Consider the following 55,959-nt stretch of genomic DNA (forward strand, 5'->3'; position numbering starts at 1 on the left):
CTCCCCCGCCCGCCTCGTGCCGCCCGCCACCTGGGCCCTGATCGCTGCCGCCTGGCTCGTGGTCGGGCTCTTCGTGGCCTTCGGCGACCGCTGGCTGGCCGCGCCGATCAGCCCCGTGGTGGCCGGCTGCGTCTTCCTGGCGCTGTTCGTCACCATCCTGGCCGCCTCGTTCGGCGTGGTGCGCGAGGCGGACCACCTGGCGCACCAGCTGGGCGAGCCGTATGGCACGCTGATCCTGACGCTCTCGATCGTGTCGATCGAGGTGATCCTCATTGCCTCGGTGCTGCTGGGCCCGGGCGAGTTTCCGACCATCGGGCGCGACTCGATCTTCGCCGTGATGATGATCATCCTGAACCTCGTCATCGGCATCTGCCTGATCGCGGGCGCGGCACGCCACGGCGACCAGGAATACAACGCGCAGGGCGCCGGCGCCTACCTGTCGATGATCGTGCTGCTGACCGGCACGGCGCTGGTGCTGCCCAACCACACCTCGGGCGCGGGCGAGTTCACGCCGGTGCAGGCGATCGGCATGTCGGTGCTCACCGCCGTGCTGTACGGCGCGTTTCTCTGGATGCAGATGCGCAGCCACCAGCGCTTCTTCATCCAGCCGGCGCCGGGGCGGATGTCGGTGCGGGCGACCGCGCCCTCGCCTGCCGCGCAGGCCGACCACGCCCGCCTGGACAAGCGCGCCGTGGTCGTTCGCTCGCTGCTGTTGCTCGCGACGATCCTGCCCATCGTGCTGCTCGCGCACTACCTCGCCGTGGTCACCGACTACGGCATTGCCGCGGCCGGCGTGCCCGCGGCCGTGGGCGGCGTGCTCATCGCCATCATCGTGTTCACGCCCGAGTCGATCACCGCCGTGCGCGCCGCGATGAACAACGAGATGCAGCGCGCCATCAACCTGTGCCTGGGTGCCTTCGTCTCCACCGTGGGGCTCACGGTGCCGGCCGTGCTGGTCATCGGGCTGGTCACGGGCAAGCAGGTGCTCATGGGCATCTCGGGCGCCGAAACCCTGCTGTTCGCGGTGACGGCGGTGCTGAGCCTGCTGAGCTTCAACGGGCAGCGCACCTCGCCGATCCAGGGGCTCATGCACCTGATGCTGTTTGCGGTGTACGGGATGCTGCTTTTCCTGCCCTGAGGCCGCGCAACGGGGTTACCCCGCGGCCTGCGCCTTCGCCAAGGCAGGCGGGACGCCCCGTTGAGGTACCTCACCCTCTCCGAGGCCTCCCCAACCGGCACCACGCCCTCTCGCCGCCCTCTGCAGCGGCCTCATTTATCCGCATGCAATCCAATGCAAATATAGTTACCAAACGTTAATGGAACGAGATTTCAATTGCATCTGAACACCAAAGTAGTAATGTGAACTCGTCACACGTTGTGGTCTCAGGCAAGAAAAATGTATTCCAAACTGTCACTGCCGAGCGCTCCCGTCCGTACCGCGATCTCCCGCGGTGCCTGACATGGTCCATGCACCGGATGCATCCCCATGCGAGCGCACGGCTCCGCCCCCAGCATCGACGCCAGCCTGGCGGCGGATGCGCTCATGGTGGGACGCATGCGGCTCGTGCTGTCGATCTCGGCTCTGCTGGCGATCACGGTCGACGCCGCCGATAGCCGGCAGCAGGTCCCCGCAGCGGTCTGGCTGGCCTTCTTCGGTTACATCCTTCACAGCCTGCTGATCCACGTCTGCACGGCGATGGGGCGGCCCTACTTCCAGGGCCGAACCATCCACTGGTCCGACGTGCTGTGGTTCACGCTGATCATGGCGGTGACCGACGGCACCCACAGCCTGTTCTTCCTTTTCTACTTCTTCGCCATCCTCACCTCGTCGTTCCGCTGGGGCTTCGAGGAAGGCGCCCGCGTGACGATCGCCTCGGTCGCCTCCTTCGCCGCCTGCGGGCTGGCCACGGGCACGGACGACACGCCGCAGCTGCTGATGCGCACCGCCTTCCTGCTGGCGCTGGGGCACATGATCGTGTACTGGGGCGGCTCCAAGCTGGCGCTGCAACGGCGCCTGGCGCTCTTGGGCGACGTGAGCCAGCTGTCGAACCCGCGCTTCGGCGCCGGACGCACCATCGCCCGCACGATGGAGCGCACGCTGGCCTTCTTCAAGGCCAGCCACTGCATCCTGCTGACGCGCGACCGCGCCACCGGCACCTGGCTGCTGCGCACGCTGCGCGAGGACGACACCTGCGAGCAGGTGAGCATCGAGACCATCGGCCGCCTCGCGGAATCGCCGCTCATGGCCCTGGCGCCCGACAGCGTCGTGCTGAGCAACCGCCTGCCCTGGCCGCTGAACCACCTGCGCGCGCAGCACCGTGTCTTCGAAGCGGGCACTACCGCGTGGCGCAGCGCCGACGAAGCCGGCGCTGCGCACTGCACCACCATCGCCGCGCTGCTGGAGGCGCGGGCCTTCATCAGCGCGCCGCTGCCGATGCGCCTGGGCGAAGGCCGGGTGTTCATCTCGTCGCGCGACGGGCGGCTGGGCAAGTCCGACGCGCTGTTCCTCGCCCACCTCATGGAACAGATCTTCCCGGTCATCGAGACCATCGAGGTGCTCGATCGCATGGCCTCGGAAGCCGCGTCGACGGAGCGCCTGAAGATCGCGCTCGACCTGCACGACACCGCCATCCAGCCCTACATCGGCCTGCGCATGGGCCTGTGCGCGCTGCGCAAGCGGGCCGCCGCCGACAACCCGCTGCGCGAAGACCTGGACAAGCTCGCGGACGTGGCCGACGGCGTGATCGCCGACCTGCGCCGCTACGCCGGCGAAGTCAGGCACGGCGCGAACGACGATCCCGGCGGGCTCGTGAGGCCCCACCTGGAGCGCCAGGCCGCGCGGATCAAGGGCCTGTACGGCATCGACATCGACATCGTGATGGCCGTCGACGGCCCGCTGCACCTGGACGACCGCGTGACCGCGGAGCTGCTGCAGATGGTGAGCGAAGGGCTGAACAACATCTGCAAGCACACCCATGCGCGCCACGGCAGCGTGCGCATCGACTGCAAGAATGGCCAGCTGGCGTTGTGCATCGAGAACGACGCCTGCCAGGAAAGCTTCACCGCCTTCCACCCCCGCTCCCTCACCGAGCGCGCCGCGGCCCTGGGCGGCCAGGCGCATGTCGACCGATGCGCGAATGGCGGCACGGCGGTGCGGATCGAAATCCCGATCTGACCGCGTTCCGCAGACACAGGAAGGAGTCCGTCATGCAAACCCTCGACCATCCCGACCATCCCATTGCCGTGCTGCTCGTGGACGACCACAAGACCATGCTGTGGGGCCTGTCGAAGCTGATCGACGGCGAGCAGCCACGCATGAAGGTGGTCGGCACGGCCAGCTGTTGCGACGAGGCGGTGGCCACGGCGCAAAGCCTCGCGCCCGATGTCATCGTGCTCGACCTCGACCTGGACGGCCACAGCGCGCTGGACATCCTGCCCCGGCTGCTGACCAACGAGGTGTCGCGCGTGATGGTGCTGACGGCCGAGAAAGAACAACGCACGCTCGACCTGGCCATACTGCGCGGCGCGCGCGGCGTGGTGGGCAAGGACGCGTCGGCGCAGCAGCTGCTCGACGCCATCGAGCGCGTTTTCCGTGGCGAACTGTGCGTCGACGCGCAGACCATGGGCCGCGTCTTCTCCGAACTCACGTCGGCCAGGAAGCCGCCGAAGGCCGACCCCGACACGGCGCGCCAAGCCACGCTGACGCACAAGGAGCGCGAGATCATCCGCATCGTCGCGACGGGCTGCGGCGCCTCCAACAAGGCGCTCGCCGAGCGCGCCTTCGTCACCGAGCACACGCTGCGCAACCACCTGTGCGCGATCTATCAGAAGCTGGGCGTCACGAACCGGCTCGAGCTGTACATCTACGCGATCAAGCACCAGCTCGACACGCTGGCGGCCTGATCCGCGGCAGCGGCGCCTGGCCGGCCTTCCGGCCCGGTCGCCTCCTCATTGATGCCCGGTCAGCATCGGCCCGATCATCCGGATCACGCGGATCGCCGCCGGCGTGAGGATCACCAGCGAGATGCACGGGAAGATGCACAGCACCAGCGGCAGCAGCATCTTGGTCGGCACCTTCGCCGCCAGCTCCTCGGCGCGCACCTGGCGCTTGTGGCGCAGGTCGTCCGAAAACACGCGCAGCGACTCCCCGATGCTGGTGCCGAAGCGGTCCGCCTGGGTCAGCATGGTGGCGAAGGTGCCTATTTCTTCCACGCCGGTGCGCAGCGCCAAGTTGCGCAGCGACTTCTCGCGCGTGCCGCCGGCGCGCATTTCCAGGTTGGTCCAGTGCAGCTCCTGCGCGAGCGCCCGGCTCTTGATCTGGATTTCCTCGGTGACCTTGGCCAGCCCGGCGTCCAGTCCGAGCCCCGCCTCCACGCACACCAGCATGAGGTCGGCGGCGTCGGGAAAGTTCTCGAAGATCTCGCGGCGCCGCGCGCGGATGCGAAGGTACAGCAGCGCGTTGGGCAAGTAACAGCCGGCCAGCGCCGCCAGCGCCAGCCACAGCAGCATCGTCATGCCGCCCGCCGACCCCGCCGCGCGCAGCATGAGGAACACGACGGCCGCGAAGCCCAGCGGCAGCAGCGTCTTCAGGCCGAAGTAGATGAGGTACGCATCCGGATGGCGGATGCCGGCGTTGAGAAAGCGCACGCGCATCGGTGACAGTTCGGCGTCGCCGGTCGGCGACGACAGCTGCGCGAACGGCCCGACGAGCTTGACGGCGGTCTCGGTCCAGGCCGACTTGTCGGACGGCAGCGCCACCGCCTGCAGCCGCTGCGCGGTGCGCGATGGGGAGAACCACACCGCCAGGCCGATGACCGTCAGCGACACGGACAGAAAAACCAGGATGGGGAACAGCATGGCCATGACGCTTCTCCTTCAGACGCGAATCTTCACGATCTTGCGCAGGAGCACGATGCCCACCAGCATCAGCACCAGCATGTAGCGCAGCACCGTCTGGCCGATCGGGTCGGTCCACAGCGGCGACATGAACTCGGGATTGAAGATGTTCATGAGCCCCGCCAGGGCGAACGGCATGATGCCCAGGATCCAGGCCGACAGCCGCCCTTCGGACGACAGCACCCGCACCCGCGCGAGCAACTTGAAGCGCGCGCGGATGAGCCGGCTCAGGTTGCCCAGCACCTCGGTCAGGTTGCCGCCCGAGTCACGCTGGATCAGCACCGACACCACGAAGTAGCGCAGATCGGTGAGCGGCACGCGCTCGCTGAGGTTGGTCAGCGCCTGCTGCAGCGAGACGCCGAAATTCACCTCGTCGGCCACCAGCCGGAACTCGGTCGCAATCGGGTCGGGCATTTCTTCGCCGATCATCTGCACGCCGCTGGCAAAGGAATGGCCCGCGCGCAGGGCGCGTGTCACGAGGTCCAGCGCGTCCGGCAGCTGCTTTTCGAGGCGATCCAGCCGGCGGCTGCGCTGATGCTGCAGGTACAGCACGGGAAGCACCGCCGCCACGGCCCCGGCCAGAAGCGCCAGCCACGCGGGCTGGTGCGCCAACCACACGGCGCAGAACGCGAACACGCCGAGCGCACCGCAGGCCAGCAGAAAGCTGGACACCGTCCAGTCCAGCCCTGCCTGCAGGATGAAGCGGTCCAGCCGGTGCGCCCGCGGCAGCGCCAGCAACTGGCGCTGCATCCAGGGCACGTCGCTGAGCATGCGCTCCTTCGCGAGATGGGCCTGCGGCGTGCGGTCGACCGCGGCGGACATCGCCTGCAACCGCTTCTCGATCTTGCGCGCGTCGGGCCCCTTGTAGGACCGCCACAGCAGATAGACCCCTTCGATCATGAGCAGCGCGGTCACGAAGACCAGCACCGCGACCGTGATCAGCGTGTCACCCCCCAGGTTGTCGAACATGGCGCGCTCCTATTCGTAGTGCTTTTCGGGATCGAAGATGGTGTCGGGCAGCAGCACGCCGTACGCCTGCAACCTCTCCATGAATTTCGGTCGAACGCCGGTCGCGTGGAAATGGCCGCGCACCTGGCCGTCGGGCCCCATGCCTGTCTGGTGGAAGGTGAAGATCTCCTGCATGGTGACGATCTCGCCCTCCATGCCGGTGATCTCCTGGATGCTGGTGACCTTGCGCCGCCCGTCGATCAGCCGCAGCACCTGGACGACCACCGTGATCGCCGAGGCGATCTGCTGGCGCACCGTGCGGTGCGGCAGGTTCAGGTTCGCCATGCCGATCATGTTTTCCAGCCGCGCCAGCGCATCGCGCGGCGAGTTGGCGTGGATGGTGGTCAGCGAGCCTTCGTGGCCGGTGTTCATGGCCTGCAGCATGTCGACCGCCTCGGCGCCGCGCACCTCGCCGATCACGATGCGGTCGGGCCGCATGCGCAGCGCGTTGCGCACCAGCGCACGCTGCGTGATCTCGCCCTTGCCCTCGATGTTCGTCGGCCGCGTCTCCATGCGCGCAACGTGCGGCTGCTGCAGCTGGAGCTCGGCCGCGTCCTCGATGGTGATGATGCGCTCGGACTCCGGAATGAAGCCCGAGAGAATGTTCAGCAGCGTGGTCTTCCCTGCCCCGGTGCCGCCCGAGATCAGCATGTTGACCTTGGCCTGGGCCAGGCCCTCGAGCATCTGCGCCATCGGCGGCGTGAGCGACTTGAGATCGTTCACGAGGTTGTTCATGCGCAGCGGGATCTTCGCGAAACGGCGGATCGACATCATCGGCCCGTCCAGCGCCACCGGTGCGATGACGGCGTTGACCCGTGAGCCGTCGGGCAGCCGCGCATCGACCATGGGACTGGACTCGTCGATGCGGCGCCCCACCAGCGAAACGATCTTGTCGATGATGCGCAGCAGGTGCTTCTCGTCGGTGAAGCTCACGTTGGTCAGCTCCAGCCGGCCGCGCCGCTCCACGTAGATGCTGGTGGGCGAGTTGACCAGGATGTCCGACACGGTCGGGTCGGCCATCAGCAGTTCGATGGGGCCGAAGCCCAGCATCTCGTGCTGGATGTCGCGGATCAGCGTGCGCCGCTCGATGTCGTTGAGCGCCTCGGGCTCTTCCTGCAGCAGCCGCCCGACCATGGTCGAGATTTCCTGCCGCAGGGCGTCGGGCTGGAGGGTTTCGAGCGCCGCTAGGTCGAAGCGGTCCAGCAGCTTCAGGTGCATGCGCTCCTTCAGCAGCTTGTAGGTGTCCGAGGCGAAAGGCGACGTGGTCAGCTCGAGGACCGGCCCTGCCGGCCCCGCCGGCCGCGCGCCCGCATCGCTGTCGATCGCATTGAGTTGGTCCCTGAATGACATGTTGGCACCTCCGCCTGGGTATTGATGGGAATCCGCCCTGTCTCAGGCACGGCGGAACAGCCGCCCCATGAAGCCGGGCGTCGCCTCCGGCCGCGGGCTGAGCGTGTGGGCGATCTCGTCGAGGCGCTTGGCGAGCGCGCTGCCGCGCGACATCTCCGCCAGCGGCACGCCGCGGTTGATGGAGGCGTCGACGTCCTTGCCGCCGTCCGGCACCGTCGTGAACGTCGCGCCGGGCAACGACCGGCGCATGTCCGACAGCCCGATCTCGCCGCCGCCGGTGCTGCGGTTCACCAGCAGCTCGACCTTGCCGGTGGCGTAGCCGAGCGACTTGAACACCTGCATCAGGCGCGTCACGTTGCGGATGTGCGGCAGGCTGGTCTGCATCACGGGAAAGATGCGCTCCGCGCGGTCGAGCACGCGCAGCGTGAGCGTGTCGATGCGCGTGCCGAGGTCGAAGATCACGAAGTCGTACTGCGCGAGCGCCACCTGCAGGATGGCGTCGATGTGCTCGGCCTTCACGTCCATCGCGCGCGCCAGGTCCTCGGGCGCGGGCAGGATGCTGTAGCTGGGCGACACGCGCACCACGCTCGCCGCCAGCAGCGAGGCGTCGAGGCGTCCGATGTCGCGCGCCACGTCGGCCATCGTCGCGGTCGGGCGCAGGTCGCTCACATACGACAGCGCATCGCCGAACTGCAGGTTCAGGTCGATCAGCAGCACCGAGCGCTCGCGCGACAGCTGGTGCGCGACGTTGGTCGCGAGAAAGGTCGCGCCGCTGCCGCCCTTGCAGGGCATGAACGCCACCACCCGCCCGGGGCTGCGCGCCTGCGAACCGGCCATCTTGAGCGCGATGCGATCGACGGTGGCCTCGAGCGCGGCGGTGTCGGCGGGCGACGGCAGCACCTCGCGCACGCCTGCGCGCATCGCGTGAATCAGGAACTCGGGCGTCTGCATCGCGCACAGCAGCACCACCGCCACCGCCGGATGCCGCAGCGTCAGGGCCTCCACCAGCGAGAGCTCCTGCGGGTCGCAGCACATGCCGTCGACCAGCAGCAGGTCGGGCGCGACCTTGTCGACGACCGCCTGCATCCGGCTCTTGCCGCCTTCGAAGAGCGACACGGCATGGCCGCGCGGCTCCAGCACCTTGCGCATGTCCTGCAGGTGGTTCGGATTGGGGGAAACGATGGCGATCTTCATGGTCATGGTCGTGTCCGGTGTGTTGCTAGGAGCAGACGGCGTTGCTGTTCGGGTCCTGCCCCATGATTTCGCGCGGCAGGTAGGTGGAAAAACCCGGCATCGGGATCGGAGAACGAGTTCCGAATCCGATGGGTGAAATCCATCGATAGTCGAGATCGACGATGCGGACGTTCACGCCGCTGCAATTGGCGGAAGTACAGGTCGCGCTGATGCTGCCTGCCGCGTCGTACCAGTCGACACTGACATTGGCTGCCGTCAATTGGGGCAGGAATTTCTGCATGTTGGAAAGCACGACAGTGGCGTTTCGGTCGCACACGACGGCCGCACGAGCACCCCAGCGCGTCGCTTCGGCGGCTGCATTCCACGTCCACAACATGCGCACGAAATCCATGATGCCCAGCAGGAAGGTCAGGAAGAACATCAGGACCAGCGCGAACTCCACCGCAGTCGCACCCATTTGTCTTGTTCGATTCATGATTGACCTCGCATGGTGGCGCTGATATCTCCGAAGGGAATTTCTCCGTTCGCATCACCAAAACCAAGCCCGAACGCGCCGGTGAGCAGCGGGCGGAACTTGTATCCCGTGACCTTGATGGTCACGGTATTGATGGCCGGGCCACTGCCCTTGAATTGCCAGGTCGGGGTGGGGACGTGAGAAGTGTCGAGGCCCAGGACCAATGGCGAGCCGCCACCGGTCGGGTTGCCATAGACCACCAGGTTCCTGGCAGTCGTGATCTTGGAGGGATCCGTGGTTGCGATCGACGGGTCCTGGGTGGACAGATAGCGAGAGGCGTCGCGCAGCGATTTCGCGATGGTGTTGTACTGGTACAGCGCCCGCCCGAATTCGGTCGTGATGAACGTCAGGATGAGCAGCAAGGGAAGAATCAGGGCGAATTCGACCAGAGCCACGCCGTTCTGTTTCTTTTTCATGCCAGCTCCTACTGAACGAGCGTCGGGACCCTGGGTCCGTTTGTGCCGCCGGCCAAACCCGCGGTGGCGCATGGACTGCCGGCGAGCGTCGCATCGCCAATGAACTCGAGCCACATCTTCGACTTCTTTCCGCTCGCATTCTTTTCCAGCGGATGCAGCATCAGCATGCAGCCGAAACCCTTGAGCGTGATCGACGGGCAGTCGACCACCGCAGTCGTGACCACACGTCGATTGGCACCCTTGGTGTAGTCGGTGGCATTGAAATTTCCCTGAGTCTTGAGGTTCTTGGTGTCGGGGTTCTTGTTGTCCCCTTCGTAAGGCGCGAATGAATTGCGCTTGGCAGCAAATCCGTTCGAGCCGGGGTCGTCATACCTGCCTGGATTCACGGCGGCAGCGCTGTCGGCATACCAGGCGTACCCGGTCTGATCGGGAATGGCAGTCGCGGCGTTGAGGCTGCCCTGATAGATGCCGAAGCGGGTATTCCACGCTGCAACCGCTCCATTGGTCTTGCCCGCCTTGCCGATGTTTGTATCCATACCGGGAAGACCGCATTGCCCACTGCTGGTCAGGAGATCCTTGATCTCGCGCGCCCCGCCGCCGCTGCCGGTGAAATCCACCCAGTGAAACTGACCGGACTCCACATCGTCGTTGTCATTGGTCACGCCCTCGACCCATTCCCCCCGCGTGAACCCCCAGCCGGGGGCGGTGGATTTTTGGCAGATACCGACTGGAATGAGGCAGTTGGACTGGGACGGAGCCCTGGTGGCAACGGCGACTGCGGCCACGCTGTGCGATGCCCCATAAGTAGCACTTCCGCTGAACGCGCCAAGGGCATTGAGGATCCAAGGCGCGATGCCCGACTTCGTATGCAGGCACTTGGCGTACCTGGCATTCGCTACGGGCGTAAAGGTATGGCTGTAGGTGCCGATAAGCGAGTCGCTGAACACGATATCGGTCTGGGCGATGCCGGTCGCCCCACCCTGAAAATTGATCTTGTTGAGATCGGCCGCGGTCTTTCCTGCGCTGGTGGCACGCGTCAACGCATCGCTGGCGCCGTCGAGTTCCTGCGCGGCAGACAGGGCACAGCTGTCCATGGCGGTTTGCAGCTCCGTTTTCACGATGAAGAGGCGACCGAAGTCCAGTGCGATGCCCATGAACCCGAGGAGGAACAGCAGGACCAGAGCGACGGTGACGATTACCGCGCCGCCTTGGCTGTGGCCGGAAGTGTGGGCTTTCATGATCGGCTTCCTGAGTGTGGGTGGCGGTTCGAAAAATCTCTGTGCTTCAGCCACATGTCACGCCGCCAAGGCAGGTGCGGACGAGATCGACAACATTGCTGAGGTCGGTGTCCGTCACCAATGGCCGCAACGCGATGGCCAGCAGGATCGAGATCACGGCAATGACCAGCGCGTACTCCATCACTTGGGCGCCGCTCTCACCCCGCAAGAATGACTTGAACATGATGAGTACCTCGCTTTGTACTGGGCGGCGGCGGGCAACGGACAAGCCGGCCCCGCCACCGCCACCGCCATAGCCATCGTTCCAATAAATGCGATTGCCGGGCTTAAGGGTTGCAGACGGCCATGTTGCCCTGGAGGCAAGCGGCCACGCGGTTAATGAAGGTTGTGAAATAACCTCCGGTGGTCAGGCCCTGCAGTGCAATGACCAGGGCGATCGACACGACTGCGATGATGAGCGCGTACTCGATCACTTGAGCACCATCCTCTTCCTTGACGAACGAGGACATGAAGTTGCCGGCACGGACAAAAAGTTGGTTCATTTTTTTCACCTTTGAATTGCAGTAAGAAAACAGAAAAATCTTGCGTTGGTTCTTGGGTTGATTGACTTCTATCTTTGCGTGGCAACTCCTTTCTGATCGAATTCAAGAATCGTTCGAGGGCCGCCTAACGCCCCCCGCCGCCGTTGTCTCCACCACCAATCCCGCCACCGATGTTGATGACGTTCACCGCCGGCGGCGGCGCCTTGTAGGACTTCTGGTACTGCACCATCGACTCCCGCGCCGCCCGGCCGTCCATGCCCGCCACCGGATTGCCGTCCTTGCCGGCATCGGGATTGATCGTCATCTTCCTTTTCGCGTCGCGCACCGCGTCGCCAAAGCGCGCGTCGTAGTTGGGAGTGACGTGGGAGCATCCGGTGCCCAGGAGCAGCGTCAATGCGAGAGTCGTCGACTTGATGAACATGGTGATGCTCCTCACTGGGTATTGGTGGCCGGTGCGGCCGGTGCCGGGGTGGCGCTTTCGAGGCTGCCGTTCAGATAAACCTCCGCACGGCTGGGAACGACGTGGTTGTCGGTCGGCAGGCGAGGCGACTCGGCCAGCGGCCGGACCAGGCGGGGCGTGATCACGAACATCAGCTCGGTCTGGTCGTTCTGGAACTCCGTGCTGCGGAACAACGCCCCCATCACCGGCACTTCGCCCAATCCGGGATAGCGCTTGATGGACTCCGTGACGTTGCTCTTGATGAGCCCCGCGATGACGAAGCTCTGCCCGTCGTTGAGTTGCACGGTGGTGTCGGCACGGCGCACCGTGAGCGATGGCAGCACGGCGGTCACGCCGCCGATGGTGGTGAAAGGCGAGCCGGTTTGCGACAGGTCCGACACCTCCGAGACCATCTTGAGGTTGACGCGGCCGCCGTTGAGCACGGTGGGGGTGAACTTGACCCCGATGCCGAACTCCTTTTCTTCCAGCGTGATGTTCGTGCCATTGCCGCTGGAGGAGCTCTGCGCCACCGGAATGAAGATCTTGCCGCCCGACAGGAAGCTCGCCTGCTGGCCGCTGATGGCCATGATGTTGGGCTCCGCCAGGATGCGCACCAGGCCGTCGTCCTTCTGACCGTCGATGGCGATCGACGTGCGACCGATCCTCAACGCCTCGATCAGGCCGCCACCGCCGCTCAGGAAATTGGAGATCAGCGAATAGCTGTTGAGACCACCGTTACCGGAGCGGGCCAGCCCGACGCGTGCGCCAAGGCGGTCCAGCAAGTTCTTGCTGATCTCGGCGATCTTCACTTCGAGCATGACCTGCTGTGGCGCAGTGACACGCAGCAGGTTCACCACCTTCTTGCCGTCGGCGCCGTAGGCCGAGGCCAGACTCATCACGTCATCGAGCTTGAGCGCGTCGCTGATCTCGCCGGTGAGCACGATGGATTTTTCCGCGCTGCGCACTCGGATGCGGTTCTCTTCCGGCATCAGCTCCGCCAGCTTGGACTGCAGCGCCCCGGGATCGACGGTAACGACCACATCCTTGATGTAGCAGGTGCCGTCGGCACTTTGCAGCACCACGTTCATCGAGCCGGCCTGGCGGCCGCGGAAGAACAGGTCGGTCGGACTCAGCAGCGTGACCTCGATGTCAGCTACGCCGTCGCCCACGTTCGCATTGGGCGCCGGCATCGCTGCCCCGGGCTGCGCCGGCGCTGCTGGCGCAGCCGCCCGGCCCTGCGGCTGCCCGCCGAATACGATGCGCACCACGCGCGCCTTCAACGGAATGACCACCGACTTGCCGAGCACGGCATAGGTCGGCTCGGAGTCCGGAATGATGGCGGTGCAACGCCGGCTGGCCGGGGCTGCGGGTGCTGCCGCGACAGTTGCTGCTGCAGCTGTTGCAGCAGGCGCAGGCATGGCGACGGCCGTGGCCGGGGCGGCTGCCACGACCTCCGCGGCCATGGCGGGGGTCGCCACTGTCGCGAGGGTCGCCAGCAGACGGGCGATGGTTGTTGTGAGTGGGCGCACTTGGTGTTCCTCCTGATGGACGATCAGAAACAGGTGACCGAACGGGCGGCGCTCTGGATCACCTCCACGCATTCGGTGGCTCGCGGCGTGGCGGGACCTGCCAGCCGCACCCGCGGGCGATCCGGAGCCGCCGCGGTGGAGACCGGCACGATGTCCTTCTTCTCGCCGAACAGCTGCCCCTTGGTGATGCCCAGGGTGGCGACCGTGGTCTTGTCCATCTGGTTGCGCAGCACGAGCGACAGGGTGCCCACGCTGCGTGCCAGGTCGAGCTTCTCGGAGTCTTCGAGCGAAAGCTCGAGCGTCACCGCGCTCACGACCTTCGGCTTGGTGTCGTCGCGGTTGGCCTCCTGGGCCACCGCCAGCACCAGCACCTTCTCGAGCACGGTCTTGCTGATCTGCAGCGCGTCTTCGCCGCGCCCTTTGTCCTGCTGGGCGTTGACCATCACGTCGACGTAGTTGCCCGGCAGCGCGAAGCCCGCCACGCCGACCACGTCGTTGACGCGCACCGTCATGGCCCGCTTGCCGCTGGCGATCACCGCCGACAGCCCGCCCTGCGTGCCCACCGGCGCCAGCTTGCCCTCCATGAGCGCTTCGCCGCGCAGCACGCCGACCTTCACCACGCGGTCGTTCAGCGCCTTGATGTCGCTGAAGGAGCCGTTGGGCACCGAGCCGCTGGGCCAGTCGACCGTGGACAGCATCTGCGCGTTGACGCGGCTGCCCAGGTCGATGTCGACGGCGGCCACCACGACCTTGTTGGACGCGATGCCACTTTGTCGGGAGATCCAGCCGGTCGCGTAGACCGCGGCCGCCAGCCCGAACAGCAGGGCCAGAAAGATCAGCCCGATCGCCTTGATGTTCTTCATACGAACCTCCGCCAGGGGTGAAACATGTAGGAGCTAGACAAAGCCCAGCTGGTGCGCCAGCACTTGGACCACCGTGCCCGCCGCGATGCAGACGCCGTAGGGCAACTTGCCCACGGACTGGCCCGCCTGCAGGCGCCCGTCGGGCCGCATGCCTGCGATGGTGGAAATGACCATGCCCTGCGCTGTGGCCTTGACGTTGCCAAGCATGTGGACCAGGCGGCGGCGATGGATCGCGAAGGCCAGCGCCGCGACGCCGCCCGCGATGAAAGTGAAGAGCAAGGCCATCAGCGTCTGCTGGGGCCCGAGGAAGGCCCCGGTCATCGCCATCAGCTTGACGTCGCCGGCGCCCATGATCCCGAGCGCATAGAACGGCAGCATCGCGGCGAAGCCCACGGCCAGGCCACCGAATGCACTCGCCGCGCCCGACGCCGGCGTGCGTGCCGCCATCGTTCCGTAGATGAGGGCGAAGCACGCGCCGCCGAAGGTCAGCCAGTTGGGAATGCGATAGAAGCGCCAGTCGCTCACAGCCGCCACGCCGAGCAGCGCGAAGAGCGCCAGCATGCGGATGTCGGTGGCCAGCATCGCGAGCAGTTCGAGAACAGCGTTGAATTCCTGCATGGCGGGCTCCCCGTGTTCAGGCACTGCGCCGCAGGGCGAGCACCAGCAAAATGGCCACGACCATCACCAGCGCACCGATCAGCGCAACCTCCATGAACGACATGCCGGCGTCTTCGCGCAGCAGGCTCAGGGCGGTTCTCGGCAGAACTTCGAGCGGTTCCATGCGGTGTCCCCGGTGATCGTGGCCGGCCGAAACCGCTGGCCTTCCCGGCGTGGGAAGAAGCGTTCGGCATGGGGATGACTGTAGGAATCGCACCGCTTTCGCACATGAGCGGAGCGCCCTTTTCTGGGGGAGTCAGGTGTCCCGCGACGGCACGGGGACAGGCATGACAAAACGCCTACCCCGCAGGGCAGGCGAAAGCGCAGGCGCGCTTCAGATCACCTGCGCGTCGCGCAGCGCTGCGAGCTGTGCCTCGCCCAGGCCGAACTCGCCATACACCTCGGCGTTGTGCTGCCCCGTGCGCGGCCCCGTGGCGGCCGGGCGAACGCCGTCGCGCCCCACGAAGCGCGGCACCGGCGCCGGTGCGGGCACGGTGCCGAACTGTTCGTCGGGCACGTCGATGAAGGCGCCGCGTGCCTGCATGTGCGGGTCGGCCCGCAGGTCGGCGATCGAATACACCTTGCTGTAGGGCACGTCTTCGCGGTCCAGCCGCACGGCCAGTTCCGCGAATGGAAGACTGCTGCACCAGTCGGCAATGATGCGATCCAGCGCCTCGAGGTGGCGGATGCGCGCGGCGTTGTCGGCAAAGCGTGCGTCGGCGAGCAGGTCTTCTCGGTCGATCGCGCGGCAGATGCGCGCGAAGATCGGCCCGCCCGTGCCCACCAGCGTGAACCACACGCCGTCGGCCGCGCGGAACACGTTGGACGGCGCGGTGTAGGTGGCGCGCGAGCCGGTGCGCTCGCGCACCACGCCACCGATGCGGTGCTCGGCCGCCAGTGGATCGAGCAGGCGCGACATCGCCTCCGTGGCCGACAGGTCGATCTCGGCGCCCCGTTGCTGCGCGAGCGGCAGCGCGTTGCGCTCAGCCAGCGCGGTGCTGATGGCGAAGGCGCCGAACAGGCCCGCCACCACGTCGCCCAGCGGATAGTTCATGTGCTGCGGCGGGCCGTCGGGCTCGCCGGTCAGGTGCGTGAAGCCGCTCATCGCTTCGAAGATGCGGGCAAAGCCCGGCCGGCGCGCGTACGGCCCGGTCTGGCCGAAGCCCGTGAGGCGCAGCACGATGAGGCGCGGGTTGGCCGCGTGCAGCGTGGCGATGTCCAGGCCCCAGCCGTCCAGCGTGCCGGTGCGGAAGTTTTCCACCAGCACGTCGAAGCCGGCGATGAGCCGCAGGAACAGCGCGCGGCCCTCGGGCTTGCGCACGTCGAGCGAGATGCCCTTCTTGCCGCGATTCGCTGTCTTCCAGAACAGCGGATGGCCCTCGTGCACCGGCGTGAGTCCGCGCAGCGGATCGCCGCCGCCCGGCAGTTCGAGCTTGACGACGTCGGCGCCCATGTCGCCGCACAGCGTGGCCGAGAACGGCGCGGCGAGCACGGTCGCCATGTCGAGAATGCGCACGCCGTGCAGGGGTGCGTGGTCGGCAGGCTGGCCCATCAGTTGCCCTTCAGGTCGACGCGCTTGAGCACCGGGTCCCACAGCTTGCGGTCGGCGGCGATGCGCTGGCCGTAGGCGGGCAACGACGGATCGAGCGCGGCCGCGCCCAGCTTGGCCAGCTTGTCCTTCACCGCGGGCAAGGCCTTGGCCAATGCCGCGCGCAGCGGACGCATCACGGCATCGGGCGTGCCCTTGGGCGCGACGATGCCGACCCACAGGCCGCTGTCGAAGCCCTGCAGACCCAGCTCGGCGAAGGTGGGCACGTCGGGCGCCGAGGGCGAGCGCGTGCGGCCGGTCTGCGCCAGGATGCGGATCTGCCCGCTGCTCATGTAGGGCAGCGTGCCGCCGAGGTTGTTGCACATCACCGGGATGTGCCCGGCGATCAGGTCGTTCACCGCCGGCGCATTCCCCTTGTAGGGCACGTGCTGCATCTTGATGCCGGCCTGGTGGTTGATCATTTCGCACACCAGGTGCGAGGGCGTGCTCGGGCCCGCGGAGCCAAAGGCGAGTTGGCCGGGCTTGGCCTTGTCGGCGGCAATGAGCTCGGGCAGCTTCTGGTACGGCGTCTTCGCGTTGACCGCGATCACGTTGGGCAGGTCGGCCACCAGGCCCACGGGCACGAAGTCGTCCACCGGGTTCCAGGTGAGGCCCTTGTGCACGTAGGGCAGAAAGATGTTGGTCAGGCCCGCCATGAGCAGCGTGTAGCCGTCGGGCGCGGACTTGGCCACGAGCTCGGAACCGATGAGGCTGCCGGCGCCGGGCTTGTTCTCCACGATGACCGGCTGGCCCAGCGCATGGCCCAGCTCCAGCGCCACCTCGCGCGCCACCAGGTCGGTGCTGCCGCCGGCGGGGAAAGGCACGACCAGCTTCACGGGGCGGTCGGGGAAGGCCGCCATCGCCAGCGAGCCGGCCAGGCCGAATGCAAGGCCGGCAGCCAGGTGGGAAATTTTCTTGATCAAGGACGTCATCGTCAGTCTCCAGTTTCTCTGTGTGTTCAACGTGTCAGTGCGTGAGGAAGCGGCGCCCGAGCGTGGCGCGGTGCAGCTCGGAGGCGCCGTCGTAGATGCGAAACGGCCGCAGCTCGCGCACGATGAGGGCGATGGGCGCGTCTTCCGACATGCCCAGCGCACCGCACATCTGCGCCGCGCGGTCGGCCACGCGGCTCAGGGCTTCGGACACGAAGACCTTCGTCATCGCCGACTCGGTCTTCACCGACAAGCCTTCGTCCATGCGGCGCGCGCAGTCCAGGCTCATGAGCCGGCTGGCATGCAGGTCGATGTGGCAGTCGGCCACCATCGCCTGGACCTGCTGCAGGTCGGCCAGCCGATCGCCGAACGACGTGCGCTCGCCCACGTAGGCCTGCGCGATCTCGAGCGCGCGCCGCGCGCGGCCCATGAGCCGCAGGCAGTGCGACAACCGCGCGGGCTCCAGCCGCTGCTGCGCCGCCACGAAGCCCGAGCCCACCTCGCCCAGCACCGCGTCGGCGCCCACGCGGCAGGCGGTGAAGCGCAGCTCGCCGTGGCCGCCGACGGCGAAGGGGTCGATGGCGCGGATGGCGCGCACCAGCGAAAGGCCCGGGTGTTCCATGTCCACGATGAACTGCGTGGGGCCTTCGTCCGTCTGCGCCAGCACGATGCAGAAGGCCGCACCCACCGCGCCGGTGATGAACCACTTGTGGCCGTCGATGACCCAGCCATCACCCTCGCGCCGCGCGGTGGTGCGCAGCATCGACGGGTCGGAACCTGCGCCAGGCGCCGGCTCGGTCATCGCGAAGCACGAGCGGATGCGGCCCTCGGCCAGCGGCCGCAGGTAGCGCTGCTGTTGCGCGGGCGTGCCCTGGCGCAGCAGGCTGATCATGTTGGGCTGATCGGGCGCGGCGCAGTTCAGCGCGGCCGGGCCCAGGTAGCTGCGGCCGGCCTCCTCGAACACCGCCGCGCGCTCGACCCACGACAGGCCCAGCCCGCCCTCCTCCACCGGCATCTGCGGCAGGTACAGGCCCAGCTCGCGCGCGACCGGGCGCAGCTGCGACAGCGCCGCATCCATCGCGCGCGGGTCGTGCACGTGGGCATTCGATTCGAGCGGGATGCAATGCCGCTCGACGAAGTCGCGCACCCGTGCCGCGAGGTCGGTGCGCAGGCTCATCGCGCACCCGCCTCGCGCAGTGCCAGCTTGGCGATGTTGAGCTGGTGGATCTGGCTCGTGCCCTCGTACAGGCGGAACAGGCGCACGTCGCGGTAGTAGCGCTCGATGGGGCTGAAATCGGCCACGTAGCCCGAACCGCCGAACATCTGCACCGCGCGGTCGGCCACGCGACCGCACATCTCCGACGCGAAGTACTTGCACATCGAGGCCGACATGGCCACGTCTTCGCCGCGATCGCGCGCGCGCGCCGCCTCAAGGATCATCGAACGCGCCGCGTAGATCTCGGTGCGGCTGTCGGCGATCATGGCCTGCACCAGCTGGAAGTCGGCCACGGCCTGGCCGAACTGGTTGCGGCTGCTGGTGTGCGCCATGGCCAGGTCCAGCATGCGGATCGCCGGGCCCGTGCACAGCGCCGCCAGGTGCAGGCGCTGCTTGTTGAGCACCTTCATCACCGTCTGGAAGCCCATGCCTTCGCGCCCGCCGATGAGCTGGTCGGCATGCACGCGGCACTCGTCGAAGTGCACGTCCGACACGAAGGAGCCGGCCTGGCCCATCATGCGGTAGGGCGCGCCTGTGGTCAGGCCCGGCCCGCGCTCGACCAGGAACGCCGACACCCCCTTGCTGCCCTTCGAGCCGTCTTCGGTGCGGGCGATGACGGTGAACACATCGGCCACCGGCGCGTTGGTGATGAAGCGCTTGCTGCCATTGAGCACGTAGTGGTCGCCCTCGCGGCGCGCGGTGGTCTTCACGTTGCTCGCCTCCGAGCCCGCCTCGGGCTCCGTCAGCGCCAGGCAGCCGGTGAGCTCGCCCTTCGCCATGCGGGGCAGCCAGCGCTGCTTCTGCGCCTCGGTGCCGTCGGCCACCAGCGCTTCGGAGCCGATGCCCGTGTTGGTGCCCACGCGGGCGCGCAGCGCCACCGACGACTGCGACAGCTCCATCGCGCACAGCACCAGTTCCTCGGTCGTGAGGCCCAGGCCGCCGTACGCCTCGGGAATGCTCCAGCCGAAGTAGCCCTTGCGCCGCAGCTCGTCGACCACGTCGGGCGGGATGTCGTTGTCGCGGCTGACCTGCTCTTCCAGCGGATGCCAGCGTTCGCGAACGAAGGCGCGGATGTCGGCCCGCAGGGCCTCGAAGTGGGGAGTGTCTCGGATCATGGTGGCCGCGACTGTAGGAAGCAGGTCCACAATTGCCGGCACTGAATTTCAATCATTGAAACTGCGATTCACTCCCATGCCCCGCCCTGTCCAGAATCGCCGCCAGCCCATGAAGCATTCCGACGACCTGCGCCGGGTGCGGGACGAAGACCCGTACATCGCCGGCACCCTGGCCAAGGGCCTGCTCATCCTGCAGACCTTCGTGGGCGACCCGCGCGCGCACGCCAACAGCGAGTTCGCCGCCAAGCTGGGCCTGTCGCGCCCCACCGTCTCGCGCCTGTGCCGCACCTTGCTGACCATGGGTTTCCTGGACCACGACGAACGCCTGGACCGCTACTTCATCGGCCCCGCCGCCGTGGCGCTGTGCTACCCCTACGTCATCAACACGCCCATGCTGGCCCTGCTGCGCCCGGCCATGCAGCAACTGGCCGACCGCGTCGAGGGCGCGGTGTCGGTCGGCGTGACCAGCGACCTGGACGTGGTCTACCTGGAAACCTGTGCCCACGAGGGCGGTACCCTCAAGCGCCCCGGCGTGGGCGCCGTGCGCGGCATCGTCGAAACCGCCATGGGGCGTGCGTGGCTGGCGCAGCTGCCTGCGGGTGAGCGCCAGGAGTTCCTGGCCCGCGTGAAGCACGAGCGGCCCGAAGAACACGCGCGCTGCCTCGAAGGCGTGCGCGAGAGCGTGGCGCACTACGGCAAGCGCGGCTTCGCCATCAATCTGGGCGATTCAGGCTTCGGCGTGCTCGCCGCGGGCGCGGCCGCACGCATCCGCTACGGACCGCGCCGGCTGCTGTTCAACTGCGCGGTGCCGGGGTTTCGCTGGAAAAAGGCGCAGCTGCTGGACACCATCGGGCCGGGGTTGATGCAGCTGGTGGAGGCGGCGGATCGGCAGTCGGGGTTGCGGTGAGGGCGTGCGGATTGCGGGATTCGTGATCCGTACCGGGACGGCGTCTGGCTGCATTGCGCAGCAACGCCGAACGCTCGCGCAGCGCGCCAGGCCGCGATGCTCTTAAAATGAGAGTAATTCTCAATTGCATCGCCTTCCCTCTTCATGCCTTCCGCCGACACCCACACCGTGCACGCGCTCTACACCGAGCATCACGGCTGGCTCAGCACATGGCTGCGCCGGCGCCTGGGCTGTGCGCACAGCGCCGCCGACCTGGCGCAGGACACCTTCGTTCGCGTCCTGCTGCGACCGCAGGTGCTGCCCACGTTGCGGGAGCCGCGCGCCTACCTGACGACGCTGGCCAAGGGCGTGGTCAGCGAACACTGGCGCCGGCAGGCACTGGAGCGCGCGTACATCGATGCGCTCGCGCAGGTGCCCGAGGCGCTGGCGCTGTCGCCCGAAGACCGCCTGCAGCTGCTGCAGACGCTGGACGCCATCGACGCGATGCTGGACGGCCTGCCGCCCAAGGCGCGCGAGGCTTTCGTGCTGTCGCAGCTCGAAGGCCTGACCTACGCACAGATCGCCCAGCGCCTGGCGGTCAGCGAACGCACCGTCAAGCGCCACATGGCCCTGGGCTTCGCGCACTGCCTGGCGCTGGTGGAATGAGCGCACGGCCACCCGCATCCGCACCCGACAGCGCCGTGCTGGGCGAGGCCGCGCAATGGCTGGTGCGGCTGCACTCCGGCCGGGCAGGCGAAGCGGACCACGCGGCCTGCGCGGCCTGGCGCCATGCGGACCCGGCGCACGAGCGTGCATGGCAGCGTGCCGAGCGCCTGTCGCAACAGTTCGGCGCCGTGCCGGCGAACATCGGCGTGCCGGTGCTGGCGCGCCAGGCACGCGGCAACCGAAGGGCCGCACTGCGCACGCTGGCCGTCCTGGCGACTGCCGCGCCGGCCGCCTGGCTCGCCTGGCGCCTGGCGCCGTGGGACAGCTGGACCGCCGACCACGCCACCGCCACCGGTGAACGGTGCGAGGTGCGGCTGGCCGACGGCAGCCGCGTGCTGCTCGACACCGGCAGCGCGATCGACGTGCGCATCGACGGCACGCAGCGCACGGTACGGCTGCGCGCGGGCGCCATCCGGGTCACGACCGCGGCCGACGCGCGCCCCTTCATCGTGGAAACGGTGCAGGGCCGGCTGCGCGCGCTCGGCACGCGCTTCACCGTGCGCCTGGGCGACGACGCGCACGAGACCGCATCGCCCGATGTGCGTCTGGCCGTCACCGAGGGCGCGGTCGAGGTCACCTTGCGCGGCGCGTCGTCGCCTGCGGGGATCGTTGCGGCCGGCCGGCAGACCGTGTTGAACGCCCAGGGCGCCTCGGCCCTCACCGCCGTCTCGGCCGAGAGCCAGGCGTGGACACAGGGCGTGCTCTACGCAGAAAACATGCGCCTGGCCGACTTCTGCGCCGAGCTGTCGCGCTACCGGCCCGGCCTGCTGCACTGCAGCCCGGAGGTGGCGAACCTGCGCATCTCCGGTGCGTTCCAGCTGCGCGATACCGACTACGTGCTCTCGATGGTGGCCACCACGCTGCCCGTGCAGGTGCTCACGCGCACGCGGTGGTGGGTGACGGTGGTGCCGGCCTGAGATCGAAAATTTTTTCGCTGATTCCTGTCCCTTTTTGAAGCCTGGTCGGGCAAGCCATGGAGCCGTGCTGCGAGTACGGCAAGAACAGGACCACCGAACCATGGCATTGCCCTCCTCCCGCACCGCGCCCATGCGGCCACTTTCCCTTTGCATGCCCGCGCGCCCGAGCGCCGTGACCCACGGCGTGAGAACCCTCTGCCTGGCCTTCGCGCTCGCCGCTTCGGGCGCCGCGACCGCACAGGCGAACCCGCCGGCAGCCGCCACCGCGGCCTACGACATTCCCGCAGGCGCACTGGGCCCGGCGCTGTCTCGCTTCGCCGCACAGGCCGGCGTCACGCTGTCCTTCGAGCCCTCGCTGACAGAAGGCCGCCGCACCGGTGGATTGCGCGGCACCCACGCGGTCGGCGACGGCTTTTCGCGACTGCTCGCGGGCACCGGCCTCGAAGCGGTCGCACGCGCGGGCGGCGGCTACACGCTGCGTCATCCGGCACCGGGCGCGACCCCACCGGCCGCACCCGCGGACGCGCAGAGCAACCTGCTCAGTGAAGTGCGCGTCACGGCGCAGGCCGAGCGCAGCGCGATCACCGAGGGCTCGGGGTCGTATGCCAGCCGCATCGTCACCGTCGGCAAGGGCGAGCAGACGCTCAAGGAGATCCCCCAGTCGGTCACGGTGGTCACGCGCCAGAAGATGGACGACCAGAACCTGCACACCATCGACGACGTGCTGGCCCAGACCACGGGCATCACGATGTACGACAGCCCGATGGGCGGGCGCTATGTCTACTCCCGGGGCTTCCGCGTGGACAGCTACCAGTACGACGGGGTGAACCGCGCCTTCTACTATCCCCAGGCCAACAGCTTCACGAGCAGTGCCGCCACGCTGGATCGCGTGGAGGTGGTGCGCGGCGCCACGGGTCTGCTGCAAGGGGCCGGCTCGCCCAGCGCCACGATCAACATGGTGCGCAAGCGTCCGACGGCCGACAAGCAGTTGCAGTTCTCGGCCAGCGCGGGTTCATGGAACAACTACCGCGCGGAGGTCGACGCCAGCGGCCCCCTGAACGAAGCCGGCACGCTGCGCGGCCGCGTCGTCGCGAGCGGCAACGACCGCGACTACTTCTACGACACCGCGAAGAGCCGCACTGGCGTGCTGTACGGCGTGCTCGCCGCCGACATCGGGCCGCAGACCGTGCTCACCCTCGGCGTCAGCCACGAAAAACTGCGCGCCACCCCGTTCTTCCAGGGCTTGCCGAGCTACAGCAACGGCGCCGACCTGCACCTGCGCCGGTCGACCTACCTGGCGGCCGACTGGAACCGCTGGAAAAGCGCGCAGACCTCGGCGTTCGCCGAACTCGCGCACCGCTTCGACGCCGACTGGTCGCTCAAGGTCACCGCCGGCTACGTGCGCGAGCAGCAGGACATCAAGTACGCCTTCCCGCTGGGGGCCGTGAATCCGGTGACCCTGGCGGGCAACGTGATGTACGGCGGCCTGTTCGATTTCAAGACCGACAACAAGACGCTCGACCTCGCCGTCGACGGCAAATTCGACGCCTTCGGCAGAAGGCATTCGGTGAGCTTCGGCGCCAACACCGGACGCATGTTCAACCACAGCGACTTCTCGCTGATGCAATTGGCGGGCGTTGCCAACAACGTCTTCGCACCGGTCTCGGCGATCGCCGAGCCGAGCGACGCGACCTTCGTCGCCAGGCGCTACCGCGGCGGCGACACCGAGACACGCATCACCCAATCGGGCGCCTACGGTGTCGCGCGCCTGAGCCTCAGCGATCCGTTGACGCTGGTTGCCGGCGCCCGTGTCACGCGCTACCGGGCCAGCGATCGCGACCGCATCACCGGCAACCCGGCAACCGAGCCCTATCGTGAAAACGGCGTTCTGACGCCCTATGGCGGACTCATTTACGCCCTGACTCCGCAATGGTCGGCGTACGTGAGCTATGCCGACATCTTCCAGCCACAGAACGCGGTGACCGCCGCCGGCGACATGCTGCCTCCCGTCAAGGGCCGCAACTATGAGGCGGGCCTGAAGGGCGAACTGCTCGACGGCAAGGTCAACGCTTCGCTGGCGCTGTTCCGACTCGACCAGAACAACCGGGCGCAGGAAGACCTGGTCAATGTCTGCACGAGGAGCACCTACTGCTCCGTGTCCACCGGCAAGGTGCGCAGCGAGGGACTCGACGCGGAGATCAGCGGCGAAGTGGCGCGCGGGTGGCAGGTGTTCGCGGGCTACACGTTCAACCACTTCAAGTACCTGAACGACACGGCCAACGCCGGCATCGATTTCGCCAGCACGTATTCGCCCAAGCACATGGTGCGCGTGTGGACCGAGTACCGCCTGCCCGGCGCGCTGAACGCCTGGACGCTGGGCGGCGGCGTGAACTTCCAGACCGCGAGTTCACGCACCACGGGCGCGATCAAGCTGGAGCAGGCCTCGTACGCAGTCTGGAGCGCGCGTGTTGCCTACCAGATCAACCGCAACTGGTCAGCCGCGCTCAACGTGAACAACCTGTTCGACAAGACCTACTACCAGACCGTCGGCGCGCCGGCCTGGGGCAATGTCTACGGAGAACCGCGCAGCGCCATGGTGACCTTGCGCGGCAACTTCTAGGCAGGATGGCCGCCTGCCCAGGCAGGCGGCCCCCATGCCAGATGTCTAGGGGAAAAGAACGGCGCCTCCGCGATTGAGGTCCGCCAGCAATGCGCCCTGAACATAGACCGCATAGTCCGCGAAGAACATCGCGGCGCCCCCGCTCGCTCCGGTAGGAACACTCAGGCCGGCGTAGAAAAATCCCTGGCTCGCCTGGTCATTGAGTCGCGCGAGTCCTTCGGTCGTATTGATATCGACCGGGCCTCCAGGCATTTCATCCGAGAAGCGATAGGCCACCGCCGCGGGCTTGCTGCTGTCGAGTTCGTAGGTATTGAAAACGCCTCGGACTGGCTGTCCGTTGCGGTTCGCAAAGTACTCGAAATAGCCCCTGTAGCGGAATCCGCTTTGACCGCGGCTGGTGAGTTGCGGCTTGGGATCGGAGACGATGGGTTCGAACGCGTAACTGTAGGTCGCCCCTACGGCTGCAGAGCTTTTGACGACGATCGCATTCACGCTCGGGCTGAGACCCAGTTCCGTATTCAGGAAGCGATAGCCTTCCTGTCCCCACGCATTCAACTGTGCGATGAAGTCTGCCGGCATCATCAGATCGAAGCTGAACTTCCGATAGGTGTAGGTGACGGGCTGACTTTCGTTCTTGACCAGGATGAAGCTGGCCTTGCGGATGGCGTTGAGGGAATCGTCCAGGGTGTGCGTCTCCCCCACCAGGTGGTGCAGCACATAGCCTTTGGCGCCCTCGTCTTCCAACCGCTGCAGCAGCGCGTTGCTGGCCCCGTCCCAGCCATCGCGACCGGAGAAGGTGAGCGTGAATTCCTTGTAGCTGTATTTGTCATTGGCGGCTTGCGGATTGACATACAGCGAATTGCTTCCCACGGGACGCATGCGGACACTGCCCTTGGCGCCCTGATCGTTCAGCTGCTGCACGACGGCCGGCACTGATGCAATGTAGGAATCCTTGTCCCCGTCCCAGGCGGACGGGAGCGTCTCATACTGCGCGGGTGCGGGTGTTCCGGGTTCCTGGGTTCCAGGTTCCTGCGTTCCTGGGCCTGGCGTTCCGGGCCCCTGCGTCCCGGGCCCTTGCGTTCCAGGACCTTGTGTTCCGGGGTCGTCCGTTCCAGGCCCGATAAGCCCCACGGGGAAGCCACCTCCACCTCCGCCCCCGCTGCCACCCCCACATGCCGCAAGCATCAAGGCGACTGCCGTTGCAGCAGCCACTGCAGATTTTCTGAATTTCATTCCCTTGCCTTTCAATTTTGTCGAAGCCAATGCTGCCGAGATGGCAACGTTGTCCATGGCGATCGGGCCTCCCAGCGTGGCCCGTCATATCGCCGTCGACGTTTGTATGGCTGGCGGGAGAAATTTCCCCATGTCGAAAGTCACACAACCTGAAAGCTATGGGAAATTGATATTTGTTTGTGAGGCAGTTATGACTAATTCGAACCATGAGATCGGAAGAGAGAAGGCGTCTTCTCTTTCCAATATCGAGAGGATGCACGTAACGATTCTGGATTTTCCTTCCCGATCTATTTTTCTCACCTGACTTTGAAAAGAAACGTCTTGGCAAGGCGTCTCTGAAACTGGAATCGGCCCACCAGGCGAACAGCGCCGTGGCAATGACACCGCAGACAATCAGGTAACCGGCGACGGGTCTCTGAAGTAGCGGGTCGCCGGAGAAAAGATCCGTTCCTGCCCCGTGACGGATGTCAGTTCCGCCATCGCCTGCAGGAGCGCAGCGGCGCTCACCGGCTTGAACAGCATCGGCACCCCCGATGACTGTGCACGCCGCAGTTGCTGCGGGGCTGTCTCGCCAGTTATCAGCAGAAGGGGAATGTCGAGCTGAAAGCGCTCGAGCAAGCGCAGGCCGACCTCGAGTCCATCTCCCCCGTCGGCCAGCCGGTAGTCGCACAAGAGCATCGAGAACGGAAGGCTTTTCGCATCCGGGTGCGTCAATGCTTCGACCGCATGCGATTCGTCCGTCACAGCCACCACATCGACGGCGTGCGCACGCAGCAGTGCCGCCATGGCCAGGCGAATCTCCGCTTCATCGTCGATCAGCAGCACCGGCCCGGGCAGGTTCGGTGCAGCAAGGCTGCGATGCGCGGGCATCTCCAGTTCATCGAGCAGCAGTTCGGCCGGCGCGGTGATCGCTGCCTCGGCTTGCGGCAGGACCACGCGGAAATGCGTGCCACGTCCCGGTCGCGAGTGCACCTCGATCGGGTGAGACATCAGGTGCGACAGGCGCTGGACGATCGACAGCCCGATTCCGAGTCCGCGCGCCCGGTCGCGGCCCGGGTTGTCGACCTGATAGAACTCCTCGAAGATGCGGCTCAACTGCTCAGGCGCAATGCCGACGCCGGTGTCGCGAACCTCCAGCCACACCTTGTCGCCTCGCCGCCGCGCGACCACGCTCACACCGCCCTCGTGGGTGTACTTCAAGGCGTTGTCGACCAGATTCGAAAGCAGGCGGAACAGCAGCTGGATGTCGCTGCGCACCCACATGCCACTGGCACGGATGCGCAATTGCAGACCCTTCTGCTCAGCGTAGGGGGTGAAGGTCTGGTTGAGGACAAGAAGCAGCGCATCGAGTTCCAGTGCCTGCGGTTCGGACACGACGACGCCCGCATCGAGATGCGACACGTCGAGCATGGTGTCCAGTGACGCGCCGAGCGCGTCGACGGCGCGCATCAGGCGTTTGGCATTCGTTCTTTCAGGATGGTCGTGCAATGCGGTTTCCATGGCCGCACCGAACAGTGCAATGGCATGCATCGGCTGGCGCAGGTCGTGGCTGGCCGCGGCAAGAAAGCGGGTCTTTTCCGCGCTGGCGCGCTCCACGGCGGCGATGCGTTCGCGCAACTGTGCGGCGAGCATCTCGTTCTCGAACTGCAACATCAAGGAGGCTGTCAGCCGCTTGTTCTGCTTCACCCCTTCGTGCAGTGTCAGTACCAGATTGGCGAAACTGAAGAGCGCCAGAAACCAGTGCAGCGTGCCACCGTGCCAGATCAAGGCAAGAATCAGCCCGCCCATCACGGGGATGCCGCAGCCGAACATGGCCCCCTTGATCGGCCAACGGGCCTGAATGGCCCGGGTCCAACTGACCATGATCACGACGATCACAACGGTCGTCATTGCCGGGCTCTGGATGAGCACGAGGAACAAGGCGCATGGCAGCGCCGTGGTCACGCTGACCAGCGTGACGATCCACGTGTAGCGGCGCGCCCAATGGTGGCTTTCGGACAAGGGGACATCCGGCGTCCACCGCGGCGCAAGCAAGGCATACAGATTCATCGACACGACGGCGGCGACCATGCCGATCACCAGCAGGTGGTGGGTCGAATCGATGTTGAAGTAGCCGAAGATGCCAATGGCAATGGCGAAGCCGATGTGCGCACAGGTGGCCGTCGTGTGCGCGGCATACACCGAGGCCACGTGTTCGCGGAGCACCCGATGGTCCAGATCGGCGGCCGCCGGGGCCTGATGCATCGATCGGGCAGCGTCATTCATGAATTGGCCCTTCGTTCTTGTTTCTTCGACGATCGCGTTGCACCTCCTGCGGTGAATCAACGCAGGCTGCTGATCAGTTCCGCGCGCGATTGCACACCGAACAGCAAGAGGATCGTCGAAACATAGTTCTTCACCGTGCCTTCGCGCAACTCGGCCAACAGTGCGATCTCCTTGTTGGACTTGCCTTCGAGAATCATCTGCAGCACACGCGCCTGGCTTCCTGTCAGCGAACTCAGGGCGCCACCAGCGGCACGGCGGGGTGCCCGCGCAACCCACCTGGACGTACCTGGCAGGCCATCGACAACGTCTCTCCCGAGCAGGCCGCAGGCACGGATGAAGCTCACTACCTCCTTGAGGTTGGCCGACTTCGGCAAGAACGCGCTGGCGCCCTGAGCCAACGCACTTTGCGCAATGGCGTTCTGGGCCAGCGCGGTGGCGCCGGCGCCTGACAACGCGACCACGCGGGCCTGCGGATAACGCTGGAGAAAAACGGACACGCCGCTCAGGCCTCGTGTGTCAGGAAGTGCCAGATCGAGCAACACCAACCCGATGCTCGCCTGAGAGCGCTCATACACCGCCAGTGCCTGCGCCATGCTGCTGGCTTCGAAGACCTCGACCGCAGGCCCGTCGGGCGAGGCCTGCGCCTGGAGCAAGGCACGCACACCCAGGCGCACCAGGTCGTGGTCGTCCACGATCAGGATGGCTGACGCTCGGGTCGGCGCAAGAGTGCTCATGGCGCGCATGTTAGGGTCATGCACCGCCGGCTGATAGTGACGAAAGTCAACTCACCCGCAGACCTTCATTCCTTTTTCAGCCCCATTTGCAGCGCCGTCTGCCCAAAGCGCGCAAGGTCTGCCCGGGCCCGCGCAGCTGCGTCGCCAGGCGAACTGCCAACCGGCATCCACCCCGCATCGATCAGGCGCTGGCGCGCCTCGGGCCGCGCCATGCCCTGGACGATCACCGCGTTGAGCCTGTCGATGACGGCCTGCGGCGTGCCCTTGGGCGCGGCCAGACCGAACCATCCCGAGGTCACGAAGCCCGGCAGCCCCGCCTCCTGCGCGGTGGGCACGCCGGGCAGCGATTCGCTGCGCTCGCGCGTCGTGACGAACAGCGCGCGCACCTTGCCGGCCTGCACGTTCGCCACCTGCGCGGCGGCGTTGTCGATCATGGCGTCGATGTGGCCGCCGAGCAGGTCGGCGATCGCACCGGTTCCGCCCTTGTAGGGAACGACGTTGGCCGAGATGCCGGCCGCCTTCATGAACATCATCTGCGTCAGGTGGGCCTGCGTGCCCACGCCTGCATTCGCGAACGAGATCTTTCCCGGATTCGCCTTGGCATGGGCGATGAATTCCTTGAGGGTGCGTGCGGGAAAGTCCGGCCTTGTCACGACCACGAAGGGAATGTCGACCAGGATCGTGATGGGCGCCAGGTCTTCCACCGGCTTGTACTTCAGGTCGTACAGGTAGGGATTGACGGCCATCGTTCCGCTGGCCACGAGCACCAGCGTGTGCCCGTCCGGGTTGGCGCGCACGGCCTGCTGCAGCGCCATCGATCCACCGGCGCCCGGCTTCGCGTCGACGATGACCGGCTGGCCGAGCGCCTTGGCCATGAGGTCGGCGATCTGGCGCGTCATGGCGTCGGTGGCGCCGCCAGCCGCGTAAGGAAAGACGATGGTGATCGGCTTGCTGGGATAAACCGGGCCGGCCGCTCGCACCGCGGTGGCAAGCGATACCGCACACACAGACACGGCAGCATTCAACACGAAGGTTCGGCGATGGATCGTCATGCGGGCATCTCAACGTATCTGAGCGGAAGAAGCAAGGATGCGGCCTGTTCGGCGACGCGCATCAACGCGGGCACCATGTCGGACTGATACCAGTGTTCCTGATGCAGGAGGTTCAGGGAACCGATCGTGCGGCCGTCGTGCCGGATCGGCACGTTGATGGCAGACCGGCAGCCCAGCGCATCGATCAGCGCATGGTCCGGGAACGCGCGGCGGCAGTCTTCCTGATCAGCGCAGATGCGCGCCCGACCGCCCTGCACCACCTCGCGAAAGAAGTCGTTGTCATGGTGCAGTGGCTTGGTACCGCCGCACGGATACGCCACCGGGTCGCTCGTGTACAGGCGCCGGGACGCCGCAAGGCTGGAGTCGATCGCCAGCACGGTGAACAGCCGGTGCCCCGGAAACCGCCGCAGCGCGTGGTCCAGGGCCTCGAAGGAAGCCGGCTCGATGGCTCTCACTGCGCAATGCCCAGCCGATCGATGATGGGCCCCCAGGCGGCTGACTCGCGCTGCGTGAACTTCAAGACATCGGCCGGGGTCGACTTGACGCCGATCAGCATCTGGCCGGCCAGGCGTTCCTTCATCTCGGGCGTGTCCAGGGCCTTGTTGATCTCGGCGTTGAGCCGCGCGACCGCGTCGCCGGGTGCGCCCGCACGGGCCACCAGGGAGTACCAACCGGGCACCTCCATGTCGATGCCCAGCTCCTTGAACGTGGGCACGTCGGGCAGCTGCGCCAGCCGCCGCTCGCCGGTCACGGCCAATGGCACGAGCTTGCCGCTCTTGACCAGCGGCACGACGCCAACGGGGACGGTGGTCATCACCGGCGTGTCGCCCGCCATCACGCTGGTCAGCGCGTTGGGGCCACCGGCGCCGCTGATGGGCACGTGCTGCATCTGGATGCCGGTGCGCGACTTCAGCAGCTCGCTCGCAAGATGGGTGGAGTTGCCGATGCCGGCGGATGCAAAGCTGAGCCGCTGCGGCTCGGCTTTGGCCATCTTGATGAGCTCGGGCAGCGTCTTCACGCCCAGGCTCGGCGACACGACCGTCACGAACGGGGTGTTCGCGATGACAGCGACGCCGGTGAAGTCGCGCGCCGGCTGGTGCCCCAGCGACTTGTACAGGTGCGGGTTCCACGACATGTTCGAGACGCCGGCCAGGAACAGCGTGTAGCCGTCCGCGGGCTGCGAGAGCACATAGGCCGCAGCCAGCGTGCCGTTGGCGCCGGGCCGGCTCTCCACCACGACGCTCTGCCCGATGCTCTTGGCGAGCACATCGGCCAGCGTGCGCGCCAAGGTGTCCGGCCCTGAGCCGGCCGGCTGCGGGACCACGACCTTGATCGGTTTGGAAGGAAAGCCCTGCGCGAAGGCGGGTGCAGCGAGCAGCGAAGCTGCAACGGCCAACGCGGAAAGCATGGTGCGACGGGTGGTCATGGGGAGGTCGAGGTGGGTAGGTTGCGAAAGCAGATGCGGGCGGGCGTCGGTCTCAACCCACGGTGGCGTAGTCGAGCGACTTGGGCGTGGCGGTGAGCACGCGCGGCGTCGCGCCCACCACGACCGTGTCGTCGATGCGAAAGCCGCCCACGCCGTAGACGTACAGGCCGGGCTCGGCCGAATAGACCTCGTTGTCGCGCAGCGGGCGCTGGCTGAAGGCCATGTCCTCCGGGTACTCGTGGTGCACGATGCCGATGGCGTGGCCCGTGCGGTGACGGATGCAGTCGGCAAAGCCGGCGCGCTCGATCACGGCCTGCGCCGCGGCGTCGATCGCGCACACGGGCCGGCCTGTCACGGCCGCGCCGATGGCCGCATCGGTCGCGTCGCGCGCGGCTGTCCACAGTGCCTTCTTCTGCTCGTCGGGACGCCCGCAGAACCAGGTGCGTTCGTTCTCGATCGTCAGGCCGTTGAGCCGGGGAATGACGATGTTGACCAGCACGTCGCCTTCACGGATGCGCGCGCCGCAGGAAGCACCGTCACCGTGCGGCGAGGCCGACGCCGGGCCGCTGAGCGTCCAGCAGCGCACGACCTCGAACTGCTCGCCGGGGAAGCGCTCGGCGGCCTCCTGCACGAACAGGCTGGCCATGGCGCAGTCCATCTCCTGCACCAGGCGGCCGGGCTTGATCGCTTCGCGGTAGCGGTCCTGCAGCCAGTCCGTCAGCCCGGCCATGGCCTGCATGACGGCCAGTTCCTCGGCGTGCTTCTGCCAGCGCAGGCTGCGCACTTCCGCGGTGGCGACGCGCACGTTCAGGTCGGGCAGCAGGCGCTGCACGGCCGCCATCACGCCGCTGCCGGCATCCAGCGCGATGCGCGAGCGGCGCAGGCCGGCGCGGCTCAGGCGCTCGGCGAGGATCTCGGGGAGCTGCGACACGAGCGGCAGGCGGTTGCTCACCATCGGATGCTCGGCATAGAACATCACGTCCGTGATCCACACCTTGTGCGCCTCCATCGAGAAGCGCATGTGGTTCGTCGACAGCTCGTTCATGACCAGGAAGCCCTCGCCCTGGCGCGGCACCACCGCGAAGATCGGCCGCTCCCAGGGCTGCACGTCGGTGTGGAAGTTGGTGGCGAACTGAAAGAAATCGGCGGTGGTGAACACCAGCGCATCGACGGCGAGTTCGTCCATCAACCGGACCATCTGGTCGTGGCGGTACCGCCAGACGGCTTGCGTCAGCTTGGGCATGTGTCGTTTCCTTGAAGAGGGCCGGAGGCATCCGGCAGGTTGTCTGAACAGCTCGGGGGTACGGGCTACAGCGCGTCGAACTCGACCACGCCGGCCTTCATCACCAGGGGAATGCGCTCGCCCTGCCCCAACAGGCAATCGAGGTTGCGCATCGGGTCGCCATCGACCAGCAACAGGTCGGCCAGCGCGCCCGGGATCAGCCGGCCGAGCCGGTCGCTCATTCCCAGCACCTCGGCGCCGATCAGCGTGGCGCTGGCGATGATCTCGGCCGGCGACAGCACCTGGGCACGCAGGCGGAACTCGTCGCTCTGCAGGCGATGCGATTCGCCCAGCAGGTCGGTGCCGAAGCCCATCTTCACGCCGGCCGACCTGTAGATCTCGAGCGAGCGCAGCCCGGCGCCGCGCACGTCTTCCACCTTGGCCACGCTGGCGGGCGGCAGCCCCAGCGCCGCGCCTTCGTTGGCGAGCGCGTCGTAGGTCACCAGCGTGGGCACCACATAGGCGCCGTGCGCGGCCATGAGCGCGGCGGTGGGTGCATCGACCAGATTGCCGTGCTCGATCGTGCGCACGCCGCAGCGCACCACGCGCTGGATCGCGGCCGGGGTGTAGGCGTGGGCCAGCACGTAGGTGTTGCGGGCCGCGGCCTCCCCGACGATGGCGCGGATCTCGTCCTCGCTGTAGCCCAGGGCATCGACCGGGTCGGTGGGCGACGCCACGCCGCCGCCGGCCATGATCTTGATCTGGTCGGCGCCCATCTGCAGTTCTTCGCGCACGGCCTTGCGCACGGCGTCCACGCCGTCGGCCACGCGGGCGAGCATGCCCACGCGGGCGCAGTTGGGGCACACGGCGTTGGCCACCAGGTAGTCGGAGCGCGCGCGGCCGTCGCCATGGCCGCCGGTCTGGCTCAGTGCGCGGCCCGAGACGAACAGGCGCGGCCCCTGCGCCAGCCCCGACTGCACCGCCTGCTTGAACGCATCGCCCGCGCCGGCGGCGTCGCGCACGGTGGTGAAGCCGCGGCGCAGCATGCCGCGCAGGATCGGCAGACTGCGCAGCGTCGCCAGCACGTTGGGCATCAGCGCCTGGCGCTGCAGGTTCAGGTCGACGGCCACCACGTGCACATGCAGGTCGATCAGGCCGGGCATCACGGTCTTGCCTGCGGCGTCGATGACCCGCGCATCGCGCGCCACGATCGGCCGGTCGGACACCTCACGGATGGTGTCGCCCTCGATCAGGATGTCGTGGCGGTCCTGCAGCTCGGGCTTCAGCGGATCGAGCAGGCGGGCGTTCTTGACGAGGATCTGAGTCATGGGTCTGTTTGCCGGGTTCCGAGGGCATGAGCGGTGAGGAATGACGGGATCGTAGGATCGCGTCACAATTCCGAAAAATTTATATGCTGAATCCACTCCATTGACCATGTGAATGGTTTCAGCCTCCCCTGCCCATGAATTACCGCAACGCCGATCTCAACCTGCTGAAGGTCTTCGAAGCCCTCATGAACGAAGGCAATGTGACGCGCGCCGCGTCCAAGCTGTCGCTCACGCAGCCCACGGTCAGCAACGCGTTGCGCCGGCTGCGCGAAACCTACGGCGACCCTATGTTCGTGCGCAACGGCGCGGGCATCCGCCCGACGCGGCGCGCCACGGAGTTGTGGGCGCCGCTGGCGCGCTCGCTGCGCACCATCCGGGGCACGCTCGAGGGCGAGAGCTTCGATGCCTCACAAAGCGACGCCCGCCTGACGGTCTCGATGACCGACTACGTGGCCTGCATCGTCGCCCCCCGCCTGCTCGAACGGCTCGGCGAACTCGCGCCAGGGATGCGGCTGCACACCCACCCCGGCACGGTCGTGGACTTCGGGCAGTCGCTGGACGACAACCGGGCCGATTTCGCCATCGGCGCCTACAACGACGACGTGCAGCGCCCGGGCTTCATGCGCTCACGCCGGCTGTGGTCGGTGGACTTCGCCTGCTTCATGCGCAACGACCATCCGCTGGCGAAGCTGGACAAGATTCCGCTGAAGAAATTCCTGGCCGCCCGCCACCTCGACGTGAGCCTGGCGGGCCGTGTCGGTGGCATCTACGACCGCGTGCTGCAAAGCCGTGGCCTGCAGCGCAACCTCGTCAGCACGGTGAGTCACTACTCCGCAGCCTACGAGGCCGTACGCCGCTCCGACCTGATCGCCGTGCTGCCCTGGTCCGAGGGCCTGGAGACGATGCGCATGACGGGCCTCAAGCGCGTGGCGCCACCGCTGGCGGCGCCGGCGCGCACCGTCGAGTTGGTCTGGCACGAGCGGCACGAGACCTCGGCGCTGCACCAGTGGTTCATTGCTTTGGTCGTCGAGATGCTGGCGCGGGAGCCGGCTGCGCGCACTGCGCGGGCTAAGCCCGGAACCAGATCCTGAGCGTCACGTACATCGCGTAGCCCAAGCCCAGGACACACCATGCGATGAAAAACATGTTGGCCCAGTACTCACCTGCATGCGCCGCCAGTGTGTAGAGCTGCCCCACGCAGCCCTTTCCGACGCAGGGCACCTCGCCCCGGACCAGGGCGCGCAGCATGGCGAAGAAGAGGTAGCAGGTCACGCCAGCGGTCAGCAGGAATCCGACGGGCCCTACGAGCCCCTGGGTGAGTTCGCCCTTCTCATCGCGATAGCCCTTGCGCAGCAGCTTCTGTCCGTACCTGTACCAGGCATATCCGAGCAGGAGCATCAGGGCGTAGTAGAGGAAGGCGCGCATGGGTCCTGTGATCGTCGGGGTGTGGCGGGCGTGAGTGCTTCGGCAAGGATCGTAGCCGAGCAACTCACGCTCGCCACCCGCGCCCGCTACCGCGCGCTGGCCACGATGGCGATGCCCCGAATCTGCCCGGCGCCGGGCGCCTCCACTGGCTTCGCGTAGCGCGATGGCGCAAAGCGGTGCAGCAGCTCGGCCTCGCGCAGGCGCGCCGCATCCAGGTTCGCCAGCTTCACATGGCCGAAGCCGCGCACCGACAGCGGCAGCGCCGCGATGCGTGCGGCCGTCGGCTGGTTGTCGGGCGTCAGCGCGGTGGCCATTTCCTGCAGCAGGCGGTCGAAGTGATCGATCAGCCCGCGCTCGGTGCGGCGTTCCGCCGTGTGGCCGAACAGGTCGAAGGGCGTGCCGCGCAGGCGCTTGCCGTGGGCCAGCCATTTCATCGCTGGCAGCATCCATGCACCGAGGCGAATCTTGGCGGATGCCTGCCCGTGCGCGGGGCGGGAGAGCAGTGGCGGGGCCATGTGGAACTCGAGCTTCAGGTCGCCTTCGAACTGGTCCTTCAGCTTCTGCAGGAACGCGCCGTCGGTGTACAGGCGCGCGACCTCGTACTCGTCCTTGTAGCTCATGAGCTTCAAGAGGCTGCGCGCCGCGTTGCGCGTGAAAGGCAGGCTCGCGTCGCCGCCCGGCATTGCGGATTCGACCGCCTGCAGTGCGCGAATGCGCTGCTCGAAGCGCGCGGCCCATGCAGCGTTCTGGTAGCCGGTGAGATGGCGACGCGCATCGGCGAGCAGCGCGTCCAGCGGGCGGTCGTCGACCTGGTGCGCCGCCGCCTCGACCGGTGCCGCGCGCAATTGGTCGAGCGCCGCCGGGTCGCCAGCCGCGAGCCGCCCCAGCGAGAACGCCGACTGGTTGGCCGCCACGGCCACGCCGTTGAGTTCGATCGCGTGCATGAGCGCCTCGAGGCTCAGCGGCACGAGGCCGCGCTGCCACGCATAGCCGGTGGCCACGATGTTCGCGGCCAGCGTGTCGCCGAGGAACTCTTCGGCCAGGCTCTGCGCATCGAAGGTCTCGACCTGTTCCTCGCCCGCGACGAAGCGCATCTTCTCCAGCAGCAGATCGACATGCAGGTCGGCATCAGGGTTGCGCAGCGACTCGGCCACCGGGATCTCGTGGATGTTGGCGAGCACGCGCGTGCGCCCGTGCCGCACGGTCTGCAGCGCGTCGGCCGAGGCGCCCACCACCACGTCGCACGCCAGGATGGCGTCGGCCTGCTGCGTGTCGATGCGCACCTGGTTCAGGCGCTCGGGCGTGTCGGCCAGCCGCACGAAGCTCAGCACCGATCCGCCCTTCTGCGCGAAGCCCATGAAGTCGAGCACGCTGGCCGACTTGGCCTCGAGGTGCGCGGCCATCGCGATGACCGCGCCCACCGTCACCACGCCGGTGCCGCCCACGCCGGTCACGAGCAGGTCGTACGGGCCGGTCCACGCATGCGGTGCGGGATGCGCGAGCGCGCCCACGCGGTGCAGGAAGGCATCGCGCCCGGCCGCGAGCGCCCCGCTCTTGCGGCGCAGCTTGCCGCCCGTGACGCCCACGAAGCTGGGGCAGAAGCCCTTGGCGCAGGAGTAGTCCTTGTTGCAGCTGGTCTGGTCGATCTTGCGCTTGCGGCCCATCGGCGTCTCGTGCGGCAGCACGGCCACGCAGTTGCTCTGCACGGTGCAGTCGCCGCAGCCCTCGCACACGGCCTCGTTGATGAACAGGCGCTTGGGCGGATCGGCCAGCTCGCCCTTCTTGCGGCGGCGGCGCTTCTCGGCGGCGCAGGTCTGCTCGTAGATGAGCACGGTCACGCCGGGCATCTCGCGCAGGCGGCGCTGCACCTCGTCGAGCGCGGCGCGGTCATGGAACTCGGTGCCCGCCGGAAACTTGCTCTTGATGGTGTCGTAGTGATGGATGGCATCGCTCACCACCACCACCTTGGTGACGCCTTCCGATTCCACCTGCCGCGCAATGGCGTCCACGCTGATGACGCCGTCGACCGGCTGGCCGCCCGTCATCGCGACCGCGTCGTTGAACAGGATCTTGTAGGTGAGCGTGGCCTTGGCCGCGACGGCCTGGCGGATCGCGAGGTAGCCCGAGTGGTAGTAAGTGCCGTCGCCCAGGTTCTGGAACACGTGCGGCGTCTTGGTGAACATGGCGTGCGAGATCCAGTCGACGCCCTCCCCGCCCATCTGGATCAGGCCCGCCGTGCTGCGGTCCATCCAGTTGGCCATGAAGTGGCAGCCGATGCCCGCGCGCGCCGTCGAGCCTTCGGGCACCTTGGTGCTGGTGTTGTGCGGGCAGCCGGCGCAAAAGTACGGCACGCGCTTGACCGCATCGCTCGCGTTGGCCAGCAGCTCGGGCGGCGTGAAGTCGCGCACGTGCTGCAGGTGATCGCCCAGGTCGTGGTTCTCGGGAAAGTGCGCGGCCAGCCAGTGCGCGACCAGTTCGATGAGGCGCGAAGGCCGCAGCTCGCCGAGCGCCGACACCAGCGGCTGCCCCGCATGGTCGTGCTTGCCCACGAGCACGGGGCGCGCCTCGGGCGGTGCGTTGTAGAAGATGTCGCGCAGCTGCGTCTCGACCACCGCGCCCTTCTCTTCCACGATGAGGATCTCGCCGAGCCCGCGCGCGAATTCCTTGAGGCGCGTCTGCTCGAGCGGAAAGCTCAGGCCGATCTTGTACAGCCGCACACCGGCGCGCGCGAGCTGATCGGGCGAGAGTTCGAGCCGGCGCAGCACCTCCATCAAATCGTGGTGCGCCTTGCCGCAGGTGACGATGCCCACCTTGGCATGCGGGCTCACGATGACGTGGCGGTCGATGCTGTTGCGTTGTGTGAAGGCGGCCACGGCCGCGAGCTTGTCTTCCAGCCGCGACTCGATGCGCAGCGACGGCAGGTCGGGCCAGCGGTAGTGCAGGCCGTCGGGCGGCGCGGCGTGGCCGGTGGCGGCGCGCACGGCATCGGCGTCTTCCCAGGCGGCCACGCGTGTGTTCACCGCATCGAGGTCCACCGTGCCCGCGCTCTCCACGATTTCCGACAGCGCCGCCATGCCGACCCACGCGCCCGAATAGCGCGACAGCTCGTAGCCGTACAGGCCGAACTCCAGGTACTCGGCCACGCTGGCGGGCTGCATCACCGGCATGCGCCAGGCCATGAAGGCGTGGTCGCTCTGGTGCGGCATCGACGACGACACGCAGCCGTGGTCATCGCCCGCCACCACCAGCACGCCGCCGTGCGGCGACGAGCCATACGCATTGCCGTGCTTGAGCGCATCGCCCGCGCGGTCCACGCCCGGGCCCTTGCCGTACCACATGGCATACACGCCATCGACGGTGCGCTCGGGGTCGGATTCGACACGCTGCGTGCCCAGCACCTGCGTGGCCGCGAGCTCCTCGTTCACGGCGGGCACGAAGCGGATGCCGGTCTTCTTGAAGCGCTCGCCGGCCTTCCAGATGGCCTGGTCGACCATGCCCAGCGGCGAGCCGCGGTAGCCGCTGACGAAGCCCTGCGTGTGCAGGCCGCGCGCCGCGTCGCGCTGGCCCTGCATCGCCAGGATGCGGATCAACGCCTGCGTGCCGGTGAGGAAGACCGAGCCGGCATCGGCCCAGAGGTTGTCGGAAAGTTGGTAGTCGGGCCGTCGGAGTGCGGTCGCTTCAAGTGGGGCGTTCATGCCCGAAATTGTTCTGCGCCCCCCCAAGTAAGTGTTTCTTCAATACACTGGCGCAGACCCTTGTTTGAAGAAGAATTCACTCGAAAATCACGATGAACGTCGGTTCTGTTTCTCTTGACGAGCATTGCCTCAAGATTCTTTCTGCACTGCAGCATGACGGCCGGCAGACCGTGCAGCAGATTTCCGAGGCCGTGGGCCTGTCGCCCACGCCCTGCTGGAAGCGCATCAAGGACATGGAGGCGGCCGGCGTCATCCGCGGCTACACCGCGCTCGTCGATCCCGAGCACGTGGGCCTGCACGTGTCGGCCGTGGCCGAGGTGAACCTCGACCGCCACAGCGAGGCGATGGTGCAGCGCTTCGAAGAAGCCGTGGCCGCGAGCCCGCAGATCATCCGCTGCGTGTCGGCCACCGGCCCCGCGGACTACATCCTCAACGTGACCGTGCCCGACATGAAGCACTACGAGCGCTTCCTGCACGAGGTGCTGTTCAGCCTGCCCGGCGTAACGCACGTGCGCTCGAGCATCGTGCTGCGCGAGATCAAGTCGGAAACGGCGCTGCCGCTCGGGCACCTGCTGGATGCGAAGGCCGGGCTGGCGGGGTCACGGCGGTCGCCGTGAGGCGTGGCGCAGTGGCCTCTAGCACTTGCGCCGGATGACGTACGCGTTCTGCGCCAACTCGAAGCCGAGTGTCGGGTAGTAAGACATCGCGTCGGGTGCCGAGAGCAGGATCAGCGACACCTCGTCGCCGATGATCGCCTGCGTGCGCTGCACGAGTTCCCGGCCGATGCCATGGCCCTGGTACTTCTTGTCCACCGCCAGGTCCGACAGGTAGCAGCAGTACGCATGGTCGGTCAGCGACCGCGACAACCCCACCAGTTCGTTGTCGACCCAGGCCGACAGCAGGAGGCTGGGGGCGGCGAACATCCGCGCAATGCGGGCGAGATCGTTCGTGGGGCGCTTGATGCCGGAGCGGTCGAAGACGCGGGCGACCTCGACCGGGTCCAGGGGCACGTCCTGACGGTAGTCGATGGTGATGTGGTTCATGTGTTTCCTGGGTAGCGCCTGCGCCAGCGTCATTCCGTCTCGGAAGACCCGAGCTTCTTCAGTTCAGCGAACTTGGCCGCCATCGTCGGGTTGCCGCGGGTCAGTTTCTTGATCGTCACGTCCTGTGCCTTGTCGTTCGCAAGGCGCAGGTTGCGGTCGGTGCCGAGCAGCGCTTCCTTCGTCTTCTGCAGGTGGTCGATCGACTTGTCGATCTCCGCGATCGCCTTCTGGAAGTGGCCGTGGGCCAGGTCGTAGTTCCTGCCGAAGGCCGCCTTGAAGGTTTCCAGCTCGGTCTCGAACTTCGTGATGTCGATGTTCTGCGCCTTGACCAGCGCCAGCTCCGACTTGTACTTGAGCGAATTCATCGCCGCATTGCGCAGCAGCGTGATGATGGGCAGGAAGAACTGCGGGCGCACGACATACATCTTCGGGTAGCGATGGAACACGTCGACGATCCCGGTGTTGTACAGCTCGTTGTCGGGCTCGAGCAGCGACACCAGCACCGCGTACTCGCAGCCTTTTTCGGTGCGGTCCTTGTCGAGTTCCTTCAGGAAGTCTTCGTTCCTGTTCTTCGTGGCCGTGCGGTCGTTCTCGTTCTTCATCTCGAACATGATCGAGACGATCTCGGTGCCCGCCTCGTCCGCGTCGCGGAAGATGTAGTCGCCCTTGCTGCCCGTGCGCGCGTCGTTGTCCTTCTCGAAGTAGGCGCGGGGAAACGCCATCGACCGGATGCGGTTGAACTCGGTTTCGCAATGCTGCTCCAGGGTCTCGCCCACCATCTTGGTCGACAGGCGCGCCTTCATGTCGCGCAGCCGCTCGATCGCGTCGTCGCGGTCCTTGATCTGCGTTTCGTACTTGTCCTTGAGCGATTTCTCGGCGAGCTGCTTCTCGAGCTCCGCCCGCTCGAGGCCGCTCTTCCACTGGTCCCGCTCCTTCTCGACCACGCTGACAGCCTCGCTGATCGCGAGCTTCTTCGCCACCTCGATGGCGTCGAGCCGGGCCTTCAGTTCCTGGATCTCCACGTCCTTCGCGGCGGCGCTCTTCTGCAGTTCGCCCACGTGCCGCGCCTCGGCGAGCGCGGTGGCGGCCAGCTTGTCCTGCTTGGCCTTTTCGAGCTCGTTGGCGAGCGCGTCGCGCTCCCGCTCCACGGCGCCCAGGGCCTCGCTCACGGCGAGCTTGCGCGCGACATCGCCGGCTTCGAGCTTCGCCTTGAGTTCCTGGATCTCGCCGTCCTTGGCGGCGGCGGCCTTCTGCAGTTCGCCAGCGGCCCGGGTCTGGGCGAGTTCGACGGCAGCGCGCTTGTCGCGCTCGGCCAGTTCCAGCCGCTCGTGCAACTGCTTCTCGAAATCGCCGTCGCGCACCTGCTTCAGGATGTCCGCGTAACCGGCTTCATCGATCTTGAATGCCTTGCTGCAATGGGGGCAGATGATTTCGTGCATGGCTATGTGCGCTCCATCGTCAGGGTGGGCGTCGACAAGAGAGGGAGTGCAGCGAAGCGCCGCGCCGTTCGGGCGGGATCGCAGGGAGTGATGCTGTTCATAGGGTCAGGGACATGGAGCCATCCGACTGTAGCCGGACAGGAAGCGCCGGCGAGCGGCAGGCGCTTGAAGACCGAGACCGACGTCTGCGAGCGGATGATCGGCTCTCGATCACGTTGCTAGAATCGCCGCTGCAAAAATCGACTCTGACCTATTCAGAGCTCCATCCAGCCGTAAGCGTTTACGTCAACCAACGCATCACCAGTGGCACCCGCATGCCGACTGGCGGTGTGCGTGGGTCGCTTCGGTGCTCATCGTCCCGCCCATTCGACCGGCTGGTGCTGCCTTTGAAAACTCAAGGAGCGGCGCTCGATGACGAACGTCCAAACAAACTCTTCTTCCCTGCGCACGTTGGTCTGGATGACCCTCGCGCTATTTCTCGCTTACCTGTCTGTCGCCATGTCGATGCCGGCTGTGACGCTCCATGTCTCGCAGACGCTGGGCATGGGCAATGTCGCGTCCGGCCTGGGTGTCGGCATTGCTTTCCTGTCCACCATCCTGAGTCGCGGCTGGGCGGGCAGGCTGGCTGACGAACGCGGCGGCAAGTTCGCCATGTTCCGGGGCCTTGTCCTCTATGCGGCGGCATCGCTCCTGTGCTGGGCGTCCTCGCTGCCGATGCTGGGCCATGGCGTCGGCGCGTACCTGGTTCTTCTGGTGGGGCGTCTCGTGCTGGGCCTCGGCGAAAGCTTCGCGCTCGTCGGCATGCTGGGCTGGGCCATGGCGGCCATGGGCCCCGCGCGTTCCGGGCAGGTCATAGCACTCGTCGGCACCGGCATGTATGGCGCTTTCGCGGTAGGCGGCCCGCTGGGCCTCTGGCTGCTGGAGCGGCTCGGCTTCGCCGGCCTGATGGCGGGCAGCATCGCCTTGCCGCTGGTCAGCGGCGCAATGCTGTGGTCCATCGCGCCCGCCATGTCGGCTCAGGGGCGCCGCGCGCCGTTCTCCGATGTGCTGGGGCTCATCTGGAAGCAAGGCGCAGTCGTGGGCCTGCAAGGCGTCGGCTTTGCGGCCTTGGGTGCGTTCTTCCCCTTGTACTTCCTGGCCCATGGCTGGCAGGGTGCCGGCTACGGACTGACATGCTTCGGCCTGGGCTTCGTCCTGGTACGACTGCTGGCGGGTCGCTTGCCCGACCGCATCGGCGGAATCAAAGTGGCGCTCGTCTCCCTGGCGATCGAGGCCGTGGGTCAAGCGCTGCTGTGGCTGGCACCCCATCCCGCCGTGGCGATGGTGGGCGCACTGCTGACCGGCATGGGGTGCTCGATGGTCTTCCCCGCCATGGGACTGGAGGCCGTCAAGCGCGTGCCCGCCCACCTGCGCGGAACGGCCATCGGCGGCTTCGCGGCGTTCCAGGATCTGGCGTACGGCGTCACAGGCCCGATGGCGGGGCTGATTGCTGACCACTACGGTCACGACAGTGTGTTCCTGGTGGGGCTGATCGCGACGGTTGTGGGGATCGGGATGACGTGGCGGCTTGCGAGGGGGTCGCAGGCGGGGCGGGCTTCGACGCTGGTCTGAGGCTGTGGCAGGTCGACCGAAGGCCTGCTCCGGGCTGGGATTTCAAGCAAAGGACCGTCGATATTTGACGAGCCCGCGCTTGATCGAGGCATCGAAGCCGCAGCGCTCGAAGAACCGATGGGCGTCCTCACGCTCCACCGAACTCAGCAACATGATCTTCGAGCAATCGCTCGCCGCACAAAACGCCTCGACCTCCCGCATCAGCGCGGCCCCGACCCCTCGGTTGCGAGCGGCCGCGTCGACGACGACGTTCTCCACGACAGCGAACGGCTGCCGCTTGTACATCACGTCTTCGCACAGCGAGACCAGCACCGTGGCGCACACCTGGCCGTCGATCTCCGCGACAAGAAGCGCCGTCCGCGGGTCTTCGTACAACTCCTGCAGGCGCTCGGGCAGCACGCAGCGCGCCGCGTCTGCGACCAGTTGACCGTAGAGCGCATCGATGCGCGCGGCGTCCTCAAACTTCGCGCGTCGGACCTGGAGGGTCGCGGTGGGCATGGCGGTTGTCTTCATTGAATGAAGTCTGCTTCAGGAGAAGTCCGCTTCTGACCGAAATTGACTACGCGTCGAACCAATGGGCATGCATCTGCCGCAAGAACTCATCGGACAAGGGAACCCCCGACGCAGCGCCGATGACCGAGTCGATGGCGCATCTCGGGCACAGCGCGGTCGAACCTTGATCGGTCCATTCAACGATCTCCGCTGGCGAGAACTTTGCGAAGCAATAGAAGCAGCCGCAGACCTCGCTCGTCTCGATCTGCTCTCTGTGGTTGCTGCTGAAAGCGTGCGCAGAAATGATGTCCACGGTTGGCTCCTGGCCCTATCGTTCGCCATGGGGCAACTTCGCCACACCGCGAACCTTCGTCCAATACTCGTCCTGAGCGTCTGCGTCCACGATGGGCCGAACATGCGTCGCGTAGAGGGCATCTCTCCCATCGCGTCGAGGCCCTGAAATCCAATAGTGCTCGCCGGTTTCAACGTCGAAATAATTCGACTTGAAACCGTCCCCCTTCAGGCTGCGGAAGGACTTCCCTGCGTAGTACAGCGTGGCCCCGGACTTGGAGCACGTGACTCGCCCAATGCGAGCCGGCCCCGTCAGGCCGCCTGTCTTCGCTTCGATGTACATGATGCGGCTTGCCATCAGCTCCTGCTCCCGTTGTGATGAAGGGGAAGTTGTTCCGGACCACTATTGGCGGCATTCTGCCGTCAGGCCGATCTCCACCGCACCTCGCTGAACCGCATGCGTCGAAGGTCGCCCTGCGACTCCAACCGCCCGGACTCGACAAGCAAGGCAACCCGTCTCGCGAAGAACGCATCGGGAACGTCCTCCGTGTGATCGGGCATCGACAGCATCGCCATGCCAACCACGCGCGCCACCTTGCGCCATTGGCCGGACACTTGCGAAAGAAGCGCCGCGTCGATGAGCGCCAGGTCCGACTCAGGCAGCCTGGCTACCTGCTCACGCTCGGCGGGTGAGAGTTCGGTGTCGAAGGTGTCGTCGTCAATCATTGTTCTGAAACCCCATGAGGCGTGCCCCGGGTGGACATCCGCTTCCGGCCGGATTCTGCCGAATACCTTGCGCCTGCGAGGCATGCAATGCCCACATAGACTGTCCTCATGTCCCAATCCGCGCCCGCCTTCAGCACGTCGTCCACCACCAACAACTACGCCGAGAAGACCGCCCGCCTGGTCCCAGGCCTGCACGACCTGCAGACGATGGCAGCCCTGCTCGTCGCCGAGCGCGCACCGGATGCGGCCAACGTGCTGGTCATCGGCGCCGGCGGTGGCATGGAGTTGAAGGTGCTCGCGCAGGCGCATCCCCGGTGGCATTTCGTCGGCGTCGATCCGTCGCAGCCCATGCTCGACCTCGCCGCGGAAACGCTCGGTGCGCTCGCCGAGCGGGTCGCGCTGCACCACGGCTACACCGACACCGCACCCGAAGGCCCGTTCGATGCGGCGACCTGCCTGTTGACGATGCACTTCCTGACGCTCGATGAACGCAGGTCGACGCTGATGGAAATTCGTCACCGCCTGAAGCCCGGTGCGCCGTTCGTCATGGCGCATCTCAGCTTTCCCCAGGCGGGTGGGGAGCGAGAGCTGTGGCTCTCGCGTTACGTCGCCTTCGCGGCGGCTTCTGGTGTCGATCCGGACAACGCGCGCAAGGCCGCATCCGCGATCGGTTCCACGCTGACGCTGCTCAGCCCGGCGCAGGAAGAGGCACTGCTGGAAGAGACGGGTTTCACCAACGTCCGCTTGTTCTATGCGGGCCTGGCATTCAGAGGCTGGGTCGCGCAAGCCTGAGCCGAATCCTCACTCGGGCGTTCGCAACTCCGCCCACGCCGTCAACATCTTCACCTGCGTGCGCAGCCAGCTCGTCGGCATCGACTGCGTGCCCCACACCGCGATGCGGCCCGCGTGTTCGCCCATGAGCCAAAACTGCCGTACCGCCATGAAGGCGGCGATGGCGTCGACGTCCGCCGAAGGCAACGGACGCACGCTGCGGTAGCCCGCCAGGTAGCTGCGCCAGCGCGCCAGCGACGTCGCATCGAGCGTTCCGCCCGCAGTGCGCGGGTGCATCGCCCACAGGTACACGCACAGGTCGTAGGCCAGCCAGCCGGGGCCCGCGTCGTCGAAGTCGAAGAACGAGGCGACGCGCACGCCGTCAAGACCCTCCGTCACGAAGTTGTTCATGCCGTGGCAATCGCCGTGCCCGTGAACGCGCGTCAAGGCCGGCATCGCGGCGATGCGGGCTTCGAGCGCGCGCGCGATGGCGCCGAACTCCGGGCGCAGCGCGTCGGTCATGGTGGGCGCGGCGTGCAGGCGCTCCAGCGACGCGTGCAGCAGGTCGGGCAGTTCCAGGGTGTAGCGGCTGGCGGGGCCGTGGTAGTCCTGCGCGGCGTCGTGCAGCAGTGCCAGGCCGCGGCCGGTGGCTTCAACGTCGGGCAGCACGTCGCCGGGCACGTCGCCGTCGAGGTGCTCGAACAGGATCAGCGGACGCTCGCCCTCGGGCAGGTCCATCGCGACAGCATGTGCGCCGTCGCGTGCCGCCAGCGCGCCGGCCACCGGAACGCCCTTGGCCTTCAGGTGCACGAGCAGTGCCGTTTCGTAGCCGATGTTGGGGGCGCCGCGCGGGCGGTCGGCGCTCAGGCGCGCGACGGCGTGGCGGCCGTCGGCAAACTGCAGGCCGTAGACATGGTTGAAGCTGCGCCGCAGCAGCTCGCACGACCGGACCTCGCCGAAGTCGTAGGCCTGCGCCACCTTCTCCGCGATGGCGGCGCCCGTGGGCGTGGTCTGTGCGATCTGGGCAGAGCGGGCGGGCGTCGTCACGGGTGCGGCCTTTCGGGAGCGTGGGGCGCGCGATTCTGCCCTACCCTGCGCCGCCTCGCCGCATGGCGTCAACGCTCCAGATCGCGATCGAGCGAGGCGCCCCCGTCCCCCACCTGCCGCCACGCAGGCGCCAGCGCCTTGCGCGCCGCATTGAGTTCGGCCATCGAGATGTGCAGCTCCGCCATGGTCTGCACCAGCAGCTCGAGCAGCGCGGCGCGCTGGCGCAGTCGCACGGTTTCGGCGCGGCGCGCGCGTTGGGCCTGGCGCGCCGCGGCCTGGATGGCGCGGCCCGTGGGCGAGTCGTGCGAGGGATGGTGGTGGTCGTCCACGGACAGGCCGGATGCGGCGCGCATGGGCAGTGGCATCACGCGGCGGCGGGCACACCCTGGACGGCGGCGGTGGCAGCAGCGGCGTCGGCATTCGCCGCGTCGCCGCGCGTCTCGGCGGCGGGGCCGTAGTTGCGCAGGTGCAGGAAGAACTCGCCCATCATCTGCATCCACAGCCGCACGGCAAAGGCCAGGTAGGCGGGGCTGACGCCGCCGGCCACGACCACGTCCATCTCGAGCACGACGAAGTCGCCGTGCTGCGCCACGCGCGCAAAGCGCTTGCTGCGGTGCCAGGCGGCGAGCACGGCCTCGGGCAGCGTGCCGCCCTGCACGCGCAGCGGGCAGCTCAGGGTGAAGTCGGTGTACTGGGTGGTGGTGACGGCGTTGCCCCACAGCACCTGGAAGCCGATGCCGTGGCTGGCGCTGTGCAGGCGCACCACGCCATCCTGTTCGATGGCGGTGACGGCGCCGCCGGCGGCCTTGATGGCGTCCGACACCTGGTCGGGCGTGACGGCGTCGAGCATCTCGAAAGGCGCCGGCGTGGCGGCCTGGTCGTCGGTGTCCGGGGTCGTGGCGGTGGTGTTCATGGTGTGGTTGTTCTTTCAGGAAAAAGGGGGAATGTGTTCAGTTGGTTTTCTTGAGCGCGGCGTCGAGCGCGGCGCTGTCGATGCTCAGTTGCGCCGGCGGCGCCAGCTGGGCCATGTAGGCCTGCACCAGCTGCTGCTGGCGTTGCTGGCGCAGCGCGGCCTGCAGTTGCGGCTTCATCTCCTCGAGGGTGGCGGTGCGCGCAGGCTGGGTGTCGAGCAGCTTGACGATGTGGAAGCCGGCCTCGGCCTGCACCGGTTCGCTGACCTGGCCCTGCTTGAGCTTGGCCACGGTGTCGCGCAGCTCGGGCAGGATGCGCGCGAGCGGCAGCGTGTCGACCTCGCCCCCGCGTTCGGCGCTGCGGCGGTCCTGCGAGCTGGCGCGCGCCACGGCGGCGAAGTCGCCGCTGCGTGCCTGCCTGGCGAGGCGGTTGGCTTCGTCGCGCACCTTGGCGATGGCGGCCGGGTCGCGCTCGGGCGTGGCCAGGTAGATCTGCGCCACGCGGTAGGTGGCCGGCAGGTTGAAGCCGGTCTTGCCCTGGTCGTAGGCAGCCTTCACCTCGGCGTCCGACGGAAAGCCCGCGGGCACCTGGCTCACGGATTCGAGGTAGCTGGTGGCGACGATGCGCGCGGTGATCTCGCGCGTGGCGGCGTCGATCTTGGCCTTCACGTCGGGCCGGTCGGCCCAGCCCTTGGCGCGGGCGTCGCGCAGCAGCGCTTCGCTCACGAGGCGTTGGCGCAGCCAGCCGTCGAGGCTCGCGCGGTCGGCCTTGACGGCGGCGCGTTCGGTCTCGGGCAGGGTCTGCAGCAGCTTCTCGATCTCGTCCTGGCCGATGGTCACTTCGCCGATGCGCGCGACCACGGCGGGGCCGGGCGCGGCGGGCTGCTGCGCGGCGGCCACGCCGACCGACGAGACGAGCAGCACGCCGGCTGCCGCGCGCAGGCGGCGGCCGAGCCCAGCTGCGGGGGTTGCTTGTGTCTGGGTCATTGGGGCTTTCCTTCCGTGGCGGATGCAGCCGCCGCTGGCGCCGGCGCGCTCACGGCGCGCACGTCGAAGCGGCTCTCGTAAAGCTTGTCGCCGTACTGCTGCGCGATCTGTTCGTACTTGACGCGGCTTTGCGCCGCGAAGGGTTGGCGCGAGGCGAGCACGCTGCCCACGTCCATGGTTTCGTAGGCGCGCAGCACTTCCTGCCCGACGGCATACAGCTGCGTGTTCTTGGCCTCGCACTGCGTGAGCGCGGTGCGCTGCAGCGCGGCCTCGCCGGCCAGGCGCTGGCGCTCGGCCTCGGAGGCGCGCGCCATCTTCAGCAGCTCGTCGTAGGCGCCGCGGAACTGCGCGATCTGCGCGCCCGCCTTCTCGCTCGCGGCCTGGGCCTGCTCGCGCAGCTGCGCGTTGCCGGCGCTGGCCTGGCCGCGCGCGTGGCGCTCGGACGCGAGCTGGGCCTGGCTAGCGGCCAGTTCCTTCTTCAGCGTCTCGAGTTCGGACGCGGCCGGCGGCGCGCCGGGTGCCGCGGGCGCCTTGCCCGCGGGCTGCCCGGCCTTGAGCGCGGCCAGCTCGTTCTGCGCCTGCTGCAGCTGGGTGGTGGTGGTGCGCAGCTGCGCGCGCAGCCGCTCCTCCATGCTCTGGCCCTGCGGCTGCTGGGCCTGCGCGACGCCGGCCGTGGCGGCCAGCGCGGCCAGGGCCAGCGCCGGGAAGATCGTTCGGGACACGGCGGACTCCTTCTTAGAAACGCGCATTGAATTCGAGCTGCAAGGTGTCGATCGACAGCGGCGGGCCGTAGACCTCCTTGGTCGAGATCCAGCGGCCGGTGAACCACATGTTCTTGTCGATCGCGTACGAGCCGCCCAGGAAGTAGCCGCGCGCATTGGTGCCGCCGCCGTGGAAGCTCGAATCGTTGTAGCCGTCGGGCATGGCGTCGGGCTCGATGCGCTTGTAGCCCGCGAGCACGTTCCAGTCGCCGCGCGCGGCCGGTGCCGGCTTGCCGTAGGTGGCCTGCAGCATGTAGGCGTTGCCGCCGCTCTTGAAGTCGGACTGGGTGGTGCCGCCGGTCGGGCCGAAGTTGTTCACGATGGCGCCGCGGATGCCGCCGCGCTTCCAGATGTCGTTGGCGTCGTAGGCGGTGTTGCGCACGAAGTTGGCGTCCAGGCGCAGGTTGTTGCCAGCCACCTGGGTGTCCCAGCGCAGGTTCAGGTCGATCAGGCGGAACTTCGAGGCCAGGCCCACGTACTGCGGCTGCGGCGTGCCGGCCGGGTTGAGCGGGTCGAGCGAGATGTCGCGCAGCAGCATGAGCGTGTTGCCCTTCTGCATGAAGGCCGGGCGCGACCAGTCGGTGCTGCAGCCGTCGGCGCCCGCATACAGCGCGCAGGGCTCGGAGACCTGGCCGCTGACGTTGCGGAAGTTGTAGTACGCCAGCGCGCCGCGCACGCGGTTGTCTTCGTTGATCTTCCAGTCGGCGCCCACCTGCGCGCCGAGCAGCCACTTGTTCTCGCTCTTCATCTTGCGCTGGCTGCGCGTGGGCGAACCGTCCGCCGAGTACTCGAGCGGGATGAGGCCCAACGTGCCGAACAGCGAGAGGTCGCGGTTCGCAGCGAGCTTCTTGTCGAACTGCGCGGCAATGCCGTCGAAGTTCAGGTCGCTCGAATACAGCAGGTCGGTCGACATGAAGGGGTTGCCGAAGCGCCCGCCCGTCACGGTGAGCCAGTCGGTCGGCTTGTGCGAGATCCACATCTGGTCGAGCCACACGCTCTTCTTGCCCAGGCCGCCGCCCAGCGTGGTGGTGGTCGAGACGGGGCTCTCGTCGCTGCCCGAGGCCAGGCGCACGCCGGCCTTGGTGTCCTCCGACAGGTCGGCCAGCAGGCCCACGCGTGCGCGGGCGCGGAACAGGTTGCGGCGGTCCTGGCGCGTGTTCAGGATCGACGGCAGCGACAGGTTGGTGTTCGGGTTGACGTCGTAGCCGCTGCCCTGGTTGAGCGAGGGCCAGTTGATCTCGATGTCGCTGTTGTTGCCGGCATAGCTGCGCGATTCGTTGCGCACGCGCACGTCGCCTTCGAAGCGGATGCGCTTGCTCCACTCGGGCGTCTCGTTGGGCGCGGCCCAGCCTTCGTCCTTGGCCTGGGCCATGACCTGCGCCTTGACCTCGTCGCGGATCTGGTCGCGCACGGTCTGCGAGATGTAGGGCACGCGCACGTCACCCGCTTCGAGGCGCATGCCGCCCGCGACGGTGGCCGATGCGGCGGTGGCCGACACGGCCGCCTGGCGCTGTGCCTGCTGCGCGGCGATGGCTTCGGTCTGGGCCTGCGCCAGCAGCGCTTCGCCCACGTCCTTGGCGAGCGTGCCGCTTTGAATGAGGCCGCGGATCAGCTTGACCATGGCGGATTCGCCCGCGGGCGCGGTGGCGGTCTGGGCCATGGCGGTGCCGGCCGACAGCACGAAGGCGGAGGCCACGGCCGCCGCGAGCGCGCACTGGCGCAGGGCCGGCATCGCGCCCCGGCGCGGGAGGGTGTTGTGCAGGGTGTTCATCGCTTCGTTCACTGGAGGAAAGGAGTCGGGCCGGGCGTCGGCCGTACAGGTGTGGAAAGTCATGGCCGACGGCCTCTCATCGACACGCGCATCGGAAAGCGCATCGAGGCCGGCGGACGTTCGTCGACGCGGTCGAGCCCGCGCACCAGCGCCAGCACGGCCTCGTCGATGTCCTCGGTGCCGGTGCCGCGCACCAGTTGGGCGCGCGTGGTCTTGCCATCGGCGCCGAGCCACAGGTCGATCTGGATGTCGTCGAACACCAGCTGGCGCGTGCGCGGATCGCGCGACAGCGCCTGCTGCAACATGCTCGACACGTAGCGCGCGTACGAGCCGCTGCCCAGGCCGCCGCCGGCGCCGGTGCCGCTCATGCCGCCGCCGCTGCCAGCCTGGATGCCGAAGGCGTCGTTGCCGGCCTGGCCGGCGCTGTCCATGGTCACCGGGTCGCCCAGGTCTTTCGAGGGGCTGGGTGGCGCGTCGTCCTTCGGCGCTTCCAGCGGCTCGACCGGCTTGGGCTCGGGCTCGACCACTTCGGGCTTGATCTTTTCCGGCTCGGGCTCGGGCAGCTTCTCGGGTTCGGGCGGCGGTGGCGGGGGCGGCGGCAGCATCAGCGTGGGCGCGTCGGCCACCACGCGCTTCTGGCTCGCGGTGTCGGACAAGAGCCGCCACACGAGCAGCGCCAGCGCCACGACGATCGCCAGGCCGATGACCACCCCGCCCCAGCGGCGCCACAGCGCGGCCGTTCCACCCGTGCCGCTGGAGCGCGGCGCGGGCGAGGCAGAAGAAATCGGGTCGCGAGGGTTCACGCTCCGGTCCTCACTTCTGCTTGCCGGTCACGAGGCCGATCTGGTTCAGCTCGATGCGGCGCAGCAGGTCGAGCACGTCGACCACCTTCGCGTACTGCACGCTGGCATCGCCACGCACGATCACGGGAAAGTCGGGCGACAGCGCCTTCTCGGTGCGCAGGCGCTCCTCGAGCTCGGGCAGCGTGACCGGGTAGGCGTCCAGGAACACGTTGCCGGCGTTGTCGATCGTGATGGCCTTGGTCTTGGGCTTTTCCAGCGCCACCGAGGCGCTGGCCTTGGGCAGGTCGACCTTGATGCCCGGGATGCTGGCGTTGCTGGTGAGGATGAAGATCACCAGCACCACCAGCAGCACGTCGACGAAGGGCGTGATGTTGATGCCGCCCGTGCGCTTGCGCACGGCGAACTTCGCGGCTGTGTTTGCCATGGTGCGCGGTCCTCAGGCGCGGCGCGCCTGCACGGCCACCGGCAGCGAGCGGCCCTCGCCCTGCTCTTCGGCCAGGCGCGTGACGAACTCGTCGACGAACACGGCCATGTCGGCGCCGATGGCGTCCGAGCGCGAGGCCAGCCAGTTGTAGCCGAACAGCGCGGGGATCGCGACGCCCAGGCCGGCGGCGGTACACAGCAGCGCGGCGGCCATGCCGGGCGCCACCGAGTTGATGTCCACGGCACCGGCCATGGCCGCCACCACGAACACCAGCATGATGCCGATCACGGTGCCAAAGAGGCCCACGTACGGCGCGCCTTCGATGGTGGTCGACAGCCAGTTCATGCGCTTGGACATGCGCTCGGTCTCGCGCACCATCACGCCGTCCATCGCGGCGCGGATGGCGCCGATGGTGGAGGCCGACACGGCGTTCAGGTCGTAGCCGCGGTCATGGCGGCGGCGCATCTCCTCGATGGCCACTTCGTACAGGCGCCACAGCGAGGAATCGGCACGCACTTCCTGCGGCACCGTGTTGTTGGTGGCCAGGCGGTCCAGCGGCGCGCCGGCGGCTTCGCGGAAGTGCTCGATGAAGGTGGCGTTGGCGCGCGAGGTGGCGCCGAAGTTGCGGCCCTTGCCGATCATGATGGCCCACGACAGCGCCATCATCAGGCCCAGCAGGCCGACCACGATCCACGCGTCCAGCGGCATCGCGGCCAGGATGAAGCCGAAGTGGCTCTTGCCGGCCTGCTGCTCGTCGGGGCCGAAAGCGGCCAGGCGCGACTCGGCGCCTTGCGACACGGCATCGGCCAGCAGCAGCGCATCGGGGCGTGCGACCTTCGACAGGCGCACTTCGTCGATCGCGCCGGTGAACGGGGCAAAACCGGCGACGGGTGCAGCGCCCGGTGCAGCGGGTGCGGCAGCCGGTGCATCCGCGCCGAGCGCGGCAGCGGTGTTCAGCGCGGGCAGCTTCGCCGCCAGCGACACGGCCGGACGGCCGCCCACATACAGCGCGACGCTGTCACCCTCGGCCTTCACCGCGAGGTGCGCCCACTGGCCGGCCTGCACCGGCTGGCCCGGCGTGCTGCGCTGGCCGTTGACCTGCACGAAGGGCACGCCCTGGTCGATGCCGACCACGAGCTCGCCGGCGCCGTCGCGGCGCGCATAGATCGCCTGGCGCGCGCCGAGCGAGTCGGGCTTGATCCAGGCCGAGAAGGTCAGCGTGCCGCCGGCCGTCACGGCCAGCGAGGGCGTGGCGGGCAGCATCAGCGCGCCGTTGCCGAGCTGGGCGCCCTTGCCGATGACCGTGCCTTCCACCGGCACTGCCGCGGTCTGGCCGTTGTTGCCGTAGGCGGTGGTGTCGCGCGGCGGCACCGCGCCTTCGGCGAAGTGGTAGACCAGCGTGTAGTCGGGGTCGAAGCTGCGCTGGCCGTTGCCCGAGGCCGGGGCCTTGGGGTTGCCGTAGTACATCCACAGCTTTTGCGGCGTGCCGGCCGAGACGTTGGGCACGTCGACCCAGATCAGCGCGATGCCCAAGAGCGGATCGAACTGCTCGATCTGGTGGTTGAGCACGGTCTTGTCGTCGCCCGCCACAAAACGCAGGTCGGCGCCGGTCTCGCTCACACCTTCGAACTTGAAGTTGCCCGTGTGCAGGCGCACCAGCACCGGCACGCGGCCGGCATCGCTGCCGATGGCGCCGGCCTGCGGGCCGCCGTCGATGGTGACGGGTTTGCGGTAGGCCCATTCGGCCTGCCACCAGGCATGGGCCAGGCCCGGCAGGAGCGTGCTCAGCAGCGTGAGCGCGATGAAAAGAAGTCGTCGCATGACAGGGTTCTCCGGAAAGCTCGTGGAATGAGAAAAAAATCGAAAAGAGGAATGGCTGTTGCCGTCGGTCGTTCGTTCGGTCAGTAGCTCGCGGTGATGCTGAAATTCACCTGCGTGTCGTGCTTCCTGGTGCGCGGGCCGTCGACCAGCGGATAGCCGATGTCGACGCGGCCCGAGAAATACGTGCCCACCTTGAAGGTCGTGCCCACGCCCACCGAATACAGCGAGAAGCGCTCGGCCTGCTCGGGCAGCGGGCTCTTCAGGCGCAGCCGCGCGGCATCGGCGAAGGCGTACACGCGCCAGTTCTCGACGGTGCTGCCCAGGAAGGCGAGCGGCTTGCTGCGCAGCTCGACCGAGCCGACCACGCCGTAGTCGCCGGTGGCCTCGGCCGAGAGATAGCCGCGCACCGAGTTCATGCCGCCCGCGGCGATCTGCTCGCTCGAGACGAGCGGCGAATCGGTCATCTGCGCGTTGACGCGGAAGGCCACCTGCGTGCCGCCCTCGAAGCTGTGCGCGCCGTTGAGGTCGGTCTTCAGCACCATGAAGCTGGGCGAGGCCTTGTAGCGCTTGTAGTCGAAGGCCGCCCAGTCGCTGCCGTACTTGAACGAGCTGCTGGTGCCCGCCACCAGCGACACGCCCACGCCGTACTGGCTCTTGTCGGTCTGGCGGAAGCCCGAGTACGACAGCGTGATCGGCGCGTACTTGAGCGGCACGGTGTCGCCGCTGCCCTTGAGCGTCAGCGCTTCCTTGTTGTTCTTGAAGTCGACGCCCACGCTGAAGGCATGCCACCAGTTGCCGGTGTTGGGCACGGTGTAGGTGGCCTTCAGGCCGATCGAGTGGCCCTTGCCCAGCACGGTGGTGCCGCCCACGGTGGCCACGTTGCTGTCGGACACGAAGGCGTTGGCCTCCAGGCTCCAGTTCGTGCCCTTGAGCGGCGCGTTGTACGAGGCCGAGAACACCTGCGTCTGGTTCAGGTCCTGCGGCGCGCCGAAGAAGCTGATGGAGGCGCTGTGGCCCATCTGCCAGAGGTTGTCGTGGCCCAGCGAAGCACTGGCGCGCAGCTTGCGCGTGTCGGCGCTGTAGTCGTTGTTCAGGCCCACGCTGGCGCGCCACGGGCTCTGGTCCTCGACCTTCAGGTCGACGTCCATCGTGCCCGGCATGGTGCCGGGGCGCACCAGCGGCATCACCTGGCGCTTGGGGCTGCGGTTGAGCGCGGTGAGCTCGGCCAGGGCCTTGTTGAAGTCGGGCACGCCGCCCTCCTTCAGCGCCGGCACCTGGTCGCGCACGTCGAGCGGCGAGTTGTACTCGGCGCCCACCACGCGCACGCGGCCCACGCGGGTCTCGTTGACCTGCAGGAACACCACGCCCTGCGTGACCTGCTGCTCGGGCAGGTCGACATACACCGACTGGTAGCCCGCCGCCTGGTAGGCCGCGAGCAGCGCGTCGCGCGCGCCCTCCACGTCCTTGAGCGTGCGCTCGGGGCCGAGGAAGGGCGTGACCGCCTTCTCGATGGCGCGGGCGTCCAGCACGGTGTTGCCGCGCACGATGTATTCGGCGATGTCGACCTTGCGGGCCGGTTCGGTGGCCGCGGGCGCGGCCGGTGGGGTGGCCGAGGTCGCGGCCGGCGTGGAGACAGCGGCAGGTGCTTGTGCGAACGCTGCCGCCGGGGCACCGATCGCCATCACCGCCAGCCACACCGCTCTCCAGCAGGTCGGTGGGGCGTTCTTCTTCATGTCATGCATTTACAGCTCGGTTCTCAAGGATGAAGCTCGCGTGGCAGCGGCTCATGGTGGAGAGCCTTCATGTCGCTGCTGCGTACCGATACCTAGACGCACGGCGTGCGCGGCGACTGTCGTTTGTCACGAAAACTTCATCAAGAAATCGGCACGAGGTCCGGCGCGGCGGGTTTCGCGCACATAAGAAGAAGGGCCTCCGCATGGGAGGCCCTTGTGTTTTTTTCGCCGGCGCGGGTAGCGCAAAGGTTCAGCGCCTCAGCGTTTCAGCCCCCGCTGCTCGCCCGGCGTGAGCGACTGCATCT

General features: G+C 67.5%; 55 protein-coding genes (1 of these 55 only partly in view). 11 read left to right on the forward strand and 44 right to left on the reverse strand.

Features of this window, described 5'->3' with window-relative positions:
• The first annotated feature begins 16 nt into the window (after positions 1-16).
• The 3 genes from AC07Y4_RS08605 to AC07Y4_RS08615 all read left to right on the forward strand — a co-directional run bounded on the left by AC07Y4_RS08605 (position 17) and on the right by AC07Y4_RS08615 (position 3,903).
• Positions 17-1,138 (forward strand): calcium:cation antiporter, encoded by a 1,122-nt coding sequence (locus tag AC07Y4_RS08605; protein WP_495274425.1) that lies wholly within the window; start codon positions 17-19, stop codon positions 1,136-1,138.
• Between the two features lie 348 nt (positions 1,139-1,486).
• Positions 1,487-3,175, forward strand: a complete 1,689-nt coding sequence (locus tag AC07Y4_RS08610; RefSeq protein WP_495274393.1) for a sensor histidine kinase — start codon at positions 1,487-1,489, stop codon at positions 3,173-3,175.
• A 32-nt stretch (positions 3,176-3,207) separates the two neighbouring features.
• Positions 3,208-3,903: a response regulator gene (locus AC07Y4_RS08615; RefSeq protein ID WP_095745836.1), complete on the forward strand. Its 696-nt coding sequence runs from the start codon at positions 3,208-3,210 to the stop codon at positions 3,901-3,903.
• Positions 3,904-3,948: 45 nt separating this feature from the next.
• Here AC07Y4_RS08615 and AC07Y4_RS08620 read toward each other — a convergent pair whose 3' ends face one another.
• From AC07Y4_RS08620 to AC07Y4_RS08705, 18 genes are all read right to left on the reverse strand, one after another.
• Positions 3,949-4,863, reverse strand: coding sequence for a type II secretion system F family protein (locus AC07Y4_RS08620; protein WP_495270586.1), 915 nt, complete (start codon positions 4,861-4,863; stop codon positions 3,949-3,951).
• 12 nt (positions 4,864-4,875) lie between these two features.
• Entirely contained in the window at positions 4,876-5,865 is a 990-nt protein-coding gene (locus AC07Y4_RS08625; RefSeq protein WP_495270585.1) for a type II secretion system F family protein, read from the reverse strand.
• A gap of 9 nt (positions 5,866-5,874) precedes the next feature.
• A complete protein-coding gene (locus AC07Y4_RS08630) occupies positions 5,875-7,254 on the reverse strand; it encodes a TadA family conjugal transfer-associated ATPase (protein WP_095745839.1) in 1,380 nt (459 codons plus the stop codon).
• A gap of 42 nt (positions 7,255-7,296) precedes the next feature.
• Positions 7,297-8,454 (reverse strand): CpaE/TadZ family protein, encoded by a 1,158-nt coding sequence (locus tag AC07Y4_RS08635; protein WP_495270583.1) that lies wholly within the window; start codon positions 8,452-8,454, stop codon positions 7,297-7,299.
• Positions 8,455-8,473: 19 nt separating this feature from the next.
• Positions 8,474-8,923 (reverse strand): TadE/TadG family type IV pilus assembly protein, encoded by a 450-nt coding sequence (locus tag AC07Y4_RS08640; RefSeq protein WP_369629274.1) that lies wholly within the window; start codon positions 8,921-8,923, stop codon positions 8,474-8,476.
• The gene (locus AC07Y4_RS08645) at positions 8,920-9,378 is read right to left on the reverse strand and encodes a TadE/TadG family type IV pilus assembly protein (RefSeq protein ID WP_492740901.1); all 459 of its coding nucleotides are present in this window, start codon (positions 9,376-9,378) and stop codon (positions 8,920-8,922) included. The genes AC07Y4_RS08640 and AC07Y4_RS08645 overlap by 4 nt, the downstream gene beginning before the upstream one ends.
• A gap of 8 nt (positions 9,379-9,386) precedes the next feature.
• A complete protein-coding gene (locus AC07Y4_RS08650) occupies positions 9,387-10,616 on the reverse strand; it encodes a pilus assembly protein TadG-related protein (RefSeq protein WP_495274394.1) in 1,230 nt (409 codons plus the stop codon).
• Between the two features lie 46 nt (positions 10,617-10,662).
• On the reverse strand, positions 10,663-10,839 hold the full coding sequence (locus tag AC07Y4_RS08655; protein ID WP_495274395.1) for a Flp family type IVb pilin: 177 nt from the start codon (positions 10,837-10,839) through the stop codon (positions 10,663-10,665).
• 103 nt (positions 10,840-10,942) lie between these two features.
• Positions 10,943-11,158, reverse strand: coding sequence for a Flp family type IVb pilin (locus AC07Y4_RS08660; protein ID WP_139702492.1), 216 nt, complete (start codon positions 11,156-11,158; stop codon positions 10,943-10,945).
• A gap of 124 nt (positions 11,159-11,282) precedes the next feature.
• Positions 11,283-11,579, reverse strand: coding sequence for a hypothetical protein (locus AC07Y4_RS08665; RefSeq protein ID WP_062474152.1), 297 nt, complete (start codon positions 11,577-11,579; stop codon positions 11,283-11,285).
• A gap of 11 nt (positions 11,580-11,590) precedes the next feature.
• Entirely contained in the window at positions 11,591-13,060 is a 1,470-nt protein-coding gene (locus AC07Y4_RS08670) for a type II and III secretion system protein family protein (RefSeq protein WP_495274426.1), read from the reverse strand.
• Between the two features lie 89 nt (positions 13,061-13,149).
• Positions 13,150-13,989: a Flp pilus assembly protein CpaB gene (gene cpaB, locus AC07Y4_RS08675; RefSeq protein WP_139702494.1), complete on the reverse strand. Its 840-nt coding sequence runs from the start codon at positions 13,987-13,989 to the stop codon at positions 13,150-13,152.
• Between the two features lie 33 nt (positions 13,990-14,022).
• A complete protein-coding gene (locus tag AC07Y4_RS08680; protein WP_495270579.1) occupies positions 14,023-14,607 on the reverse strand; it encodes an A24 family peptidase in 585 nt (194 codons plus the stop codon).
• Between the two features lie 16 nt (positions 14,608-14,623).
• Positions 14,624-14,770, reverse strand: coding sequence for a hypothetical protein (locus AC07Y4_RS08685; RefSeq protein WP_167395048.1), 147 nt, complete (start codon positions 14,768-14,770; stop codon positions 14,624-14,626).
• A 210-nt stretch (positions 14,771-14,980) separates the two neighbouring features.
• Complete coding sequence (locus tag AC07Y4_RS08690; RefSeq protein ID WP_495274396.1) at positions 14,981-16,198, reverse strand: CaiB/BaiF CoA transferase family protein; 1,218 nt, start codon at positions 16,196-16,198, stop codon at positions 14,981-14,983.
• Positions 16,198-17,166, reverse strand: coding sequence for a Bug family tripartite tricarboxylate transporter substrate binding protein (locus AC07Y4_RS08695; protein WP_493191953.1), 969 nt, complete (start codon positions 17,164-17,166; stop codon positions 16,198-16,200). The genes AC07Y4_RS08690 and AC07Y4_RS08695 overlap by 1 nt, the downstream gene beginning before the upstream one ends.
• Before the next feature lie 34 nt (positions 17,167-17,200).
• Complete coding sequence (locus AC07Y4_RS08700; RefSeq protein WP_495274397.1) at positions 17,201-18,340, reverse strand: acyl-CoA dehydrogenase family protein; 1,140 nt, start codon at positions 18,338-18,340, stop codon at positions 17,201-17,203.
• Complete coding sequence (locus tag AC07Y4_RS08705; RefSeq protein ID WP_495274398.1) at positions 18,337-19,494, reverse strand: acyl-CoA dehydrogenase family protein; 1,158 nt, start codon at positions 19,492-19,494, stop codon at positions 18,337-18,339. The genes AC07Y4_RS08700 and AC07Y4_RS08705 overlap by 4 nt, the downstream gene beginning before the upstream one ends.
• Positions 19,495-19,603: 109 nt before the next feature.
• Here AC07Y4_RS08705 and AC07Y4_RS08710 point away from each other — a divergent pair, with 109 nt between their 5' ends.
• From AC07Y4_RS08710 to AC07Y4_RS08725, 4 genes are all read left to right on the forward strand, one after another.
• Positions 19,604-20,401, forward strand: a complete 798-nt coding sequence (locus AC07Y4_RS08710) for an IclR family transcriptional regulator (RefSeq protein ID WP_487848546.1) — start codon at positions 19,604-19,606, stop codon at positions 20,399-20,401.
• A gap of 144 nt (positions 20,402-20,545) precedes the next feature.
• Positions 20,546-21,046: a sigma-70 family RNA polymerase sigma factor gene (locus AC07Y4_RS08715; RefSeq protein WP_369646565.1), complete on the forward strand. Its 501-nt coding sequence runs from the start codon at positions 20,546-20,548 to the stop codon at positions 21,044-21,046.
• On the forward strand, positions 21,043-22,023 hold the full coding sequence (locus tag AC07Y4_RS08720; RefSeq protein ID WP_495274399.1) for a FecR domain-containing protein: 981 nt from the start codon (positions 21,043-21,045) through the stop codon (positions 22,021-22,023). Before AC07Y4_RS08715 ends, AC07Y4_RS08720 begins: the two co-directional genes overlap by 4 nt.
• Positions 22,024-22,123: 100 nt before the next feature.
• Positions 22,124-24,643 carry a TonB-dependent siderophore receptor gene (locus tag AC07Y4_RS08725; protein ID WP_495274400.1) on the forward strand — a complete coding sequence of 840 codons (2,520 nt, stop codon included), beginning with the start codon at positions 22,124-22,126 and terminating at the stop codon, positions 24,641-24,643.
• 45 nt (positions 24,644-24,688) lie between these two features.
• Here AC07Y4_RS08725 and AC07Y4_RS08730 read toward each other — a convergent pair whose 3' ends face one another.
• The 8 genes from AC07Y4_RS08730 to AC07Y4_RS08765 form a co-directional block, all read right to left on the reverse strand.
• A complete protein-coding gene (locus AC07Y4_RS08730; protein WP_495274401.1) occupies positions 24,689-25,576 on the reverse strand; it encodes a hypothetical protein in 888 nt (295 codons plus the stop codon).
• A 693-nt stretch (positions 25,577-26,269) separates the two neighbouring features.
• Complete coding sequence (locus AC07Y4_RS08735) at positions 26,270-28,141, reverse strand: ATP-binding response regulator (protein ID WP_495274402.1); 1,872 nt, start codon at positions 28,139-28,141, stop codon at positions 26,270-26,272.
• A 56-nt stretch (positions 28,142-28,197) separates the two neighbouring features.
• Positions 28,198-28,875: a response regulator transcription factor gene (locus tag AC07Y4_RS08740; RefSeq protein WP_495274403.1), complete on the reverse strand. Its 678-nt coding sequence runs from the start codon at positions 28,873-28,875 to the stop codon at positions 28,198-28,200.
• A 65-nt stretch (positions 28,876-28,940) separates the two neighbouring features.
• Complete coding sequence (locus tag AC07Y4_RS08745; protein ID WP_495274404.1) at positions 28,941-29,774, reverse strand: tripartite tricarboxylate transporter substrate binding protein; 834 nt, start codon at positions 29,772-29,774, stop codon at positions 28,941-28,943.
• A 149-nt stretch (positions 29,775-29,923) separates the two neighbouring features.
• Positions 29,924-30,382, reverse strand: a complete 459-nt coding sequence (locus AC07Y4_RS08750) for a GAF domain-containing protein (protein WP_495274405.1) — start codon at positions 30,380-30,382, stop codon at positions 29,924-29,926.
• Complete coding sequence (locus AC07Y4_RS08755; RefSeq protein WP_495274406.1) at positions 30,379-31,353, reverse strand: Bug family tripartite tricarboxylate transporter substrate binding protein; 975 nt, start codon at positions 31,351-31,353, stop codon at positions 30,379-30,381. Before AC07Y4_RS08755 ends, AC07Y4_RS08750 begins: the two co-directional genes overlap by 4 nt.
• Positions 31,354-31,405: 52 nt before the next feature.
• Positions 31,406-32,596 (reverse strand): M24 family metallopeptidase, encoded by a 1,191-nt coding sequence (locus AC07Y4_RS08760; RefSeq protein ID WP_495274407.1) that lies wholly within the window; start codon positions 32,594-32,596, stop codon positions 31,406-31,408.
• Positions 32,597-32,661: 65 nt separating this feature from the next.
• A complete protein-coding gene (locus AC07Y4_RS08765) occupies positions 32,662-33,903 on the reverse strand; it encodes a metal-dependent hydrolase family protein (RefSeq protein ID WP_487848535.1) in 1,242 nt (413 codons plus the stop codon).
• Between the two features lie 134 nt (positions 33,904-34,037).
• Between AC07Y4_RS08765 and AC07Y4_RS08770 the strand changes: the two genes are divergently transcribed.
• Positions 34,038-34,994, forward strand: a complete 957-nt coding sequence (locus tag AC07Y4_RS08770) for a LysR family transcriptional regulator (protein ID WP_495274408.1) — start codon at positions 34,038-34,040, stop codon at positions 34,992-34,994.
• Here the strand turns inward: AC07Y4_RS08770 and AC07Y4_RS08775 are convergent.
• Together AC07Y4_RS08775 and AC07Y4_RS08780 are read right to left on the reverse strand one after the other, a co-directional pair.
• Positions 34,972-35,328: a hypothetical protein gene (locus AC07Y4_RS08775; RefSeq protein ID WP_487848533.1), complete on the reverse strand. Its 357-nt coding sequence runs from the start codon at positions 35,326-35,328 to the stop codon at positions 34,972-34,974. The genes AC07Y4_RS08770 and AC07Y4_RS08775 overlap by 23 nt on opposite strands.
• 86 nt (positions 35,329-35,414) lie before the next feature.
• On the reverse strand, positions 35,415-39,023 hold the full coding sequence (locus tag AC07Y4_RS08780; RefSeq protein ID WP_495274409.1) for an indolepyruvate ferredoxin oxidoreductase family protein: 3,609 nt from the start codon (positions 39,021-39,023) through the stop codon (positions 35,415-35,417).
• Positions 39,024-39,115: 92 nt separating this feature from the next.
• Between AC07Y4_RS08780 and AC07Y4_RS08785 the strand changes: the two genes are divergently transcribed.
• Entirely contained in the window at positions 39,116-39,640 is a 525-nt protein-coding gene (locus AC07Y4_RS08785) for an Lrp/AsnC family transcriptional regulator (protein ID WP_062474115.1), read from the forward strand.
• Between the two features lie 18 nt (positions 39,641-39,658).
• Here AC07Y4_RS08785 and AC07Y4_RS08790 read toward each other — a convergent pair whose 3' ends face one another.
• Positions 39,659-40,066, reverse strand: coding sequence for a GNAT family N-acetyltransferase (locus AC07Y4_RS08790; protein WP_495274410.1), 408 nt, complete (start codon positions 40,064-40,066; stop codon positions 39,659-39,661).
• 29 nt (positions 40,067-40,095) lie between these two features.
• On the reverse strand, positions 40,096-41,505 hold the full coding sequence (locus tag AC07Y4_RS08795) for a DUF2130 domain-containing protein (protein ID WP_095745864.1): 1,410 nt from the start codon (positions 41,503-41,505) through the stop codon (positions 40,096-40,098).
• Between the two features lie 411 nt (positions 41,506-41,916).
• Here AC07Y4_RS08795 and AC07Y4_RS08800 point away from each other — a divergent pair, with 411 nt between their 5' ends.
• Complete coding sequence (locus AC07Y4_RS08800) at positions 41,917-43,116, forward strand: MFS transporter (protein ID WP_495274411.1); 1,200 nt, start codon at positions 41,917-41,919, stop codon at positions 43,114-43,116.
• A 42-nt stretch (positions 43,117-43,158) separates the two neighbouring features.
• Here the strand turns inward: AC07Y4_RS08800 and AC07Y4_RS08805 are convergent, their stop codons facing one another.
• The 3 genes from AC07Y4_RS08805 to AC07Y4_RS08815 form a co-directional block, all read right to left on the reverse strand.
• Positions 43,159-43,614, reverse strand: a complete 456-nt coding sequence (locus AC07Y4_RS08805) for a GNAT family N-acetyltransferase (RefSeq protein ID WP_495274412.1) — start codon at positions 43,612-43,614, stop codon at positions 43,159-43,161.
• Between the two features lie 61 nt (positions 43,615-43,675).
• Positions 43,676-43,921 (reverse strand): cytoplasmic protein, encoded by a 246-nt coding sequence (locus AC07Y4_RS08810; protein WP_495274413.1) that lies wholly within the window; start codon positions 43,919-43,921, stop codon positions 43,676-43,678.
• A gap of 401 nt (positions 43,922-44,322) precedes the next feature.
• Positions 44,323-44,625, reverse strand: coding sequence for a DUF3658 domain-containing protein (locus AC07Y4_RS08815; protein WP_495274414.1), 303 nt, complete (start codon positions 44,623-44,625; stop codon positions 44,323-44,325).
• Between the two features lie 108 nt (positions 44,626-44,733).
• On the opposite strand from AC07Y4_RS08815, the gene AC07Y4_RS08820 reads away from it, so the two are divergent.
• On the forward strand, positions 44,734-45,417 hold the full coding sequence (locus tag AC07Y4_RS08820; protein WP_495274415.1) for a class I SAM-dependent methyltransferase: 684 nt from the start codon (positions 44,734-44,736) through the stop codon (positions 45,415-45,417).
• A 9-nt stretch (positions 45,418-45,426) separates the two neighbouring features.
• On the opposite strand, the gene AC07Y4_RS08825 is transcribed toward AC07Y4_RS08820, so the two are convergent.
• The 11 genes from AC07Y4_RS08825 to AC07Y4_RS08875 form a co-directional block, all read right to left on the reverse strand.
• Complete coding sequence (locus AC07Y4_RS08825) at positions 45,427-46,443, reverse strand: phosphotransferase enzyme family protein (protein ID WP_495274416.1); 1,017 nt, start codon at positions 46,441-46,443, stop codon at positions 45,427-45,429.
• A 68-nt stretch (positions 46,444-46,511) separates the two neighbouring features.
• Positions 46,512-46,796 (reverse strand): hypothetical protein, encoded by a 285-nt coding sequence (locus AC07Y4_RS08830; RefSeq protein WP_070061194.1) that lies wholly within the window; start codon positions 46,794-46,796, stop codon positions 46,512-46,514.
• Positions 46,797-46,807: 11 nt separating this feature from the next.
• Positions 46,808-47,356 carry a YbjN domain-containing protein gene (locus tag AC07Y4_RS08835; RefSeq protein ID WP_369629306.1) on the reverse strand — a complete coding sequence of 183 codons (549 nt, stop codon included), beginning with the start codon at positions 47,354-47,356 and terminating at the stop codon, positions 46,808-46,810.
• 37 nt (positions 47,357-47,393) lie between these two features.
• Positions 47,394-48,341 carry a peptidylprolyl isomerase gene (locus AC07Y4_RS08840; protein WP_495274417.1) on the reverse strand — a complete coding sequence of 316 codons (948 nt, stop codon included), beginning with the start codon at positions 48,339-48,341 and terminating at the stop codon, positions 47,394-47,396.
• The gene (locus AC07Y4_RS08845; protein ID WP_369646545.1) at positions 48,338-49,063 is read right to left on the reverse strand and encodes a hypothetical protein; all 726 of its coding nucleotides are present in this window, start codon (positions 49,061-49,063) and stop codon (positions 48,338-48,340) included. Before AC07Y4_RS08845 ends, AC07Y4_RS08840 begins: the two co-directional genes overlap by 4 nt.
• A gap of 13 nt (positions 49,064-49,076) precedes the next feature.
• On the reverse strand, positions 49,077-50,873 hold the full coding sequence (locus AC07Y4_RS08850; protein ID WP_495274418.1) for a putative porin: 1,797 nt from the start codon (positions 50,871-50,873) through the stop codon (positions 49,077-49,079).
• Between the two features lie 59 nt (positions 50,874-50,932).
• Positions 50,933-51,676 carry an energy transducer TonB gene (locus AC07Y4_RS08855; RefSeq protein WP_492735083.1) on the reverse strand — a complete coding sequence of 248 codons (744 nt, stop codon included), beginning with the start codon at positions 51,674-51,676 and terminating at the stop codon, positions 50,933-50,935.
• Positions 51,677-51,686: 10 nt separating this feature from the next.
• On the reverse strand, positions 51,687-52,100 hold the full coding sequence (locus AC07Y4_RS08860; RefSeq protein WP_062474100.1) for an ExbD/TolR family protein: 414 nt from the start codon (positions 52,098-52,100) through the stop codon (positions 51,687-51,689).
• 12 nt (positions 52,101-52,112) lie between these two features.
• Positions 52,113-53,921: a DUF2341 domain-containing protein gene (locus AC07Y4_RS08865; protein WP_062474098.1), complete on the reverse strand. Its 1,809-nt coding sequence runs from the start codon at positions 53,919-53,921 to the stop codon at positions 52,113-52,115.
• Positions 53,922-54,001: 80 nt separating this feature from the next.
• Positions 54,002-55,654, reverse strand: coding sequence for a ShlB/FhaC/HecB family hemolysin secretion/activation protein (locus AC07Y4_RS08870; RefSeq protein ID WP_495274419.1), 1,653 nt, complete (start codon positions 55,652-55,654; stop codon positions 54,002-54,004).
• Between the two features lie 258 nt (positions 55,655-55,912).
• Positions 55,913-55,959, reverse strand: partial view of a filamentous hemagglutinin family protein gene (locus AC07Y4_RS08875; protein ID WP_495274420.1) — the end only. The gene runs 13,609 nt beyond the window's last position; the window shows 47 of its 13,656 coding nt (coding positions 13,610-13,656); its start codon lies off the right edge, out of view; the stop codon is at positions 55,913-55,915.

This window comes from Variovorax sp. GW460-12-1-14-LB1, assembly GCF_059423605.1.

Excerpts from the sequence above, each read along its gene's own strand:
- AC07Y4_RS08800 (WP_495274411.1), top strand. The coding sequence starts at position 41,917 with ATGACGAACGTCCAAACAAACTCTTCTTCCCTGCGCACGTTGGTCTGG.
- AC07Y4_RS08870 (WP_495274419.1), bottom strand. The coding sequence starts at position 55,654 with ATGAAGAAGAACGCCCCACCGACCTGCTGGAGAGCGGTGTGGCTGGCG.
- AC07Y4_RS08620 (WP_495270586.1), bottom strand. The coding sequence starts at position 4,863 with ATGGCCATGCTGTTCCCCATCCTGGTTTTTCTGTCCGTGTCGCTGACG.
- AC07Y4_RS08790 (WP_495274410.1), bottom strand. The coding sequence starts at position 40,066 with ATGAACCACATCACCATCGACTACCGTCAGGACGTGCCCCTGGACCCG.
- AC07Y4_RS08735 (WP_495274402.1), bottom strand. The coding sequence starts at position 28,141 with ATGAATGACGCTGCCCGATCGATGCATCAGGCCCCGGCGGCCGCCGAT.
- AC07Y4_RS08780 (WP_495274409.1), bottom strand. The coding sequence starts at position 39,023 with ATGAACGCCCCACTTGAAGCGACCGCACTCCGACGGCCCGACTACCAA.
- AC07Y4_RS08740 (WP_495274403.1), bottom strand. The coding sequence starts at position 28,875 with ATGAGCACTCTTGCGCCGACCCGAGCGTCAGCCATCCTGATCGTGGAC.
- AC07Y4_RS08835 (WP_369629306.1), bottom strand. The coding sequence starts at position 47,356 with ATGAACACCACCGCCACGACCCCGGACACCGACGACCAGGCCGCCACG.
- AC07Y4_RS08655 (WP_495274395.1), bottom strand. The coding sequence starts at position 10,839 with ATGTTCAAGTCATTCTTGCGGGGTGAGAGCGGCGCCCAAGTGATGGAG.
- AC07Y4_RS08680 (WP_495270579.1), bottom strand. The coding sequence starts at position 14,607 with ATGCAGGAATTCAACGCTGTTCTCGAACTGCTCGCGATGCTGGCCACC.
- AC07Y4_RS08820 (WP_495274415.1), top strand. The coding sequence starts at position 44,734 with ATGTCCCAATCCGCGCCCGCCTTCAGCACGTCGTCCACCACCAACAAC.
- AC07Y4_RS08760 (WP_495274407.1), bottom strand. The coding sequence starts at position 32,596 with ATGCCCAAGCTGACGCAAGCCGTCTGGCGGTACCGCCACGACCAGATG.
- AC07Y4_RS08630 (WP_095745839.1), bottom strand. The coding sequence starts at position 7,254 with ATGTCATTCAGGGACCAACTCAATGCGATCGACAGCGATGCGGGCGCG.
- AC07Y4_RS08640 (WP_369629274.1), bottom strand. The coding sequence starts at position 8,923 with ATGAATCGAACAAGACAAATGGGTGCGACTGCGGTGGAGTTCGCGCTG.
- AC07Y4_RS08865 (WP_062474098.1), bottom strand. The coding sequence starts at position 53,921 with ATGCGACGACTTCTTTTCATCGCGCTCACGCTGCTGAGCACGCTCCTG.
- AC07Y4_RS08700 (WP_495274397.1), bottom strand. The coding sequence starts at position 18,340 with ATGAGCCTGCGCACCGACCTCGCGGCACGGGTGCGCGACTTCGTCGAG.
- AC07Y4_RS08625 (WP_495270585.1), bottom strand. The coding sequence starts at position 5,865 with ATGTTCGACAACCTGGGGGGTGACACGCTGATCACGGTCGCGGTGCTG.
- AC07Y4_RS08610 (WP_495274393.1), top strand. The coding sequence starts at position 1,487 with ATGCGAGCGCACGGCTCCGCCCCCAGCATCGACGCCAGCCTGGCGGCG.
- AC07Y4_RS08615 (WP_095745836.1), top strand. The coding sequence starts at position 3,208 with ATGCAAACCCTCGACCATCCCGACCATCCCATTGCCGTGCTGCTCGTG.
- AC07Y4_RS08860 (WP_062474100.1), bottom strand. The coding sequence starts at position 52,100 with ATGGCAAACACAGCCGCGAAGTTCGCCGTGCGCAAGCGCACGGGCGGC.
- AC07Y4_RS08770 (WP_495274408.1), top strand. The coding sequence starts at position 34,038 with ATGAATTACCGCAACGCCGATCTCAACCTGCTGAAGGTCTTCGAAGCC.
- AC07Y4_RS08665 (WP_062474152.1), bottom strand. The coding sequence starts at position 11,579 with ATGTTCATCAAGTCGACGACTCTCGCATTGACGCTGCTCCTGGGCACC.
- AC07Y4_RS08830 (WP_070061194.1), bottom strand. The coding sequence starts at position 46,796 with ATGCGCGCCGCATCCGGCCTGTCCGTGGACGACCACCACCATCCCTCG.
- AC07Y4_RS08645 (WP_492740901.1), bottom strand. The coding sequence starts at position 9,378 with ATGAAAAAGAAACAGAACGGCGTGGCTCTGGTCGAATTCGCCCTGATT.
- AC07Y4_RS08775 (WP_487848533.1), bottom strand. The coding sequence starts at position 35,328 with ATGCGCGCCTTCCTCTACTACGCCCTGATGCTCCTGCTCGGATATGCC.
- AC07Y4_RS08850 (WP_495274418.1), bottom strand. The coding sequence starts at position 50,873 with ATGAACACCCTGCACAACACCCTCCCGCGCCGGGGCGCGATGCCGGCC.
- AC07Y4_RS08795 (WP_095745864.1), bottom strand. The coding sequence starts at position 41,505 with ATGCACGAAATCATCTGCCCCCATTGCAGCAAGGCATTCAAGATCGAT.
- AC07Y4_RS08685 (WP_167395048.1), bottom strand. The coding sequence starts at position 14,770 with ATGGAACCGCTCGAAGTTCTGCCGAGAACCGCCCTGAGCCTGCTGCGC.
- AC07Y4_RS08755 (WP_495274406.1), bottom strand. The coding sequence starts at position 31,353 with ATGACCACCCGTCGCACCATGCTTTCCGCGTTGGCCGTTGCAGCTTCG.
- AC07Y4_RS08840 (WP_495274417.1), bottom strand. The coding sequence starts at position 48,341 with ATGACCCAGACACAAGCAACCCCCGCAGCTGGGCTCGGCCGCCGCCTG.
- AC07Y4_RS08815 (WP_495274414.1), bottom strand. The coding sequence starts at position 44,625 with ATGATTGACGACGACACCTTCGACACCGAACTCTCACCCGCCGAGCGT.
- AC07Y4_RS08785 (WP_062474115.1), top strand. The coding sequence starts at position 39,116 with ATGAACGTCGGTTCTGTTTCTCTTGACGAGCATTGCCTCAAGATTCTT.
- AC07Y4_RS08635 (WP_495270583.1), bottom strand. The coding sequence starts at position 8,454 with ATGACCATGAAGATCGCCATCGTTTCCCCCAATCCGAACCACCTGCAG.
- cpaB (WP_139702494.1), bottom strand. The coding sequence starts at position 13,989 with ATGAAGAACATCAAGGCGATCGGGCTGATCTTTCTGGCCCTGCTGTTC.
- AC07Y4_RS08805 (WP_495274412.1), bottom strand. The coding sequence starts at position 43,614 with ATGCCCACCGCGACCCTCCAGGTCCGACGCGCGAAGTTTGAGGACGCC.
- AC07Y4_RS08650 (WP_495274394.1), bottom strand. The coding sequence starts at position 10,616 with ATGAAAGCCCACACTTCCGGCCACAGCCAAGGCGGCGCGGTAATCGTC.
- AC07Y4_RS08690 (WP_495274396.1), bottom strand. The coding sequence starts at position 16,198 with ATGGGCCAGCCTGCCGACCACGCACCCCTGCACGGCGTGCGCATTCTC.
- AC07Y4_RS08710 (WP_487848546.1), top strand. The coding sequence starts at position 19,604 with ATGAAGCATTCCGACGACCTGCGCCGGGTGCGGGACGAAGACCCGTAC.
- AC07Y4_RS08715 (WP_369646565.1), top strand. The coding sequence starts at position 20,546 with ATGCCTTCCGCCGACACCCACACCGTGCACGCGCTCTACACCGAGCAT.
- AC07Y4_RS08720 (WP_495274399.1), top strand. The coding sequence starts at position 21,043 with ATGAGCGCACGGCCACCCGCATCCGCACCCGACAGCGCCGTGCTGGGC.
- AC07Y4_RS08705 (WP_495274398.1), bottom strand. The coding sequence starts at position 19,494 with ATGATCCGAGACACTCCCCACTTCGAGGCCCTGCGGGCCGACATCCGC.
- AC07Y4_RS08725 (WP_495274400.1), top strand. The coding sequence starts at position 22,124 with ATGGCATTGCCCTCCTCCCGCACCGCGCCCATGCGGCCACTTTCCCTT.
- AC07Y4_RS08745 (WP_495274404.1), bottom strand. The coding sequence starts at position 29,774 with ATGACGCGCCAGATCGCCGACCTCATGGCCAAGGCGCTCGGCCAGCCG.
- AC07Y4_RS08670 (WP_495274426.1), bottom strand. The coding sequence starts at position 13,060 with ATGGCCGCGGAGGTCGTGGCAGCCGCCCCGGCCACGGCCGTCGCCATG.
- AC07Y4_RS08660 (WP_139702492.1), bottom strand. The coding sequence starts at position 11,158 with ATGAACCAACTTTTTGTCCGTGCCGGCAACTTCATGTCCTCGTTCGTC.
- AC07Y4_RS08765 (WP_487848535.1), bottom strand. The coding sequence starts at position 33,903 with ATGACTCAGATCCTCGTCAAGAACGCCCGCCTGCTCGATCCGCTGAAG.
- AC07Y4_RS08695 (WP_493191953.1), bottom strand. The coding sequence starts at position 17,166 with ATGACGTCCTTGATCAAGAAAATTTCCCACCTGGCTGCCGGCCTTGCA.